Annotated in this window: 49 protein-coding genes and 1 riboswitch (1 of these 50 cut by a window edge); of the genes, 37 read left to right on the forward strand and 12 right to left on the reverse strand. The window is 72.0% G+C overall.

From position 1 onward, the window contains the following. Window positions 1-112: the 5' portion of a glycine cleavage system aminomethyltransferase GcvT gene (gcvT, locus tag ACIBAD_RS12475; RefSeq protein WP_134070997.1), read on the reverse strand. Its footprint begins 1,004 nt before the window's first position; only the first 112 of its 1,116 coding nucleotides appear in the window; it begins with the start codon at window positions 110-112; its stop codon lies beyond the left edge, outside the window. Window positions 113-296: 184 nt separating this feature from the next. Then, window positions 297-400, reverse strand: a riboswitch (glycine riboswitch). Between the two features lie 241 nt (window positions 401-641). Here gcvT and ACIBAD_RS12480 point away from each other — a divergent pair. The 11 genes from ACIBAD_RS12480 (at window position 642) to ACIBAD_RS12530 (ending at window position 12,487) form a co-directional block, all read left to right on the forward strand. Further along, window positions 642-1,307 (forward strand): AAA family ATPase, encoded by a 666-nt coding sequence (locus ACIBAD_RS12480; protein ID WP_398906423.1) that lies wholly within the window; start codon window positions 642-644, stop codon window positions 1,305-1,307. A 114-nt stretch (window positions 1,308-1,421) separates the two neighbouring features. Further along, the gene (locus ACIBAD_RS12485) at window positions 1,422-2,159 is read left to right on the forward strand and encodes an enhanced serine sensitivity protein SseB (RefSeq protein ID WP_134070995.1); all 738 of its coding nucleotides are present in this window, start codon (window positions 1,422-1,424) and stop codon (window positions 2,157-2,159) included. Between the two features lie 56 nt (window positions 2,160-2,215). Beyond that, the gene (locus ACIBAD_RS12490) at window positions 2,216-2,956 is read left to right on the forward strand and encodes an enhanced serine sensitivity protein SseB C-terminal domain-containing protein (RefSeq protein ID WP_134070993.1); all 741 of its coding nucleotides are present in this window, start codon (window positions 2,216-2,218) and stop codon (window positions 2,954-2,956) included. Window positions 2,957-3,447: 491 nt separating this feature from the next. Next, entirely contained in the window at window positions 3,448-4,440 is a 993-nt protein-coding gene (locus ACIBAD_RS12495; RefSeq protein WP_134070991.1) for an ABC transporter permease, read from the forward strand. Between the two features lie 41 nt (window positions 4,441-4,481). Continuing rightward, window positions 4,482-6,242 (forward strand): ABC transporter substrate-binding protein, encoded by a 1,761-nt coding sequence (locus ACIBAD_RS12500; RefSeq protein WP_398906256.1) that lies wholly within the window; start codon window positions 4,482-4,484, stop codon window positions 6,240-6,242. 151 nt (window positions 6,243-6,393) lie between these two features. Continuing rightward, window positions 6,394-7,395 (forward strand): ABC transporter permease, encoded by a 1,002-nt coding sequence (locus tag ACIBAD_RS12505; protein ID WP_134070989.1) that lies wholly within the window; start codon window positions 6,394-6,396, stop codon window positions 7,393-7,395. Then, the gene (locus ACIBAD_RS12510; protein ID WP_398906258.1) at window positions 7,392-8,492 is read left to right on the forward strand and encodes an ABC transporter ATP-binding protein; all 1,101 of its coding nucleotides are present in this window, start codon (window positions 7,392-7,394) and stop codon (window positions 8,490-8,492) included. The genes ACIBAD_RS12505 and ACIBAD_RS12510 overlap by 4 nt, the downstream gene beginning before the upstream one ends. A 5-nt stretch (window positions 8,493-8,497) precedes the next feature. Beyond that, the gene (locus ACIBAD_RS12515; RefSeq protein ID WP_134070987.1) at window positions 8,498-9,565 is read left to right on the forward strand and encodes a dipeptide ABC transporter ATP-binding protein; all 1,068 of its coding nucleotides are present in this window, start codon (window positions 8,498-8,500) and stop codon (window positions 9,563-9,565) included. A 111-nt stretch (window positions 9,566-9,676) separates the two neighbouring features. Then, window positions 9,677-10,333, forward strand: a complete 657-nt coding sequence (locus ACIBAD_RS12520; protein ID WP_398906261.1) for a trimeric intracellular cation channel family protein — start codon at window positions 9,677-9,679, stop codon at window positions 10,331-10,333. A gap of 58 nt (window positions 10,334-10,391) precedes the next feature. Then, entirely contained in the window at window positions 10,392-11,243 is an 852-nt protein-coding gene (locus ACIBAD_RS12525) for a thioesterase family protein (protein ID WP_134070983.1), read from the forward strand. An 80-nt stretch (window positions 11,244-11,323) separates the two neighbouring features. After that, the gene (locus tag ACIBAD_RS12530) at window positions 11,324-12,487 is read left to right on the forward strand and encodes a cysteine desulfurase family protein (RefSeq protein WP_398906263.1); all 1,164 of its coding nucleotides are present in this window, start codon (window positions 11,324-11,326) and stop codon (window positions 12,485-12,487) included. 40 nt (window positions 12,488-12,527) lie between these two features. Here ACIBAD_RS12530 and ACIBAD_RS12535 read toward each other — a convergent pair whose 3' ends face one another. Further along, window positions 12,528-13,217 carry an N-acetylmuramoyl-L-alanine amidase gene (locus ACIBAD_RS12535; RefSeq protein WP_398906265.1) on the reverse strand — a complete coding sequence of 230 codons (690 nt, stop codon included), beginning with the start codon at window positions 13,215-13,217 and terminating at the stop codon, window positions 12,528-12,530. A 69-nt stretch (window positions 13,218-13,286) separates the two neighbouring features. Here ACIBAD_RS12535 and mnmA point away from each other — a divergent pair, with 69 nt between their 5' ends. Then, on the forward strand, window positions 13,287-14,423 hold the full coding sequence (gene mnmA, locus ACIBAD_RS12540; protein ID WP_398906267.1) for a tRNA 2-thiouridine(34) synthase MnmA: 1,137 nt from the start codon (window positions 13,287-13,289) through the stop codon (window positions 14,421-14,423). 62 nt (window positions 14,424-14,485) lie between these two features. On the opposite strand, the gene ACIBAD_RS12545 is transcribed toward mnmA, so the two are convergent. Further along, window positions 14,486-15,409, reverse strand: coding sequence for an NADP-dependent oxidoreductase (locus ACIBAD_RS12545; protein WP_134070975.1), 924 nt, complete (start codon window positions 15,407-15,409; stop codon window positions 14,486-14,488). Between the two features lie 114 nt (window positions 15,410-15,523). Here ACIBAD_RS12545 and ACIBAD_RS12550 point away from each other — a divergent pair, with 114 nt between their 5' ends. The 11 genes from ACIBAD_RS12550 (at window position 15,524) to ACIBAD_RS12600 (ending at window position 28,000) form a co-directional block, all read left to right on the forward strand. Beyond that, entirely contained in the window at window positions 15,524-16,513 is a 990-nt protein-coding gene (locus ACIBAD_RS12550) for a GlxA family transcriptional regulator (RefSeq protein ID WP_398906270.1), read from the forward strand. A gap of 91 nt (window positions 16,514-16,604) precedes the next feature. Beyond that, window positions 16,605-16,949: a DUF1330 domain-containing protein gene (locus ACIBAD_RS12555; RefSeq protein ID WP_134074378.1), complete on the forward strand. Its 345-nt coding sequence runs from the start codon at window positions 16,605-16,607 to the stop codon at window positions 16,947-16,949. Window positions 16,950-17,073: 124 nt separating this feature from the next. Continuing rightward, complete coding sequence (locus tag ACIBAD_RS12560; RefSeq protein ID WP_134070971.1) at window positions 17,074-17,763, forward strand: SDR family oxidoreductase; 690 nt, start codon at window positions 17,074-17,076, stop codon at window positions 17,761-17,763. Continuing rightward, window positions 17,760-18,743, forward strand: a complete 984-nt coding sequence (locus tag ACIBAD_RS12565; RefSeq protein WP_398906273.1) for a methionine synthase — start codon at window positions 17,760-17,762, stop codon at window positions 18,741-18,743. Before ACIBAD_RS12560 ends, ACIBAD_RS12565 begins: the two co-directional genes overlap by 4 nt. A gap of 31 nt (window positions 18,744-18,774) precedes the next feature. Beyond that, entirely contained in the window at window positions 18,775-20,985 is a 2,211-nt protein-coding gene (gene ligA / locus ACIBAD_RS12570) for an NAD-dependent DNA ligase LigA (protein ID WP_398906275.1), read from the forward strand. A gap of 453 nt (window positions 20,986-21,438) precedes the next feature. Beyond that, window positions 21,439-23,580 (forward strand): putative bifunctional diguanylate cyclase/phosphodiesterase, encoded by a 2,142-nt coding sequence (locus ACIBAD_RS12575; RefSeq protein ID WP_398906425.1) that lies wholly within the window; start codon window positions 21,439-21,441, stop codon window positions 23,578-23,580. Between the two features lie 206 nt (window positions 23,581-23,786). Beyond that, window positions 23,787-24,083 carry an Asp-tRNA(Asn)/Glu-tRNA(Gln) amidotransferase subunit GatC gene (gatC, locus tag ACIBAD_RS12580; RefSeq protein WP_134070965.1) on the forward strand — a complete coding sequence of 99 codons (297 nt, stop codon included), beginning with the start codon at window positions 23,787-23,789 and terminating at the stop codon, window positions 24,081-24,083. A gap of 5 nt (window positions 24,084-24,088) precedes the next feature. Further along, window positions 24,089-25,585, forward strand: a complete 1,497-nt coding sequence (gatA, locus tag ACIBAD_RS12585) for an Asp-tRNA(Asn)/Glu-tRNA(Gln) amidotransferase subunit GatA (protein WP_053691155.1) — start codon at window positions 24,089-24,091, stop codon at window positions 25,583-25,585. A gap of 62 nt (window positions 25,586-25,647) precedes the next feature. After that, complete coding sequence (locus ACIBAD_RS12590; protein ID WP_229345000.1) at window positions 25,648-25,827, forward strand: hypothetical protein; 180 nt, start codon at window positions 25,648-25,650, stop codon at window positions 25,825-25,827. 37 nt (window positions 25,828-25,864) lie between these two features. Then, window positions 25,865-27,358 (forward strand): Asp-tRNA(Asn)/Glu-tRNA(Gln) amidotransferase subunit GatB, encoded by a 1,494-nt coding sequence (gatB, locus tag ACIBAD_RS12595; protein WP_134074377.1) that lies wholly within the window; start codon window positions 25,865-25,867, stop codon window positions 27,356-27,358. 108 nt (window positions 27,359-27,466) lie between these two features. After that, window positions 27,467-28,000 carry a hypothetical protein gene (locus tag ACIBAD_RS12600; protein WP_398906278.1) on the forward strand — a complete coding sequence of 178 codons (534 nt, stop codon included), beginning with the start codon at window positions 27,467-27,469 and terminating at the stop codon, window positions 27,998-28,000. Here ACIBAD_RS12600 and ACIBAD_RS12605 read toward each other — a convergent pair. The 3 genes from ACIBAD_RS12605 to ACIBAD_RS12615 all read right to left on the reverse strand — a co-directional run bounded on the left by ACIBAD_RS12605 (window position 27,990) and on the right by ACIBAD_RS12615 (window position 32,645). After that, window positions 27,990-29,828: a protein kinase gene (locus ACIBAD_RS12605; protein WP_398906280.1), complete on the reverse strand. Its 1,839-nt coding sequence runs from the start codon at window positions 29,826-29,828 to the stop codon at window positions 27,990-27,992. The two genes, ACIBAD_RS12600 and ACIBAD_RS12605, sit on opposite strands and share 11 nt — an antisense overlap. 73 nt (window positions 29,829-29,901) lie before the next feature. Further along, the gene (locus ACIBAD_RS12610; RefSeq protein ID WP_398906282.1) at window positions 29,902-30,510 is read right to left on the reverse strand and encodes a GNAT family N-acetyltransferase; all 609 of its coding nucleotides are present in this window, start codon (window positions 30,508-30,510) and stop codon (window positions 29,902-29,904) included. Next, complete coding sequence (locus tag ACIBAD_RS12615; RefSeq protein ID WP_398906285.1) at window positions 30,507-32,645, reverse strand: penicillin acylase family protein; 2,139 nt, start codon at window positions 32,643-32,645, stop codon at window positions 30,507-30,509. The genes ACIBAD_RS12610 and ACIBAD_RS12615 overlap by 4 nt, the downstream gene beginning before the upstream one ends. 51 nt (window positions 32,646-32,696) lie before the next feature. On the opposite strand from ACIBAD_RS12615, the gene ACIBAD_RS12620 reads away from it, so the two are divergent. Continuing rightward, complete coding sequence (locus ACIBAD_RS12620) at window positions 32,697-33,431, forward strand: siderophore-interacting protein (RefSeq protein ID WP_398906287.1); 735 nt, start codon at window positions 32,697-32,699, stop codon at window positions 33,429-33,431. A 127-nt stretch (window positions 33,432-33,558) separates the two neighbouring features. Here the strand turns inward: ACIBAD_RS12620 and ACIBAD_RS12625 are convergent, their stop codons facing one another. After that, window positions 33,559-34,059, reverse strand: a complete 501-nt coding sequence (locus tag ACIBAD_RS12625; RefSeq protein WP_398906289.1) for a DinB family protein — start codon at window positions 34,057-34,059, stop codon at window positions 33,559-33,561. Between the two features lie 33 nt (window positions 34,060-34,092). Continuing rightward, a complete protein-coding gene (locus ACIBAD_RS12630; RefSeq protein WP_398906428.1) occupies window positions 34,093-34,890 on the reverse strand; it encodes a GNAT family N-acetyltransferase in 798 nt (265 codons plus the stop codon). A gap of 60 nt (window positions 34,891-34,950) precedes the next feature. On the opposite strand from ACIBAD_RS12630, the gene ACIBAD_RS12635 reads away from it, so the two are divergent. The 6 genes from ACIBAD_RS12635 to ACIBAD_RS12660 all read left to right on the forward strand — a co-directional run bounded on the left by ACIBAD_RS12635 (window position 34,951) and on the right by ACIBAD_RS12660 (window position 42,603). Next, complete coding sequence (locus ACIBAD_RS12635; RefSeq protein ID WP_398906291.1) at window positions 34,951-35,376, forward strand: signal peptidase I; 426 nt, start codon at window positions 34,951-34,953, stop codon at window positions 35,374-35,376. Window positions 35,377-35,580: 204 nt separating this feature from the next. Beyond that, entirely contained in the window at window positions 35,581-37,830 is a 2,250-nt protein-coding gene (locus ACIBAD_RS12640; RefSeq protein WP_398906293.1) for an MMPL family transporter, read from the forward strand. Between the two features lie 39 nt (window positions 37,831-37,869). Then, complete coding sequence (locus tag ACIBAD_RS12645) at window positions 37,870-38,424, forward strand: GNAT family N-acetyltransferase (RefSeq protein ID WP_134070951.1); 555 nt, start codon at window positions 37,870-37,872, stop codon at window positions 38,422-38,424. 103 nt (window positions 38,425-38,527) lie between these two features. Beyond that, complete coding sequence (locus ACIBAD_RS12650) at window positions 38,528-39,112, forward strand: hypothetical protein (RefSeq protein ID WP_398906296.1); 585 nt, start codon at window positions 38,528-38,530, stop codon at window positions 39,110-39,112. Window positions 39,113-39,301: 189 nt separating this feature from the next. Beyond that, window positions 39,302-39,469: a hypothetical protein gene (locus tag ACIBAD_RS12655; RefSeq protein WP_166682038.1), complete on the forward strand. Its 168-nt coding sequence runs from the start codon at window positions 39,302-39,304 to the stop codon at window positions 39,467-39,469. A gap of 80 nt (window positions 39,470-39,549) precedes the next feature. Continuing rightward, entirely contained in the window at window positions 39,550-42,603 is a 3,054-nt protein-coding gene (locus ACIBAD_RS12660; protein WP_398906431.1) for an AAA family ATPase, read from the forward strand. Here ACIBAD_RS12660 and ACIBAD_RS12665 read toward each other — a convergent pair. The 3 genes from ACIBAD_RS12665 to ACIBAD_RS12675 all read right to left on the reverse strand — a co-directional run bounded on the left by ACIBAD_RS12665 (window position 42,569) and on the right by ACIBAD_RS12675 (window position 45,179). Continuing rightward, window positions 42,569-42,736 (reverse strand): DUF6191 domain-containing protein, encoded by a 168-nt coding sequence (locus ACIBAD_RS12665; RefSeq protein ID WP_166681895.1) that lies wholly within the window; start codon window positions 42,734-42,736, stop codon window positions 42,569-42,571. The genes ACIBAD_RS12660 and ACIBAD_RS12665 overlap by 35 nt on opposite strands. Window positions 42,737-42,787: 51 nt before the next feature. Beyond that, window positions 42,788-44,020 (reverse strand): PQQ-dependent sugar dehydrogenase, encoded by a 1,233-nt coding sequence (locus ACIBAD_RS12670; protein WP_398906298.1) that lies wholly within the window; start codon window positions 44,018-44,020, stop codon window positions 42,788-42,790. Between the two features lie 151 nt (window positions 44,021-44,171). Next, window positions 44,172-45,179, reverse strand: coding sequence for an aldo/keto reductase (locus tag ACIBAD_RS12675; protein ID WP_398906300.1), 1,008 nt, complete (start codon window positions 45,177-45,179; stop codon window positions 44,172-44,174). A gap of 79 nt (window positions 45,180-45,258) precedes the next feature. On the opposite strand from ACIBAD_RS12675, the gene ACIBAD_RS12680 reads away from it, so the two are divergent. From ACIBAD_RS12680 to serA, 6 genes are all read left to right on the forward strand, one after another. Continuing rightward, a complete protein-coding gene (locus ACIBAD_RS12680) occupies window positions 45,259-46,206 on the forward strand; it encodes a 2-hydroxyacid dehydrogenase (protein WP_134070945.1) in 948 nt (315 codons plus the stop codon). A 273-nt stretch (window positions 46,207-46,479) separates the two neighbouring features. Further along, window positions 46,480-49,386, forward strand: a complete 2,907-nt coding sequence (locus ACIBAD_RS12685) for a putative bifunctional diguanylate cyclase/phosphodiesterase (RefSeq protein ID WP_398906303.1) — start codon at window positions 46,480-46,482, stop codon at window positions 49,384-49,386. Between the two features lie 210 nt (window positions 49,387-49,596). After that, window positions 49,597-51,477, forward strand: coding sequence for an acetolactate synthase large subunit (locus tag ACIBAD_RS12690; RefSeq protein WP_134070943.1), 1,881 nt, complete (start codon window positions 49,597-49,599; stop codon window positions 51,475-51,477). Window positions 51,478-51,509: 32 nt separating this feature from the next. Further along, on the forward strand, window positions 51,510-52,034 hold the full coding sequence (ilvN, locus tag ACIBAD_RS12695; RefSeq protein WP_030857425.1) for an acetolactate synthase small subunit: 525 nt from the start codon (window positions 51,510-51,512) through the stop codon (window positions 52,032-52,034). A gap of 140 nt (window positions 52,035-52,174) precedes the next feature. Further along, window positions 52,175-53,176: a ketol-acid reductoisomerase gene (ilvC, locus tag ACIBAD_RS12700; RefSeq protein ID WP_134070941.1), complete on the forward strand. Its 1,002-nt coding sequence runs from the start codon at window positions 52,175-52,177 to the stop codon at window positions 53,174-53,176. Between the two features lie 272 nt (window positions 53,177-53,448). Further along, the gene (serA, locus tag ACIBAD_RS12705; RefSeq protein ID WP_134070939.1) at window positions 53,449-55,038 is read left to right on the forward strand and encodes a phosphoglycerate dehydrogenase; all 1,590 of its coding nucleotides are present in this window, start codon (window positions 53,449-53,451) and stop codon (window positions 55,036-55,038) included. Between the two features lie 110 nt (window positions 55,039-55,148). On the opposite strand, the gene ACIBAD_RS12710 is transcribed toward serA, so the two are convergent. Next, on the reverse strand, window positions 55,149-56,675 hold the full coding sequence (locus tag ACIBAD_RS12710) for an MFS transporter (RefSeq protein WP_134070937.1): 1,527 nt from the start codon (window positions 56,673-56,675) through the stop codon (window positions 55,149-55,151). A 102-nt stretch (window positions 56,676-56,777) separates the two neighbouring features. On the opposite strand from ACIBAD_RS12710, the gene ACIBAD_RS12715 reads away from it, so the two are divergent. Next, on the forward strand, window positions 56,778-57,371 hold the full coding sequence (locus tag ACIBAD_RS12715) for a TetR/AcrR family transcriptional regulator (protein ID WP_134070934.1): 594 nt from the start codon (window positions 56,778-56,780) through the stop codon (window positions 57,369-57,371). Window positions 57,372-57,403: the final 32 nt, after the last annotated feature.

Consider the following 57,403-nt stretch of genomic DNA (forward strand, 5'->3'; position numbering starts at 1 on the left):
CGCGCTCACTGCCGTACCGCAGGGGCATGTCCCAGCCCGCGAAGTCGGTCATGGTCGCACCGAGCGAACGGTGCAGCGCGTCGAGGGCGGTCAGGCGGGGGGCAGTGCTCATGGGTGTGGCTCCCGGGTCCCAGGGCATGACATGACGAGGACGTTCCTCCCCATCTGTCATCGGAACCTGAGAGGTTCGCCGAGAGTTCCCGGTCGGACCCGGGGAACGTCGACTTGCACCTTGGGTGGAGCGCACGCGGATGCCGTCGCGGGGGACGGCGGCGCGGCTCGCTTTTCAGATCTGCCTCATCCACGCGGTACGGGGCCTGAGAGATTCAAGGGAGGTACTTGCTCCTTCGGCGCCCGGGCAGCGCCTCACGGCGTGCCGGGACTCTCCCGCGCGGATTCAAGCGGCCGGTATGCAGTTGGTCCAGATGGCGCACATCATTGCACGCCGTCCGGGTGATCGGGGGTGCGGGCCCGAAAGAACGTGCGGAGGAAGGCGCGGAGGAAGTGCGGACGGGTGAGGACGGACCGGGGGCGCTTCCGGAATGCGGGCGGGATGCGCCGACCGGAACCGGGGGTGCCGGATTACCGTCTCTTTACACTCAGTGGGAATGGGGCCCTGCGGGGCCCGATGGGGGGAGGCGATCACTGTGCGGAGATTCGGAGTGCTGGCGTCGACCGGGACGGGATCCGTGGAGGCGGTGCCGGCGGCGCGGCGGGCGCGCGCCGAGGGCGCTGCCGTACGCGACCTGCGCGGCCGGGGCGCGCACGGACCGCAGTGGCTCGGCTTCGCGGAAGGGGACATCGTCGTGGTGTCCGGCCTCCCGGGCGGCGGCAAGAGCACGCTGATCAAGCGGGCCGCGGAGGACGGCGGCATCGACTCCCAGGACGTGCGCGAGCGCTGGGAGCGCCGGATGCCGAGGGCGCTGCCGTACGCGGTGTACCGGCCGCTGGTCCGCTTCGACCACTACTGGGGGCTCTGGCGGACCCTGCGCTCCGGCGCCTCGGCGGTGGTCCACGACTGCGGAACGCAGACGTGGGTCCGCAGCCTGCTGGCCGCGGCGGCGCGGCGCCGCGGCCGGGCGCTGCACCTGCTGCTGCTGGACACCAGCGCGGAGGAGGCGCTGGCCGGGCAGGCGGCGCGGGGGCGCGGGGTGTCGGCGTACGCGTTCGCCCGCCACCGGGTGGCGGTGGCCCGGCTGCTGCGCGACGCGGAATCGGGCCGCGTCCCGGCGGGCTGCACCTCGGCGGTGCTCCTGGACCGCGGTGCGGCGGCCCGGGTGAGCCGCATAGCGTTCCGGCAGCCGTAGGGCGGCCGCAGGCGGGCGGGGAGCGCCGACGGGCGGTCGGGGGCCCCGGCGGCGGTGTCGGTGCGAGCCGTTAATCTCGGGCCGACAGGGTGGGGCGAAACAGCGGAGGCGTACATGCAGGGCGGCGGCTGGCCGGACAACGAGCTGGAGCAGGTGCTCGGGGCGGCGCTCGGGCAGGCGGACGCCGGTGCCCGGATCGTCGAGGTGCTCGGCCGCAGCCGGCTCTGGGTGCCGCTGCCCGCCGGTGGCGGCCCGGACGCGGCCGGCGGCCTCACACTGCCCACCATGGAGATCAACGGAGCGCCGTACGTCCCCGTGTACAGCTCCGAAGCCCAGTTCCTCGCCTGCGTCGGTCCCGGCATGGACTTCGCGGTGGCCCCCGCCGTCGAGTTCGCCCGCGGCCTTCCCCCGCAGCTCGGCATCGCCGTGAACCCCGAGGGCGCCGTCGGGGTTCCGCTGCCCCCGCCCGCCGTCGCGGAGCTCTGCCGCACCGGCCGGACCCCCCTCGACGGCCCCGCCACCGGCGGCCGCGTCCGGCTCTACGAGCCCGACTGGCAGGAGGACCCGGTGGACTTCCTGGCGGCCGCCGCCGAGGAGTTCCGCGCCACCGGCGTGGTCGCCGCCGCGCACCGCTGCCTGGCCAGCGTCGAGGGCGGGGCCCCGGAGCTCTACGTCGGTGTCCGGCTGCTGGGATGGGAGCCCGCCATGCGGAACGCCCCGATGGACGCCCTCGGCCGGGCCCTGGCCCGCGTGGCGCCGCCCTGGCCCGTGCAGTTGATCCTCCTCGACGCCGCTCAGGACCCGGTGGTCGACTTCATCGCCGAGCGCGTACGCCCCTTCTACCTCGCGTAGCGCCGCTTAAGCTGGGTGCCGATACGGGTGGACGGGCGGACGAAGAGGGGTACCGGGTGAGTGCGTCAGGCACGGCCGCGGCCGGGCAGGTCGAGCACATGATGCGCCAGGTGACGCCCGGGCGCTTCGAGAGCTACGAGTCACTTCTGCACGCCCTCGCCGAGGGCCGCCTGTGGATGCTGCTCTGGCAGGGGCAGCCGGGCTCCCCGGACGCCCAGTACGGCGGCATGGAGGTCGAGGGCCTCGGGTACGCGCCGTGCGTGACCTCCCCCCAGGAACTGGCCGCCAGCGGCTGGAACAGGGGCTACGAGGTGGTCACCGGCCGGGACATCGCCCGGGCCCTCTACCCCGACCGCTGGGGCCTGTGGCTCAACCCGCACGCCCAGGGCGGCGGCCTCGGCATCCCCTGGGCCGACCTGCGCCGCATCGCCACCGGGCTCGACCGGATGCCGGCCGGCCCGCTGCGGCTGTCCGAGCCCGCCCTGGAGCTCCCGCAGTTCTACGGGCTGCTCACCCAGCACGCGCACCGCACCCCCGCCGTGCGCTCGCTGCGCCGCGCCTGGGTGCAGCCCTCGCTGGGCTCGCCGTACCTCGCGGTGGGGCTCGACCTGTACGACGCCTCCGCGCCCGCGCTGGAATCCGTACGGGAGATGATGCGCCAGTCGGTCGGCGCGGTGCCCGAGGGCGTGCCGGTGTGCACGGTGGCACTGGCCGACGAGCACGATCCCGTCGCGATGTGGCTGCGCGCCCAGACGCGCCCCTTCTACGACCGCGAGGGCCAGGCTCCGGCCTACTGACCAGGCCCCGGTCCAGGGACCGGGACGGCCGTGTCGAACCGACCGAGGCCGCGGGGAACGACCGTTCCCCGCGGCCTTCGGCTTGTCCGGATTTCGCCACCCTTGTGGGCCCAAAAGGCATGCTCCTACCGCGAGTTGGGCGCCATGTCCGATTGTGTACCGAACGGACGGTGTTGATCCGCTCAGGCGAGAGCGAAGTCCGGATAACGGGAACCCGACCCTCACATCACGGTTGCGCATCCATTCATCTGCGGGTCTGGCGGCTGATCGCAGCGCCGATGAAGACTCCCCACCCAAGAGCCGGTCAGTCCTCCAAGGCCCGGTTCGGCAAATGATTTTTTGCTTGTGGCTTTGCACCGCACTTCCCGCAGTTCCTGCACCTCACACGCGTCCTGCGTGTCACCACGCACTCCGAGCGCCACTCCGCACCAACGCCGCCACAGCGGCGGGCATGGGCCGGCAACCGTCGGCCGAGAGGGGTCCCCACCACGATGACGGCACCACTGCATGACACGAGCGCGGAATCGCCCGCACCCGTGTCCGTAGCCGACGTCCCAGCCAAGGCCATCGAAGGCCGCTCGCCCGGCCGCATCGCCTGGATGCGGCTCAAGCGCGACAAGGTCGCGCTGACCGGCGGCGTGGTCGTGATCTTCCTGATCCTGGTGGCGGTCTTCGCACCGCAGATCGTGAGCCTGCTGGGCCACCCGCCCAACGAGTTCCACGAGGACCTGATCGACCCGGACCTCGGCACACCGCTCGGCTCCTTCGGCGGCATGAGCTCCGACTTCCTGCTCGGCGTCGAACCCACCAACGGCCGCGACGTGTTCAGCCGGATCGTCTACGGCGCCCGCATCTCGCTGGTCGTCGCCTTCCTGTCGGCCTTCGTGTCGGTCACCATCGGCAGCCTGCTCGGCGCGCTCGCCGGGTTCATCGGCGGCTGGGTCGACGGCGTCATCAGCCGCGTCATGGACCTGCTGCTCGCCTTCCCGCAGCTGCTGTTCACCATCGCCCTGGTCTCCGTCGTCCCCAACTCCCTCTGGGGGTTCTCGGGTTCGGGTGTCCGGATGGGCGTACTGATCGTCGTGATCGGCTTCTTCGGCTGGCCTTACATCGGCCGCATCGTGCGCGGCCAGACGATCTCCCTGCGGGAGCGCGAGTACGTCGAGGCGGCGCGCAGCCTCGGCGCCGGGCGCGGCTACATCCTCATCAAGGAGCTGCTGCCCAACCTGGTCGCGCCGATCCTCGTCTACTCGACGCTGCTCATCCCGACCAACATCCTGACGGAGGCGGCCCTCAGCTTCCTCGGTGCCGGCGTCAAGCCGCCCACGGCCTCCTGGGGAAAGATGCTGTCCGACGCCATCCCCATCTACCAGGACGACCCCGCGTACATGGTGGTCCCCGGTATCACGATCTTCATCACCGTCCTGGCGTTCAACCTCTTCGGGGACGGGCTGCGCGACGCGCTCGACCCCAAGGGCAGCTGAACCGCTTCAACGATTCACCCACCAATGGAGGTTGGACCAACGTGATCCGCAGAAAGCAGGCATTCGCGATCACCGCCGTGATCGCCGCCCTGTCCCTGACCGCCGCGTGCGGTGGCAGTGACAGCGGCAAGAAGACCGAGGGCAAGGGCGGCGCCGCCTTCAACGCCGCCACCACCGGCATGGTGAACCCCTCGGACGCCAAGGGCGGGGAGCTCAAGCTCTGGTCGCCGCAGGACGTCGACTACCTCGACCCGGCGCGTGCCTACTACGGCTTCGTGTGGGACATCCAGCGCCTCTACGTGCGCCAGCTGCTCGCGTACGACAGCAAGCCGGGCAAGGACGGCAGCAAGCTCGTCCCGGACCTCGCCGAGGGCCTGCCGGTCCTGAGCAACGAGGGCAAGACGTACACCCTCAAGATCAAGGACGGCGTGAAGTTCGAGGACGGCACGCCGATCACCTCGAAGGACTTCAAGTACGGCATCGAGCGCGTCTTCGCGCAGGACGTACTGTCCGGCGGCCCCACCTACCTGATCGACATCCTCGACCAGGGCCAGAAGTACCCCGGCCCGTACAAGGACACCGACCCGGGCAAGATGGGCCTGAAGTCCGTCGAGACGCCGGACGACAAGACGATCGTCTTCAACCTGGCGAGCGCCAACTCCGACTTCAGCTACCTGCTGGCCATGCCGTCCTCCTCGCCGGTCCCGGCGGCCAAGGACACGGGCGCGACGTACACCAACAAGCCCGTCTCCACCGGCCCGTACAAGGTCGAGAGCTTCACCGCGAGCAAGGGCGCGACCTTCGTCCGCAACGAGAACTGGGACCCGAAGACCGACACGATCCGCAAGGGTCTGCCGGACAAGGTCTCCTTCACGGTGACCACCAACCCGGACGACATGGACGCGCGTCTGCTGTCGGGCGACATCGACCTCGCCATCGACGGCACGGGCATGCAGCAGGCCGGCAAGAACAAGGTCCTCAAGGACGAGAAGCTGAAGCAGAACGCGGACAACCCGTTCACGGGTTACATCCGCTACTTCGCCTTCCCGACCACGGTCGCGCCGTTCGACAACATCGAGTGCCGCAAGGCCGTCATCTACGCGGCCGACCCGAAGTCCCTGCAGACCGCCCGCGGCGGCCCGACCAGCGGTGACCTCGGCGCGAACATGCTGCCGCCCGGCATCCCGGGTGCCGACAAGGGCTACGACCCCTTCAACCTGACCAAGGGCGAGCCGCAGGAGGCCAAGGCCAAGGAGGCCCTCAAGGCCTGTGGCAAGCCGGACGGGTTCGAGACCACCATCGCGGTGCGCAACAACCGCGCCCCCGAGGTGAAGACGGCCGAGTCCCTGCAGGCCTCGCTCGCCAAGGTCGGCATCAAGGTCACCATCGACCAGTACGACGGCAAGCTCTCCTCCTCCGTGATCGGTTCGCCCGAGAACGTGAAGAAGAAGAACTACGGCATCATCGTGATGGGCTGGGGCGCCGACTACAACTCCGGCTCGGGCTTCCTCCAGCCGCTCGTCGACGGATCGTTCATCCAGCCCAACGGCAACAACAACTACACGATGATCAACGACCCGGAGATCAACCAGCTCTTCAAGACGGCCGCCGCCGCCGCGACTCCGGAAGCCGCCGCCCCGTTCTACACGGACATCAACAAGAAGGTCATGGAGAAGGCGCTCTACCTTCCCATCAACTTCGACAAGGCCTTCGTCTACCACAACCCGCGTCTGACGAACGTCTACTTCAACGACTCCATGGGCAAGATCGACCTCGCCACGGTCGGCATCGCCGCCAAGTAAACCGACCGGCCCGAGTCGTCGAGTCGTCACGTACCAACAGGCAAGTGCCTTCACCGCACATGCGCTAGTCCGAAGGGCAGGTGAAGGCCGCAGGCGGCGGCTGCCGTCCCCACGAGGGACGGCAGCCGCCCGCCCCGGGCGGCCGACTGCAGTGCTCGTCTACCTCATACGGCGAATGTTCAACGTCGTCGCCACGCTGCTGGTGGTCTCCATCGTCACCTTCGGCATCTTCTTCGCGGTCCCCAAGATCACAGGCAGCGATCCGGCCCTGATGTACGCCGGCCGCGAGACCAACGAGACCGCCCTGGCGGGCATCCGCGTGAAGATGGGCTTCGACAAGCCCATCTCCGAGCAGTACCTGACCTTCGTCAAGGGCATCTTCGTCGGCCGTGACTACGACGGCGGCACCGATGTCACCCACTGTGCCGCCCCCTGCTTCGGATACTCCTTCAAGACCGAGGCGCCCGTCTGGGAGACCATGGTCGACCGCATGCCGGTCACCCTCTCGCTGGCCCTCGGCGCGGCGGTCATCTGGGTGATCGCCGGTGTGGCCACCGGCGTGGTCTCGGCGCTCAAACGCCGGACCGCCATCGACCGCACGGTGATGGTCGGCGCGCTCGCCGGCGTCTCCCTGCCGATCTTCTTCACCGGCATGGTGGCTCCAGCGATCTTCGTCTACGGCCTCGGCTGGCTGGACGTGTCCAACTACAGACCGCTCACCGAGGATCCGGTGGCCTGGCTCAACTCCCTGATCCTGCCCTGGGTCACCCTGGCCTTCCTCTTCGCCGCCACCTACGCCCGCATCACCCGCGCCACGATGCTGGAGGTCCTCGGCGAGGACTACATCCGCACCGCCCGCGCCAAGGGACTCAAGGAGGGCGTGGTCATCCGCAAGCACGCCCTGCGCTCCACCCTCACCCCGATCGTCACGATGTTCGGCCTCGACCTCGGCGGGCTCCTCGGCGGCGCGGTGCTCACCGAGACGACCTTCAACTTCCAGGGTCTGGGGACGGCGGCCGTGGCCGCCATCGGCCAGGGCGACCTGCCCGTGATCATGGGCGTCACCCTGCTCGCCGCGCTGTTCGTGGTGATGGCCAACCTGATCGTGGACCTGCTGTACGCCGTCATCGACCCGCGCGTGAGGCTGACGTGACCGAGAACCCCACCACCGGCAGCGGGCCCGCGTTCGTGCCCGAGCAGGCCGGGCCGCCGTCCGACACGGCCTTCCTCTCCGTGCGCGACCTCAAGGTGCACTTCCCGACCGACGACGGCCTGGTCAAGTCCGTCGACGGACTCTCCTTCGACCTGGAGCGCGGCAAGACGCTCGGGATCGTCGGCGAGTCCGGCTCCGGCAAGTCGGTGACCTCGCTGGCCATCATGGGCCTGCACCGCACCGGCAACGCCCGCAGCCGCCCGCACATCTCGGGCCAGGTCGTGCTCGACGGCGAGGACCTCGTACGGGCCGACGCCGACCACGTGCGCAGGCTGCGCGGCCGCAAGATGGCGATGGTCTTCCAGGACCCGCTGTCCGCGATGCACCCGTACTACTCGGTCGGCAAGCAGATCATCGAGGCGTACCGGACCCACCAGGGCGTCGACAAGAAGACCGCCCGCACCCGGGCGGTCGAGATGCTCGACCGCGTCGGCATCCCCGAGCCCCACCGGCGCGTGGACGCGTACCCGCACGAGTTCTCGGGCGGTATGCGCCAGCGCGCGATGATCGCGATGGCTCTGGTCAACAACCCCGAACTGCTCATCGCGGACGAGCCGACCACCGCCCTCGACGTCACCGTCCAGGCGCAGATCCTCGACCTGATCCGCGACCTCCAGAAGGAGTTCGGGTCCGCGGTCATCATGATCACGCACGACCTCGGCGTGGTCGCCGAGATGGCCGACGACATCCTCGTGATGTACGGCGGCCGGTGCGTCGAGCGCGGCACCGCCGAGAAGGTGTTCTACGAACCCCGCCACCCCTACACCTGGGGCCTGCTCGGGTCCATGCCGCGCATCGACCGCGACCAGACCGAGCGCCTGATCCCGGTCAAGGGCTCGCCGCCCAGCCTCATCAACATCCCGAGCGGCTGCGCCTTCAACCCGCGCTGCCCGTACGCCGACGTCCCCAAGGGCGGCATCACCCGCACCCAGCGGCCCGAGCTCACCGAGGACGACAGCCGGCACTGGTCCGCCTGCCACATGTCGCAGGAGGAGCGGACCCGGATCTGGACCGAAGAGATTGCGCCGAAGCTGTGACCGACATGAAGAAGACGGACACCTCCGAGGAACCGCTGCTGAAGGTGACCGGCCTGGTCAAGCACTTCCCCATCAACAAGGGGCTGCTGCGCAGGCAGGTCGGGGCCGTCAAGGCCGTGGACGGCATCGACTTCGACGTCCGGCGCGGTGAGACGCTGGGCGTGGTCGGCGAGTCCGGCTGCGGCAAGTCGACGATGGGCCGGCTCATCACGCGCCTGCTGGAGCCCACGGGCGGCACGGTCGAGTTCGAGGGGCGCGACATCACGCACCTCGGTGTCTCCGGAATGCGTCCGCTGCGCCGCGACGTGCAGATGATCTTCCAGGACCCGTACGGCTCGCTGAACCCGAGGCACACGGTCGGCACGATCGTCGGCGCCCCCTTCAAGCTCCAGGGCGTCCAGCCGGAGGGCGGGCTCAAGGCGGAGGTGCAGCGCCTGCTGTCCCTGGTGGGCCTCAACCCGGAGCACTACAACCGGTACCCGCACGAGTTCTCGGGCGGCCAGCGCCAGCGCATCGGCATCGCCCGCGCGCTGGCCCTGAAGCCGAAGCTGGTCGTCGCCGACGAGCCGGTCTCGGCGCTGGACGTGTCGATCCAGGCCCAGGTGGTGAACCTGCTGGACGACCTCCAGGAGGAGCTGGGCCTCACGTACGTGATCATCGCGCACGACCTGTCGGTCATCCGGCACGTCTCGGACCGCATCGCGGTGATGTACCTCGGCAAGATCGTGGAGCTGACCGACCGCAAGTCGCTGTACGAAAACCCGATGCACCCGTACACCAAGGCGCTGCTGTCGGCCGTGCCGGTGCCGGATCCCCGCCGCCGGGGCGCGAAGAGCGGCCGCATCCTGCTGAAGGGCGACGTCCCGTCGCCGATCTCGCCGCCCTCCGGCTGCCGGTTCCACACGCGGTGCTGGAAGGCCACGCAGATCTGCACGACGCAGGAGCCGCCGATGCTGGCGCTGGCCACGGGCCACCAGGTGGCCTGCCACCACCCGGAGAACGCCGCCGACCAGGCCCCGGGGGACCCGGCCCTGCCGGGCGCCGCGGAAGCCCTGGCCACGGTCTCGGAGTAAGCACCCGCCGTCCCGGAGCCCTGCGCCCCGGGACGGCGGCCGTGTTTCCGCCCGGGGCGGCGGGCCGCGTACCCGTCGAACTCCCGGCCGGGCGAACGGCACAATAGGGCAGTGCTCCACGATCTCTTCCCGCCCGGGATCCAGCATGCCCTGGACCTCGCCGGCATCTTCGTCTTCGCCACCGCGGGCGCCCTGCTCGCCGTCCGCAAGAACTTCGACGTCTTCGGCATCTGCGTCCTCGCGCTGGCCACCGCCCTCGGCGGCGGCCTCTTCCGCGACCTCGTCATCGGCGCCGTCCCGCCGGCCGCCTTCGGCGAGCTCAGCTTCTTCGTCACCCCGCTGATCGCCGCGGCGTGCGTCTTCTTCCTGCATCCCGAGGTGCAGCGCATCAACCGGGCCATCAACGTGTTCGACGCCGCGGGTCTCGCCCTCTTCTGCGTGACGGGCACGACCAAGGCGTACGAGTTCGGTCTCGGGCTCACCGCGTCCGCCGCGCTGGGCGTCGTCACCGCCGTCGGCGGGGGCGTCCTGCGCGATGTGCTGGCCAACGAGGTGCCTTCGCTGCTGCGCGACCGCGAGATGTACGCCGTCCCCGCCATCGTCGGCGCCGCGATGGTGGCGCTGTCCATCGCCTTCCACATGCTCAACGCCGCGACCACCGCCGCGGCGATCATCACCACGTTCGTGCTGCGGCTCCTCGCCATGCGCTACCACTGGCGGGCCCCGCTGGCCTGGAACCGCCGCTCCTCGGTGGCCGAAGAGCCGTAACCAGCATGTAGCAAAGGAAAGCTACCGCTTAGTAGTAGCCGGCGGTAGGCTCGAATCCATGGCATACGCAGCGACCCAGGCCTCCATCGGCGACAGCGAATTCGACCGGGACACCGCCGTCGCCCCGCGCGCGGACGAGCCCGGCGTGTACGACGCGGAGCTCTCTGCCGGATGGACGATCATCACCGCCGTGAACGGCGGCTACCTGCTGGCCCTGGTCGGCCGGGCCCTGTCGGCGGCCCTGCCGCACCCGGACCCGTTCAGCGTCTCCGCCCACTACCTGACCTCGTCGGTGCCCGGCCCCGCCGTGATCCGCACCGAGGTCGTCCGCGTCGGGCGCACCCTCTCCACCGGCCAGGCCTCGCTCTTCCAGTACGACGAGAGCGGCGCCGAGATCGAGCGGATCCGGGTCGTCGCCTCGTACGGCGACCTCGCCTCCCTCCCCGACGACGTCCGCACCACCGCCGTCGCGCCGGTGTTCCCCGCGTACGAGGACTGCCTGGGCCCGGAGGCCGGCCCGGCCCCGATCCCCGGCAGCAACGCGATCGTGGACCGGCTCCGGCTGCGGCTGGACCCGGCGACGGCGGGCTGGGCGCTCGGCGCGCCGTCCGGCAAGGGCGAGATGCGGGCCTGGTTCGAGCTGGCCGACGGCCGCGACGCCGATCCGCTGTCGATGCTGCTCGCGGTGGACGCCCTGCCGCCGACCTGCTTCGACCTGGGCCTGATGGGCTGGAGCCCGACCATCGAGCTCACCGCGCACGTGCGCCGGCGCCCGGCCCCGGGCCCGCTGCGGATCTCCATCACCACGCGGAACCTGGCCGGCGGCTTCCTGGAGGAGGACGCCGAGGTCTGGGACTCCACGGACCACTTGGTGGCCCAGTCCCGCCAACTGGCCCGCGCCCCGCGCTGACCCCCGGAACCTGCCGCTCCGGGCCCCCGCCGCCCCGGGGGGTCCGGGGCCGGGGAGGGGACTCGTAGAATCAGGGGATCATGGCCTACCTCGACCACGCCGCCACCACCCCGATGCTCCCGGAGGCCGCTGCGGCGATGACCGCGCAGTTCGCCGCCACGGGTAATGCGTCCTCCCTCCACGCCGCCGGCCGCCGTGCCCGCCGTACCGTCGAGGAGGCCCGCGAGGCCCTCGCCGAGGCGCTCGGCGCCCGCCCGAGCGAGGTGGTCTTCACCGCGGGCGGCACGGAGGCGGACAACCTCGCCGTCAAGGGCCTCTACTGGGCCCGCCGCGACCAGGACCCCGCCCGGACCCGGGTGCTCGCGAGCCCCGTCGAGCACCACGCCGTCCTCGACGCCGTCCACTGGCTCGGCGAGCACGAGGGCGCCCGCGTCGAGTACCTCCCCGTCGACCGCTACGGCCGCGTGCACCCCGAGGACCTCCGCGAGGCCATCGCCCGCAACCCCGACGACGTGGCCCTGGCCACCGTCATGTGGGCCAACAACGAGATCGGCACCGTCATGCCGGTAAGCGAACTGGCCGACGTGGCCCGCGAGTTCGCGATCCCCCTGCACTCCGACGCCGTCCAGGCCCTCGGGCAGCTGGACGTCCGCTTCGGCGACAGCGGCCTCGCCGCGATGACCGTCAGCGGCCACAAGATCGGCGGCCCGTACGGCATCGGCGCGCTGCTGCTCGGCCGCGACCAGAGCCCCGTACCCGTCCTGCACGGCGGCGGCCAGGAGCGGCACGTACGCTCCGGCACCCTCGACGTGCCCGCCGTCGCCGCCTTCGCGGTGGCCGCCGTGATCGCCGCCGAACGGCGCGAGCGGTTCGCCGCCGAGATCGGCGCGCTGCGCGACGAACTGGTCGCCGCCGTGCTCCGCGAAGTGCCCGACGCCGTCCTCGGCGGCGACCCGGAAAACCGGCTCCCGGCCAACGCGCACTTCAGCTTCCCCGGCTGCGAGGGCGACTCCCTGCTGCTCCTGCTGGACGCCCAGGGCATCGAGTGCTCCACCGGCTCCGCCTGCACCGCCGGCGTGGCCCAGCCCAGCCACGTCCTGCTGGCCACCGGCACCGATCCGCAGCTGGCCCGCGGCACCCTGCGCTTCTCCCTCGGCCACACCTCCACCAAGGAGGACGTCGCGGCCGTGGCCGCGGCCATCGGCCCGGCGGTCGAACGGGCCCGCACGGCAGGTCTCAGCTAAGCCGCAGGGGGGTGCCCTCCCAGGAGGCCGCTTTCGGGTGTCACCCCTGGCCCCCGGCGGGGACGGGGGCCGCCGCGAGCTCCGAGCGGACCAGGCCGAGGTACCGGTCCCAGTCCCAGTGGGGGCCCGGGTCGGTGTGGTCCGTGCCCGGGACCTCGGAGTGGGCGACTATGTGCCTACGGTCCACGGGTATGCCGTACCGGCGGCAGACGTCGGCGGCCAGCCGGGCGGAGGCCGCGTACATCACGGCCGTGAAATCCTGCGGCCGGTCCACGAAGCCCTCGTGCTCGATGCCCACGCTGCGCTCGTTCATCGAGCGGTTGCCCGAGTGGAAGGCGACGTCCATCTCGCGCACCATCTGCTCCACGCGCCCGTCCTGGCCGACTATGTAGTGCGCCGACGCCTGGTGGAACGGATTCCTGAAGGCGTCCACCGAGGTCGCGAAGCTGCCCTGCGTGACATGCACGACAATGCGGTCCACCCGGTAGTCATCGGGCCGGTCCGCCATCCGCCAGTTCGCCGGCGAGGCCGACGTCCAGCCCACGCCCGGGTGGTCCACCTCGCCCTCCTTGCGGGGCTTGCCCACGCCCGGCAGCAGCCACCAGGCGCGCCGCAGCTCGTCCTGCCCGGCGATCGCCGCCACCGTGAAGACCCCCAGCCCCCCGAACAGCACCGCCCGGCGGGTCCTGCGCGGCCCGGCCTTCGGCGGGGTCCCGACCTTGCTCCCCATGTGATCCACCCCCTGCACGTGATAACGCGCTGTGACCCCGGCCGGTTCCCCCGTACTCTGGACGGTGCTATGACTCAGAACCTGCCGCGCACCGATCGCCCCCTTCGCGTCCTGGCCGCCATGTCCGGCGGCGTGGACTCCGCCGTCGCCGCCGCCCGCGCCGTCGAAGCCGGGCACGACGTGACCGGCGTCCACCTCGCGCTCTCCGCGAACCCGCAGTCCTTCCGGACCGGCGCCCGCGGCTGCTGCACCATCGAGGACTCCCGCGACGCCCGCCGCGCCGCCGACGTCATCGGCATCCCGTTCTACGTGTGGGACCTCGCCGAACGCTTCCGCGAGGACGTCGTGGAGGACTTCATCTCCGAGTACGAGGCCGGGCGCACCCCGAACCCCTGCCTGCGCTGCAACGAGAAGATCAAGTTCGCGGCGCTGCTCGACAAGGCCCTCGCCCTCGGCTTCGACGCCGTCTGCACCGGCCACTACGCCACCGTCGTCCTGAACGAGGACGGCTCGCGCGAGCTGCACCGCGCCTCCGACATGGCGAAGGACCAGTCGTACGTCCTCGGCGTACTCGACGAGAAGCAGCTGGCCCACGCGCTGTTCCCGCTCGGCGACACCCTCACCACCAAGGAAGAGATCCGCGCCGAGGCCGAGGAGCGCGGCCTGGCCGTGGCGAAGAAGCCCGACAGCCACGACATCTGCTTCATCGCCGACGGCGACACCCAGGGCTTCCTCGCGAGCCGGCTGGGCAAGGCGGAGGGCGACATCGTCGACGGGGAGACCGGCGAGAAGGTCGGCACCCACGAGGGCGCCTTCGGCTTCACCATCGGCCAGCGCAAGGGCCTTCGGATCGGCCACCCGGCCCCCGACGGCAAGCCGCGCTACGTCCTCGACATCTCCCCGGTGAACAACACCGTCACCGTCGGCCCCGTCGAGGCCCTCGACGTCAGCGCCCTGACCGCGATCCGGCCCCGCTGGTGCGGCTCCACGGCCGCCGCCCCGGGCACGTACACCGCGCAGCTGCGCGCCCACGGCGGCGAGACCGAGGTCTTCGCCGAGCTCGTGGACGGCGAGCTGCGGGTGCGCTTCACGGAGCCGGTTCGGGGGGTCGCCCCCGGCCAGGCGATCGTGCTGTACGACGGCACGCGCGTGGTCGGCTCCGCCACCATCGCGACGACCACCCGGGCCGCGGCCGCGTCCGTGTGACCCGGCCCAGGGGGTGTCTCGCCGATCACACCGGGCTCGCGGCGTGATCGACAGGACACGCCCTAGACGACCGTCAGGACGATCTTTCCGGTGGTCCGGCCGCGCTCGCCGATCTCGTGGGCCTTCGCCGCCTGCTCCAGCGGCAGCACCGTGTCGATCAGGGGCTTGAGCAGGCCCTGGTCGGCGAGGGCGGCGATCTCCTCCAGGCCCTTCAGGTCCGGCTCCACCAGGACCCAGGACGCGTGCACGCCCTGAGGGTCGGCCGGGAGGCCGTCCGGGCCGGGCAGGGTCACCAGGTGTCCGCCGGGCCTCAGCACCTTGAGCGAGCGCTGCCCGTGGTCCCCGCCGACGGCGTCGATCACGACGTCGACGTCGGTGACGGCGTCCTCGAAGTCGGTGGTGCGGTAGTCGATCACCTCGTCGGCGCCCAGCTCGCGCAGCAGCTCGTGCTTGCCCTCGCTCGCCGTGCCGATGACGTACGCCCCGCGGGCCTTGGCGATCTGCACGGCCAGGTGGCCGACCCCGCCGGCCGCCGCGTGCACCAGCACCCGCTGCCCGGCCGCGACCCCGGCCGTGTCCACCAGGGCCTGCCAGGCGGTCAGCGCCGCCAGCGGCAGGGCCGCCGCCTGCACGTGGTCCAGGGAGGCCGGCTTGCGGGCGAAGTGCCGGGCCGGGGCGACCACGTACTCGGCATAGCCGCCCGCCTGCCGCGGGAAGTTCGGCATGCCGTACACCTCGTCGCCCTCGCGGTACAGGGTCACGCCCGGGCCGACCGCCTCGACGGTGCCCGAGACGTCCCAGCCGACCATCGGGACCTCGCCCCAGCCGATGAGGCCGCCGCTGGCCCGGGTCTTCCAGTCCACCGGGTTCACGCCGGCCGCGTGGACCCGTACCAGGATCTCGTTCAGACCCGGCTCGGGCCGCTCCGTCTCGACCTCGGTGAGAACCTCGGGTCCGCCCCACTGGCTCACGACGACCGCGCGCATGACTGTCTCCTCAGGTGCATTCAGGGCCGGTCTTCCCGGCCGATGCACTCAGCTTGGCCGCCGACGGCCCCGCATGGTGTTGGCCGTACGGCCACCATGTGACAGGATCTGGCCATGTCCGTTTTGCATCGTGTTGCCGTACTCGCCCTCGAAGGCGTCGCCCCGTTCGAGCTCGGGATGCCCTCCCGGGTGTTCGGGAACGCCCGCCTCGCGGACGGCGCCCAGCTGTACGAGGTCACCGTCTGCACCGCCGACGGACAGCCCGTGACCAGCGACGCGGGCTTCACCATCGGCGTCACGGCGGGTCCCGAGGCCCTCGCCGCGGCCGACACGGTGATCGTCCCGCCCACCCACGCCATGCCCGGGCTGCTGCGCGGCGAGCCCCTGCCGCGGGCCCTCGCCGACGCCCTCGCCGGGATCCGGCCCGGCACCCGGATCGTGTCCATCTGCACCGGCTCCGAGGTGCTGGCCGCCGCCGGCATGCTCGACGGGCGGCGCGCCACCACGCACTGGGTGCACGCCCCGGAGTTCCAGCGGGCCTTCCCGCGGGTCCTCCTCGACGAGGACGTGCTCTTCGTCGACGACGGCTCCATCCTCACCTCGGCGGGCGTCGCCGCCGGCATCGACCTGTGCCTCTACCTCATCCGCGCCGACCACGGCACCGCCGTCGCCAACCGCGCCGCGCGGCTGTGCGTCGTACCGCCGTGGCGGGACGGCGGGCAGGCCCAGTACATCGACCGGCCCGTCCCCGAACCCACCGTCGCCACCACCACCGCCACCCGCGCCTGGGCCCTTGAGCGGCTCGCCGAACCGGTCGCGCTGGCCGAGCTGGCCGCCCACGCCCGGATGAGCCTGCGCACCTTCACCCGGCGGTTCCGCGACGAGGTGGGCATGACCCCGGTGCAGTGGCTCACCGTCCAGCGCCTCGAACTCGCCCGCCAGTTGCTGGAGTCCAGCGACCTGCCGGTCGACCTGGTCGCGCACCGGTCGGGCTTCGGCTCCGCCAACTCGCTGCGCCAGCACATGCGGGCCTCCCTGGGCATCTCCCCGATCGCCTACCGCCGGACCTTCCGGCCCGGCAGCCCGGTGCCCGTCGGGGCATGACCCCGGAGGTAATGGCCGTCCCCCCGCCGCCCTGAGAGGATCGGAGCAACAGACCGCTCCTGCACAGCGCTTGAGACCGGAGGCCATGACCATGACCGCGTACGCCATCGCCCACCTACGCCCCGGGACCATGAACGAGGACGTCGTGCGCTACATCGAGGAGATCCAGTCGACGATGGACCCCTTCGAGGGCCGCTTCCTCGTGCACGGAGCCGAGGTCGAGGTCATGGAAGGGCCCTTTCCCGGCACCGTCGTGATCCTCGGCTTCCCGGACATCGAGAGCGCCCGCGCCTGGTACGACTCGCCCGCCTACCAGGCCCTCCTCCCGCTGCGCGCCCGCCACATCCCGGGCGAGCTCATCCTCGTCGACGGCGTCCCGCCCGGGTACGACGCCGCGAAGACGGCGGCGGGCCTGCGCGCGGCCGCGGGGCTCTGATCCTCGGCCCGGACCGCTGCGGCGTCCTGGGCGGCGCCGCCCAGGACGCCGGGGCCGCCCCACCGGCGGGCGGCAACACGTCCCAGGCCCTGCCCGGCGGCGGCGACCTGCGAGCATGGGGCACATGGCTACTCACCTGATCACCGGTGCCGGCGCGGGCATCGGCGCCGCCGTCGCCGCCCGGCTCCACGCCCGCGGCGACGACCTCGTCCTGCTCGCCCGCGACGCCGCCCGCGGCAAGCAGCTCGTCGAGCGCTACCCCGGCGCCCGCGCCCTCGTCGGCGACCTCTCCGACCCCGACCGGCTCTCGTGGGCGTTCTCCAAGCAGCCCATCCCGGAGCGGATCGACTCGCTCCTGCACATCGCCGGGATCGTCGACCTCGGCCCCGTCGGCGAGCTGCGCCCCAAGACCTGGCACCAGCAGCTCAACGTGAACCTGATCGCCCCCGCCGAGGTCACCCGGCTGCTGCTGCCCACCCTGCGCGCCTCCCGCGCCACGGTGGTCTTCGTGAACTCCGGCGCCGGCCTGACCGCCCACGCCGACTGGAGCGCGTACGCCGCCTCCAAGCACGGGCTCAAGGCCCTTGCCGACTCCCTGCGCGCCGAGGAGAAGCCGAACGGGGTCCGCGTCACCTCCGTCTACCCCGGGCGGACCGCGACCGCCATGCAGGCCAAGGTGCACTCGCAGGAGGGGAAGGAGTACGACCCCGCGCAGTGGATCGACCCCGAGTCCGTCGCGACCACGATCGTGATGGCCGTCGACCTGCCGCGCGACGCCGAGGTCAACGACCTGAGCGTCAGGCCCGGCCGATGACCGCGGGCGCCACCGGCGTCGGCTCCCTGCCCGGCGGCGACGCCCGCGAGGCCGCCAAGACGGCCACCGGGTCCTTCGAGGACTTCCCGTACCTCCCCGAGCTGCCCGCCCGCGGACCCGGCGCGGACATGATCGGCCGCTCCCTCGGGCTGCTCGTCGAGATGTACGCCCACGTCGAGCCCAGCGGCTGGCGGATCAGCGACCGCCCGGGGCGCGACACCCGGCGCGCCCGTTCCTGGCTCGGCGAGGACCTCGACGCCCTGGAGGAGTTCACCCAGGGGTACACCGGCAAGCTCAAGGTCCAGGCAGTCGGCCCGTGGACCCTGGCCACCGCCCTGGAACTGCACGGCGGCGAGGCCGTCCTCCAGGACGCGGGCGCCTGCCGGGACCTCGCCGGATCGCTCGCGGAGGGGCTGCGCGACCACCTGGCCGACGTGCGCAGGCGCATCCCCGGCGCCGAGATCGTGCTCCAGCTCGACGAGCCCTCCCTGACCGCGGTGCTGCTCGGGCGGGTGCGGTCCGCGAGCAAGTACCGGACCTACCGGGCCGTCGACCGGCAGGTCGTCGAGAGCACCCTGCGCGAGCTGTTCGCCGTCCACGACGGGGAGGTCGTCGTCCACTCCTGCGCGCCCGAGGTGCCCTTCGGGCTGCTCCGGCGGGCCGGCGCCGCGGGTGTGTCGTTCGATTTCTCCTTGCTCACCGAGCGCGAGGACGACGCCATCGGCGAGGCCGTCGAAGGCGGCACGAAACTCTTCGCCGGAGTGGTGCCGGGCACCGACGCCCCGTTGTCGGACCCTGCCGGTAGCGTCATGGGTGTCAGGAGGCTCTGGCGCAGGCTGGGGCTGGCCCCGGGGACTCTGGCGGAGTCCGTCGTGGTCACCCCGGCGTGCGGTCTGGCGGGTGCTTCGCCCGCCTACGCCCGCGCCGTGCAGGCGCACTGCGTCAGGGCGGCGAGGTCGCTCGCCGACAACCCTGAGTGACGAAGACAGACGGGCCACGGGAGGACACGACATGGCAGCCGAACAGAAGCACGCCGGCGACGGCACGGCGCCGGCGGCGGTGCGTGAGCAGCACGCGCTCCTGGCCGAGCAGGTCGAGGAGCACCGCTTCCGGTACTACGTGAACGACCAGCCGGTCGTCAGCGATGCCGAGTTCGACCAGCTGCTGCGCTCGCTGGAGGCGCTGGAGGAGCAGTATCCGCAGCTGCGCACCCCCGATTCGCCCACCCAGAAGGTGGCGGGGGCCTACGAGACGGACTTCGCGTCCGTCGAGCACCGGGAGCGCATGCTCTCCCTCGACAACGCCTTCGACGACGAGGAGTTGGCGGCCTGGGCCGAACGGGTGGCCCGGGACGTCAACACCCCCGATTTCCACTACCTGTGCGAGCTCAAGGTGGACGGCCTCGCCGTCAACCTCACGTACGAGAAGGGCCGCCTGACCCGGGCCGCCACCCGCGGCGACGGCCGCACCGGCGAGGACATCACGCCCAACGTCCGCACCATCGCGGACATCCCGGACCGCCTCAAGGGCGACCGGGTCCCCGAGCTGGTCGAGATCCGCGGCGAGGTCTTCTTCCCTATGGAGAAGTTCGAGGAGCTCAACGCGCGCCTCGTCGAGGCCGGCGACAAGCCCTTCGCCAACCCGCGCAACGCGGCGGCCGGTTCACTGCGCCAGAAGGACCCGAAGGTCACCGCCACCCGCCCGCTGCACATGGTGGTGCACGGCATCGGCGCGCGCGTCGGCCTGGAGATCGACAAGCTCAGCCACGCGTACGAGCTGCTCGGCGAGTGGGGCCTGCCCACGGCCCGGCACAACAAGGCGGTGTCCTCGCTCGCGGAGGTCCGTGAGTTCATCGCCTACTTCGGCGAGAACCGGCACTCCGTGGAGCACGAGATCGACGGTGTCGTCGTCAAGCTCGACGAGATCCCGCTCCAGGGCCGCCTCGGCTCCACGGCCCGCGCCCCGCGCTGGGCGATCGCGTGGAAGTACGCCCCCGAAGAGGTCAACACCAAGCTGGTCGACATCAAGGTCGGCGTCGGCCGCACCGGCCGGGTGACGCCGTACGCACAGGTGGAGCCCGTGACGGTGGCCGGCTCGGAGGTCGAGTTCGCGACCCTGCACAACCAGGAGGTCGTCAAGGCTAAGGGCGTTCTCATCGGGGACACCGTGGTGCTGCGCAAGGCCGGCGACGTCATCCCGGAGATCCTCGGCCCGGTGGTGGACCTGCGCGACGGCACCGAGCGGGAGTTCGTCATGCCCGCCGAATGCCCCGAGTGCGGGACGGCGCTGCGGCCGATGAAGGAGGGCGACATCGACCTCCGCTGCCCCAACGGGCAGACGTGCCCCGCCCAGTTGCGCGAGCGGCTGTTCTACCTGGCCGGCCGCCAGTGCCTGGACATCGAGAACTTCGGCGCGGTGGCCGCGGCCGCGCTCACCAACCCGCTGGAGCCGGCCGAGCCGCCGATGCGCGACGAGGGCGACCTCTTCGGCCTCACCATCGAGCAGCTGCTGCCCATCAAGGCGTACGTCCTGGACGCCGACAGCGGGCTGCCCAAGCGCGATCCGAAGACCGGCGAGGAGAAGGTCGTCACGGTCTTCGCCAACCAGAAGGGCGAGCCGAAGAAGAACGCCCTGTCCATGCTGGAGAACATCGCGGCCGCCAAGGACCGCCCCCTGGCCCGCTTCATCAACGGCCTCTCCATCCGGCACGTGGGTCCCGTCGCGGCGGAGACCCTGGCCCGCGAGTTCCGCTCGATCGACCGGATCGAGCAGGCCACCGAGGAGGAGCTCGCCGCCACCGAGGGCGTCGGACCGATCATCGCGGCGGCGGTCAAGGAGTGGTTCGCCGTCGACTGGCACCAGGAGATCCTGCGCAAGTGGCGGGAGGCCGGGGTGCGGATGGTGGAGGAGGGTTCCGGCGAGGAGGAGGGGCCGCGCCCGCTGGAGGGCCTGACCGTCGTCGTCACCGGCACTTTGCTGAGCCACACGCGTGACGGGGCGAAGGAGGCCCTGCAGAGCCGCGGCGCCAAGGTGACCGGATCCGTCTCGAAGAAGACCTCCTTCGTCGTGGTCGGCGAGAACCCGGGCTCCAAGTACGACAAGGCGATGCAGCTGAAACTGGCCGTCCTCGACGACGCGGGCTTCGCGGTGCTGCTCGAACAGGGCCCGGACGCGGCGCGCGAGGTGGCGCTCCCCGCGGATGGCGGCGCCGGAACGGAGTAACACCCCCGGCCGACACGCACGTCTCGTACCGGGGGAGTAGCGAAGGCGAACGGATGCGTGGCGTGCGGCCGTACGGGCGGGCGCACGCCAGGCGCAACCTCCGGTGGTAAAAGGCCGGTACAGGGCTGTTCGCCGGGCGGTGACCTGTCGGATCATCGGATGGGTGGCCCGGGAGTCCTGGTCCAAACTCACCCGTTCGGCGGATACCGTACTGATGAGGATGGCTGGGTCGCATTCGGGCAACCGCCGCCGACCGCTGCCCCTGGGGGCCTCTCGCGTCCTACTGTTGAGGGGGGCGCCTGTCGTGCACGGCTGCGTGATGCGCTTCCTGCCGTGATGGCATGACATCGGGGCCATCGCGTGGCATCGGCATTGCCGGCTGTGAGAGGGACGGGCATGAAACCCACCGAAAGCGCCGACCCGTCACCTGATGTCGGCGGGGAGATCCCGTCCATGCGGACGGGCCGACTCGGGATCCTGGGTGCCAGGACGCCGGACACCCACCCGCTCGACGGCGGCACGGGATCGGGCAGAGCGGCGCAGCGCACCGTGCTGCCGTTCATCGTCGTGGGCCTGTCCGCCGTCGTCCTCGCGATCGGCATCGCCTCCGCGCTGAGTGAGCGTCATGCCCTGTTCCCCGGCGGCCCGGTCGGCTGGGCGCTCGCCCTGTTGACCGGCATCATCGTCGGCCACCTCGTCGCGCTGGGCCGCGACCGCTGGTGGGGCGGCACCGGTTCGGGCGCGGCGCTGACCCTCGGCGTGCTCGTCCTCTACGGCTGGGTACCGGCGGGGCTGGTCTCGCTCGCGGTGGTCTCCCTGGTCGGGGCCGCGCGCCGGCACCGCTGGCGGCAGGGGCTGCTGCACGGCGCCACCGACATCCTCGGCATCGGCGCGGGAGCGCTCGTGCTCGCCGCGTTCGGCGAGGCGCCGACCGTCGAGACCCCGTGGCGGCCGACCTCCTGGGGGCTGGAGGCGGTCCCCGAGATCGTCCTGGTGGCCCTCGCCTACCTGCTGGTCACCAAGGCGCTGCTGTGGCTCGCGCAGACCCCGCGCGGCGGCGCCCTGCCCACCGTCGCCCGCACCGCCCTGCTCCGCCAGGCGTTAGTGGCGGTCGCCCTGCTCGGCATCGCCCCGCTGATCTGCGTGGTCGCCGTGACGCAGCCGGTGCTGCTGCCGCTGTTCGCCGTGCCCCTGATCGCCCTGGACTCCACGCTGTGGATCGCCCGGGCGCGCGCCGAGGAGCAGCTGCGCGACCCCCTGACGGGTCTGCCGAACCGGCAGTGGCTGCTGGAGCGGGCCTGGTCCGCTCTCGACGAGGCTGAACGTTTGGGCACCCGGTCAGCTCTTGTGTTGATCGACCTGGACCGGTTCCGCGCGGTCAACGACACGCTCGGCCATCTCGCCGGTGACCGGCTGCTGCTCCAGATCGCCGACCGGCTCCGCCAGGCCCTGCCCGAGGACGCCGAGGCCGCGCGCCTCGGCGGCGACGAGTTCGCCGTGCTCCTGCCCGTCGCCGACTCCACCACCAGTGCCCAGCGGGTCGCCCGCCACCTCGTCGCCGAGCTCAGCTCCCCCCTCGACCTGGACGGCCTGACCCTCGTCCTGGAGGCCAGCGCCGGCCTCGCCGTCTACCCCGACCACGCGCTGGACGCGGAGGGGCTGCTGCGCCGCGCCGACGTCGCGATGTACCAGGCGAAGCGCGACCGCACCGGCGTGGAGGTGTACGAGTCCAAGCGCGACAGCAACACGCCCGACCGGCTCGGCCTCCTGGGAGATCTGCGCCGCGCCCTCGACGCCGGCGAAGTGGAACTCCACTACCAGCCCAAGGTCCGCTTCGACGGCCAGGTGGCCGGACTCGAAGCGCTGGTGCGCTGGGTGCATCCGGAGCGCGGCCGGGTGTCGCCGGACGAGTTCATCGCGATCGCCGAGACCTCGGGGCTGATGCCGCACCTCACCGAGTACGTGCTGGAGACGGCCCTCGCCCAGGTGGCGCGCTGGCGGGCGCAGGGCCTGAAGGTCCCGGTCGCCGTCAACGTCTCGCCGCGCGACGTCCACACCCCCGGCTTCGCGGGCGCCGTCGCGGCCCGGCTGGCCCGGCACGGGGTCCCGGCCAGCGGACTCCAGCTGGAGATAACGGAACACGTGCTGCTGGAGGACCCGCAGCGGGCCGCCGACACCATGGCGGGCCTGACCGGCCACGGCGTGAAGATGTCGCTCGACGACTTCGGCACGGGCTACTCCTCCCTGGTGCACCTGCGGCGGCTGCCGGTCAGCGAGCTGAAGATCGACCGCTCGTTCGTGGCGCGGCTCGCGGTGGACGCACAGGACGCGGAGATCGTCCGCTGCACCGTCGACCTGGCTCACTCGCTGGGCCTGCTCGTCGTCGCCGAGGGCGTCGAGGACGACGAGACCTGGGAGCGCCTGCGCGACCTGGGCTGCGACGCCGTCCAGGGCTGGCTGGTCGCGGCCGCCATGCCCCCGCAGGAGGCCACGGCCTGGCTGCTGGCCCGCGGCGAGCGCGGCTGGCGCCGTCCGGCCGACATCACGGCGGAGCTGTCGGCCTCCCCGGCCCCGGCGGAAACCCCGGCCCAGTAGCCGGCCGGCAACCGCAAGAGCAGGCGCAAGAGCAGGCGCAAGAGCAGCCGTACGGGCACGGGTACAGGCACCCGTACGGGCCCCCCGCCCCGTGGTCCCGCCGGGCCCGGGGCGAGGCCCGCGGGAAACGGTTTCGTGGGTCCGGGGCCCCGCCCCATAGGATTGGGCACGAAACTACACACTCACCACCCCCAGAGGATCGCTGCATGCCTGGCATCACGCGCGAGGAGGTTGCCCACCTCGCTCGGCTGGCACGTCTGGAGCTCAAGAGCGAAGAGCTGGACCACTTCGCCGGACAGCTCGACGACATCATCGGCGCGGTCGCCCGCGTATCCGAGGTCGCCGACCAAGACGTCCCGCCGACCTCCCACCCGCTGCCGCTGACGAACGTCATGCGCACGGACGAGGTCCGACCGTCGCTCACCCCCGAGCAGGCGCTTTCCGGCGCTCCCGCCCAGGAGCAGCAGCGTTTCAAGGTGCCGCAGATCCTGGGGGAGGACTAACCACCATGACTGACCAGATCATCAAGCTCACGGCCGCCGAGACCGCCGAGAAGATCGCCTCCGGCGAGCTCACGGCCGTCGAGGTCACCGAGGCCCACCTGGCCCGCATCGACGCGACCGACGAGAAGGTCCACGCCTTCCTGCACGTCGACCGCGAGGGCGCCCTCGCCCAGGCGCGCGCCGTCGACGCCAAGCGCGAGCGCGGCGAGAAGCTCGGCCCGCTGGCCGGCGTCCCGCTCGCCCTCAAGGACATCTTCACCACCGTCGGGGTCCCGACCACCGTCGGTTCGAAGATCCTCGAAGGCTGGATCCCGCCGTACGACGCCACCCTGACGCGCAAGCTCAAGGAAGCCGACGTCGTCATCCTCGGCAAGACCAACATGGACGAGTTCGCCATGGGGTCCTCCACCGAGAACAGCGCGTACGGGCCCACCGGCAACCCGTGGGACCTCACCCGCATCCCCGGCGGCTCCGGCGGCGGCTCCGCGGCCGCGCTGGCCGCCTTCCAGGCCCCGCTCGCCATCGGCACGGACACCGGCGGCTCCATCCGCCAGCCCGCCTCCGTCACGGGCACGGTCGGCGTGAAGCCCACCTACGGCGGCGTCTCCCGCTACGGCATGGTCGCCTTCTCCTCCTCCCTCGACCAGGGCGGGCCCTGCGCCCGGACGGTCCTGGACGCGGCGCTCCTCCACGAGGTCATCGCCGGCCACGACCCGATGGACTCCACCTCCATCGACGCCCCGGTCCCGCCGGTCGTCGAGGCGGCCCGCAACGGCTCCGTCGCCGGCATGCGCGTCGGCGTCGTCAAGCAGTTCGCCGGCGAGGGCTACCAGGCCGGCGTCGTCCAGCGCTTCAACGAGTCCGTCGAGCTCCTCAAGGAGCTGGGCGCCGAGATCGTCGAGCTGGACTGCCCCTCCTTCGACCTCGCGATGGCCGCGTACTACCTGATCGCGCCGTCCGAGTGCTCCTCGAACCTGGCCCGCTTCGACGCCATGCGCTACGGCCTGCGCGTCGGCGACGACGGCACCAAGTCCGCCGAGGACGTCACCGCGCTCACCCGCGAAGCCGGCTTCGGCGACGAGGTCAAGCGCCGCATCATCCTGGGTACGTACGCGCTGAGCTCCGGCTACTACGACGCGTACTACGGCTCCGCCCAGAAGGTCCGCACGCTCATCACCCGGGACTTCGAGAAGTCCTTCGAGCAGGTCGACGTGATCGTCTCCCCGACGACCCCGACCACCGCCTTCGCCATCGGTGAGCGCACCGACGACCCGCTGGCGATGTACCTCGCGGACCTGTGCACCATCCCGACCAACCTGGCCGGCAACTCCGCCATGTCGCTCCCCTGCGGCCTGGCACCGGAGGACGGCCTGCCGGTCGGGCTGCAGATCATCGCCCCGGCGATGAAGGACGACCGGCTGTACAAGGTCGGCGCCGCCGTGGAGGCGGCCTTCGTCGCACGCTGGGGTCACCCGCTGCTTGAGGAGGCACCGTCCCTGTGAGCACCAGTGCACTGTCCAAGGCCAAGGGCTTCAAGAAGTCCAAGACCGGTACGTACCTGTCGATGGGCACCACCGCCTTCGGCGCCCTCGGCGTGATCAAGCAGGTCAAGAAGGCCCGCACCGAGCACGACACGCTCAAGCTCGTCGACGCCGTCGTGTCCGCCGCCGCCATCGTCACCGGCCTCGCGATCCTGTACCGCGAGCTGAAGCGCCTGGGCGACGACGACGTCCTGCTGGGCTGAGAGGGAAAGTTTCACCGTGACCACCTTCACCGAACTGATGTCGTACGAGGACGCTCTCGCCTCGTTCGACCCCGTCATGGGCCTTGAGGTCCATGTCGAGCTCGGCACCAAGACCAAGATGTTCTGCGGCTGCTCGACCGAGCTGGGCGCCGCGCCCAACTCGCAGACCTGCCCCACCTGCCTCGGTCTGCCCGGCTCGCTGCCCGTCGTCAACGCGATCGGCGTCGAGTCGGCCATCAAGATCGGCCTCGCGCTGAACTGCGAGATCGCCGAGTGGTGCCGCTTCGCCCGGAAGAACTACTTCTATCCGGACATGCCGAAGAACTTCCAGACCTCCCAGTACGACGAGCCGATCGCCTTCAACGGCTACCTCGACGTACAGCTGGAGGACGGCGAGATCTTCCGCGTGGAGATCGAGCGCGCCCACATGGAGGAGGACACCGGCAAGTCGCTGCACGTCGGCGGCGCCACCGGCCGTATCCACGGCGCGTCCCACTCCCTGCTGGACTACAACCGCGCCGGCATCCCGCTCATCGAGATCGTCACCAAGCCGATCGAGGGCGCGGGCGTACGGGCCCCCGAGGTCGCCAAGGCGTACGTCGCCGAGCTGCGCGAGGTCATCAAGGCGCTCGGCGTCTCCGAGGCCCGCATGGACAAGGGCCAGATGCGCTGCGACGTGAACCTGTCGCTGCGCCCGACCCCCGAGTCCGCGTTCGGAACGCGCAGCGAGACGAAGAACGTCAACTCGCTGCGCTCCGTCGAGCGCGCGGCCCGCTTCGAGATCCAGCGCCACGCGGCGGTGCTGTCGTCCGGCGGCACGATCGTGCAGGAGACCCGGCACTTCCACGAGGAGGACGGCTCCACCACCGCCGGCCGCATCAAGGACAACGCCGAGGACTACCGGTACTTCCCGGAGCCCGACCTGGTCCCCGTCGCCCCGGCCCGCGACTGGGTCGAGGAGCTGCGCGGCGGCCTGCCCGAGATGCCGCGCGTGCGCCGCAACCGTCTCCGCGAGGAGTGGGGCGTCACCGAGCACGACATGCAGTCGATCCTCAACGCGGGCGCGGTGGACTCCATCGTCGCCACCATCGAGGAGGGCGCCGATTCGGCGGCCGCCCGCAAGTGGTGGATGGGCGAGCTGGCCCGCAACGCCAACGAGCAGGGCGTCGTCGTCGACGAGCTGCCGATCACCCCGGCCCAGGTGGCCCGCGTCGCGGCCCTGGTCGCGGCCGGCGACCTGAACGACAAGCTCGCCCGCCAGGTCATCGAGGGCGTCCTCGCCGGCGAGGGCACCCCGGACGAGGTCGTCGAGAAGCGCGGCCTGAAGGTCGTCTCGGACGAGGGCGCGCTCGGCGCGGCCGTGGACGAGGCCATCGCGGGCAACGCCGCCATCGCCGACAAGATCCGCGGCGGCAAGATCGCGGCCGTCGGCGCCCTGGTCGGCGCGGTCATGAAGACCACGCGCGGCCAGGCCGACGCGGCCCGCGTCAAGGAGCTCATCCTGGAGCGCCTGGGCGTGAGCGAGGGCTGACCCCCTCTGCCCTGAACGCACGGAGGCCCCGCACCCGTTGGTGCGGGGCCTCCGCCGTCTCCCGCACACTGGACGGCCAAGGCCGTCGGCGTAGAGGGGGAGTTACGGGTGGAGATCGGTGCGATGGTCATCGCCGTCACCGGTGTGGCGGGCACCCTGGGCGGGGCTCTGCTCACCCAGCGCGGTGCGGAGCGGGCGAAGCGCCGGGAGATCGAACTCGTACGGGGCCACGAGGAGATCCGCGCGTACCTGGCGCTGCGGCGCACCTGCTACGCGGACCTCAACCGGGACGCCCGGCAGTTCACCACCGCCCTCAACCGCCACCTGCACGTCATGCGCGAGCGCGCGATCGAGGACGCGGACCGCGATGCGCTCGACGAGGCGAAGAACGCCCAGCGCGACCGCTACTCCGAGGCGCAGATGATCGCCCCGGACGCCGTCCTGCGGCCCGCGAGCGCCGTCAACCACGCGCTGAGCAGGGTCTACGGCCAGGTCAAGCGCCTGGAGCGGGACGAACCCGAGGCCGGCGAGACGATGGACACGGTCTCCCGCGCCCAGTACGGGATCTGGGACCTGCTCCGGGAGATGCGTGCGGCCATGCGCGCCGACCTCGGGGTTTCCGACGGGTCCGTCAGCGCTTGAGGACCGGGGCCGCGATGATGGCGCTGCCCCGGTCCCGGCAGGTCTCCTCCACCTTGATCCGCAGCCGCAGGGCTCCCTTGATGTCCAGCGACTTGGTGACCGGCTTGCCCAGGTGGACCTGCTCGGAGAAGAGCGCGGGCTTGTCGTCCACGGAGATGGTCACGCGGGCCTCCTCCGTAGTCGAACCGTCGTCGACGCCCGCGGTGAACTCCAACGTGGACCAGGCCCGGTTCACGTCGTACTCGATGCTCGCGCCGACGTAGCAGCTGCCGAGCAGGGCCGCCCCGTACTCCTTCGTGTTCAGCTTGGCGGAGCCGACCTCGAAGTTGTGGATCTCTCCGACCGAGGACAGCACGGTCAGATCGGCCACGTTGCTGTCCTTGACCGACCCCGGGTCCCGGCTGCCCGACGCCTCCGGGCTCGGGGATTCCTGGGCGGTGGGACTTTCCTCGGAAGCCTCCGGCGAGGCAGTCGCCGCGTCCGCATCCGAGGCGGCTGCCTGCGGTGTGCTGCTCCCGCCGGGCTTTTCGTTCGCCGCGGTGTTCCCCTTGACCCCGTCCCCCAGGAGCTGTACGCCGAGCACCGCGAGCGCCGCCAGGACCACCACGGTGGCCACCGAGCCCACGACCAGGCCCGTCCGCCGCTTCCCGGCGGGACGCGTCGGCTCAGGAGCGGGGGCGGGGATCGGGGCCGGGTCGTGGTGGTACGCGGGCCCGTACCCGGCGGGCACCGCGTCGGGCACCGTGGCGGGCCCCGGCTCCGGCTCCGGGGCCGACGCCGGCGCGCCCGGCACGTACGGCGCGGGCGGTACCGACGGCGCCGACAGGGGCGCCGACGCGGGCGGGGCCACCGGCTGCGGTGGAACCACCGGGAGCGGCGCAACCGCCGGCTTCGCCGGGACCGCGTCCTGGACCGCGCGCTGCGAGGTGGACGTCGTCGTGGACACCACCGCGTGGCGGATGTCCTTCATCCAGGCGGCCAGGTGCACCGGCCGCCGCGCCGGGTCCGCCGAGCAGATCGCCGTGATCCGGGCCCGCTGTTCGGCGTCCAACACGGCGATCTGCGGGAGTCCGGCCATGGCCTGGGCCAGCTGCTCCGGAGTGGCCGGCGGGGACTGCCCGCTCAGCAGGAAGTAGGCGATGGCCCCGAATGCGTACCGGTCCGTACCCGGTGTGCGCTTGCCGTCGAAGACCTCGGGGGCCGCGTACCCGGGGGTGAACCACACCTCCGCCGTCTGGTGGTCGGCGGTCAGCTTGCTCAGCCCGAAGTCCACCAGCGTGGCCTGGCCATGGGCGTCGACCATCACATTGCCGGGGGAGAGGTCGCCATGGATCACCTGGCGCCCGGACGGGGTGGCCTTCCCCGAGTGCAGCCAGTCCAGCACGTCGGCGAGCTGCTCCAGCGTCCGCATCACCTCGCGCCGCTCGGCGGCGGTGGCGAGGTTCCGCTCGGCGCGCCAGTCCCGCAGGTCGAGCCCGTCGACGTGGTTCATCACGAGGACGAGGGCCCGCCCGGTCAGGGTCCCGGACTCTCCCGACCGATGGATCGGCGGCCCTTCGAAGTGCTCCCGGACGCCGACGACGCCCGGGCGGTGCACGAAGCGCAGGAGCTCGGCCTGCTCGTTCCACTTGCGGCTGATCCGGTCGAACTCGTCGGGCGTGATGGTCGTCTTGGAGTCGAGCACCTTGACGACCACCGGTTCGCTGCCGCCCGCGAGTTCGATCTCCGCGAGATAGAGCACGGCCTCCCCGCCGCGCCCGATCGACCGGAGCAGCCGGTACCGGTCTGCTGCCGCATCCGGCCCGATGTGCAGATTCTGGCTGGTCAATTTCCCCCCAGCGCCGATGCTTTGAGTGGGCATCAGTCTGGCGTGGCCGGAATCACACGGTCAATCGGAACGGTCAGTTTGCCCGGGGGTGGAAGAAGACGAGGCGGGCCCGCTTCGCCGGCAGGTACACCTCGGGCAGGTCGATCTCCGGGAGCTCGACCTCCGGGCCGGGCTCGAAGCCGCTGCGCACCAGGCGGGCGATGGCCTTCTCGTTGCGGGCGTCGGGCTCCGCGACGATCCGGCGGGTGGTGCCGTCCGAGAGGACGTAGGAGAGGAAGGCCCCGATCAGGCCCGCGCTGAAGCCGCGTTCGGACGCCCCCCGCGCAGGGCCGATCATCAGGTGCACCCCGGTGTCGCCGGGCAGGACCTCGTAGCACTCGCTGATCCGGTCCTCGGCGCAGTCGTACGTCTGGAAGAGCCCGACCGGCTCGCCGTCGCGGCGCGCCAGGAACGCGTGGTGGGTCGTGCGGCGGTCGACGTCCTCGTAGATCTCCCGGACGAGCTCGCGGCTGGCCTCGCGCATGCCCCAGAAACGGGCCCGCTCCTCGGTGACCCAGGAGTGGATCAGCGCGGCGTCGGCGGCCGGATCGACGGGGGTGAGGGTGACCGTGCCGACGCCCTCGATGCGCCGGGAGTACACGGGCTGCCGGGCGCCGGGGGCGGAGGCGCTGCTGCCGGTCATACGGGTTCCTTGGTGAGACGGGTCCAGTCGGTGACGACGGGGACGAGTTCGCACCGGGCCCAGTACGGGAGCTGGTCGCGGTGGTGGGGTGATCCGGTGACGCCGTCCGCGCCGAGCGGGACCGCCCAGAGGCTGTCCTCGCGGCGGGCCAGGTCCCACACGTAGCGCGCCGCCGAGGCGCGGGCGGTGAGGTCGGTGAAACCGGGCACGGTGGAGGTGGCGTTCACGCAGTCGTGGTCGCCGCCGAGGCCGGGCCACTGCGCGTCCGGGTCGGGGAGCGCCGACCAGGGGGCGAGGCGGTGCACCTGCGACCACGCGGTCTCGGGGGCGCCCGCGGCGGCGGTCTCCTCCAGGGCGGCGCGGACGTGGGCCGCCCGGTCCAGGGCGGGCAGGAGGGCGGTGGCCAGCAGCCCCTCCAGGGCGTAGCCGACGCGGGGGACCAGGTACAGCCAGGGGTGGAACACCTCGGGGCCGGTCGGTGCCCCCGCCAGCCCGGCGAGGGCGGGATCGGCGGCGAAGCGGCGTACGGTCGCGGTCCGCAGTGCCGAGAAGACGGTGGCGTCGGTGCTTTCGGCGGCCATGTGCCGGTCCCAGGCGAGCAGTCGGGCGCGCAGCGCCTGCGCGGCGGGGGACAGGCCGTCGAGCCCGGGCAGCAGGGCCAGCAGCGGCGCGGCCGAGGCCAGGTAGGTGTCCCGGTGTACGTCGGCCATCGCCTTCGGGGACCAGTCCGCCGAGCCCGAGAGCAGCTCGCGGATGCGGTTGGCGCGGTGCGGGGGCGCGAACTCCACGCCGAGCGGCGAGGCGATGCCGCGCGCGTTGGCCATGACGGCGAAGCCCTGCACGGGCTCGGCGGGGGTCTCGGCCCAGCCCTGCCAGGCGTACCGCGGATCCCAGGCGGGGACCGGGCGCAGCCGGTTGGCCGGGTCGCGCAGCGGGACGGCGCCGGCGACGCGGTGCAGCAGGCCGCCCCCGGTGTCGGCGGCGTGGACGACGTTGACGGGCTCGGCCCAGCCGTCGAGGGCGCGGTCGATGTCGGCGACCGTGCGGGCGCGCAGCAGGGCGGGGAGGACGGCGAAGCCGAGGTCGCGGCGGACGCGGGGCGGGTAGCGGAGCGAGAGGGTCTGCTCCCGGCCCGGGTCCTGGTCCCGGCCGGGGTCCTGGTCGGGGTTCGCCGTTTCGCCGCGGGTGATCACGGGGCCGCGGGCGGTCTCCAGGACCTCGACCTCGATCGGCTCGGCTCCGGCGACGGCGATCGTCTCGGTGTGCTGGTGGACGGGCTCCCAGGAGCCGTCGGGGCCGAGCGCCTCGATGCCGTCGCCGTCGGGGGCGGGGCGCAGCTTCTCGACGTACAGGTCCTGATAGTCGGCCATGGCGTTGGTGATCGCCCAGGCGGCGCTGCCGGTGTGCCCGAAGTGGCCGAGGCCGGGGACGCCGGGGACGGCCAGGCCGAGGACGTCGTACTCGGGGCAGCAGAGCCGTATCTGCTGGTACACGCCCGGGTCCTCGATGAACCGGTGCGGGTCGCCCGCGATGAGCGCCGAGCCGGTGCCGGTCCGCTCGCCCGGGACCAGCCAGCCGTTGCTGCCGGCGGTGCCGGGGCCGTCGGTGGCGAAGAGGGTGACGGCCCCGTCGCCGAGGGCGCGGGCCACGCGCTCGCGCCACAGCTTGGTGGCGAACCCGGCGAAGAGGATGTGGGTGGCGATCCAGATGCCGAGCGGGACCCACGGCTCCCAGGGGGTCGGGGTGTGGCCGGTGCGCGCGAACCGCTCGTCGCGGGCGGCGCCTCGGGCGAGCCCGTCGTTGACGCCGTCCACGTAGGACCCGACCCAGGCCGCGGTGTCGGGGTCGAGGGCCTCGTGGCAGCGGCGGGCGGTGTCGGCGAGCCGGGACCGGCGGGCGAACAGGTCCCAGGCGACGGAGTCCGCACCGAGGAAGGCGGCGCTGGAGCCCTGGGCGCGGTGTCGCTCGACCTCCAGCTGCCAGGCGCGGTCGAGGGCGGTGGCGTAGCCCTGGGCGTAGGCGAGGCGGTCGGCGTCGGGGGCGCGGAGGTGGGGGATGCCCCACTCGTCCCGGTAGAGCTCGAACTCGTCGGCGCCGGCGTTGTTCGGAAGGCTCACACTCTTCCCCCAGTTCATTAGGTTAGGCTGCCCTAACTATAGGGGTTCGAGGGTGAGGGGTGGTCGCACATGGCGGGCTTCGGCAAGGGATGGGAGGGCGTGGTCCTGCGGCTTCTGCGCGGCAAGGACTTCACGTTCACGGTCACGGGCGCGGAGGAGGTCACGGAGCACTACCGCCGCGTGTACGTCACGGACGGCGGGCTGCTCGCCGCGGCCGGCGCATCGCTCCACCCGACGATGTGGGTGCGTCTGTGGTTCGACAACGCGGGCAAGCCGCACACGCGGGCCTACACGCTCGTCGACCCGGATCCGCGGGCGGGGACGTTCGCCCTGGAGTTCGCCCTCCACGACGGCCCCGCGAGCGCCTGGGCCCGGGCCGCGAAGGCCGGCGACACCATCGAGGCCACCGTCCAGGGCACCGGCTTCACCGCTCCGGCGCCGGAGCCGCAGCGGCTGCTGGTGATCGGCGACCCGGCCTCCGTCCCGGCGATCAACTCCCTGCTGGATGCCTACCCGCAGACCCCGGCGACGATCTGGCTGGAGACGCAGCACGCCTCGGACGCCGACCTCCCGGTCCGGCTGGACCCGTCGCGGCACGAGATCCGGCGGGTGGAGCGCACGGGCCCGGCGCTGGTGGAGAAGGTCAAGGCCGAGCTACCGGAACTCGTCGGGGACCCGGAGTCGGCGTACGTCTGGCTGGCCTGCGACACGGCGACCACGCGCACGCTGACGGCGTACCTGCGCAAGGACCTGGCCCTGCCGAAGCAGCGGGTGAACGGCCTGGGCTACTGGCGGGCGGCCTGACGGGTCGGGCGGCCTGACGGATCGGACGGCCTGACGGGTCGGACGGCCTGACGGATCGAACGGTCTGACGGATGGGACGGCCCGCCGGGGCGGCGGCCTGCCGGATCGGGCGGCCGCCGCCGGCCCGTCAGGCTCCGGTGGCGCCGTCGACGGCCTGGCGGAGCAAGTCGGCGTGGCCGTTGTGGCGCGCGTACTCGTGGATCAGGTGGAGCATGACGAGGCGCAGCGAGGCCTCCTCCTTCCAACTGGGCACGTACGCCGTCACGTCGAGGGACTCGGCGGCCGCCTCGATGCGGCGCGCGTGCGCGACCTCCGCCTCCCACGCGGTGAACGCCTCCTCGCGCGTGGCGCCGGAGGCCTCGTAGGCGGCCTGGAAGTCATGAGTGTCGGACCAGAGGTGGGGGAGCTCCTCGCCGTTCAGGGTGCGGCGGAACCAGTGCCGCTCGACCTCGCCCATGTGCCGGACCAGGCCCAGCAGGGACAAGGTGGACGGCGGCATCGAGGGCCGCCGCAGTTCCTCGTCGGTGAGTCCCTCGCACTTCCAGGCGAGCGTGGCCCGGTGGTAGTCGAGGAATGCGCGCAGCGTCTCCCGCTCGTCGCCGGTCAGGGGCGGCCCGATACGTTCCATGCCGTGATCTTCCCCCGGAGCCTCCCGCCCCCGCTACGGCTTTGCGGTCCAGACGTAGGGGACCGTCGTGCCCAGGGCCGCGAAGCCCAGGCGGTCGAGGATCGGGCGGCTGGCGGGGGAGGCGTCGACCTGGAGGTACCGGATGCCGCGGGCCGCCGCGATGCGGGCGCGGTGGGCGACCAGGAGGCGGTAGATGCCGCGGCCCCGCCACTGCGGCAGGGTGCCGCCGCCCCAGAGGCCGGCGAACGAGGAGCCCGGTCGCATCTCCATGCGGGCCGCGCTCACCGGGGTGTCCCCGGCCATCGCCACGACCGCCGCGAGGGTCTCCGGCTCGTCCCTCAGCAGGGTGAGCAGCAGGTGCCGGATCGCGGGGCGCTCCGCTGCGAAGGCCTTCGCGTGGACGTCCATCATCAGGTCGACGCCCGCCTCGTCCGTCACCGCCCGCAGGGTGATCCCCTCCGGCGGTTCCACCGGCAGTGCGGCGAGCTCGTCCACCCGTCCCACCATCAGGGTCTCGGCCGGCTCGGGTACGAAGCCCGCCGCGCGCAGCCGGCCCCCCAGATCCGCCGGCCGGTCGTGCCCGTACAGCTTCCACTCGAACTCGCCGGCCCCCCGCCCCGCGAAGTACGCCGACTGCGCCGCGATCTCCGCGTCCGCCGTCTCCTCGTCGAGGTCCGACCAGAGCACCCCGTTCCACCCGGGACCGTCCGCGGTCTGCCGCACGACCGCCCCCGCCCGCTCCACCCGGGCGCCCGCGGTGTCCGGCAGCGCGTCGCGGCGCATCTCCCGGTCGTAGGCGGCCCGTACGTTCGCCAGCTCGTCGGCATTCATCGTCATCGGCCCAGCTCACCAGCCGTCGGTACGACCGCACAACTGCATTAGCCTCACCCCGTGAACGACGACTCCCCCTCCACCACCTCCATCGACTCCGTCTACACCGGCAAGGCCGCCCCGGACGCCGCCACCGACCGGGGCTGGCTGCTCGGCCACTTCAAGGACCCCGCCGATCCGCGCCACAGCACGGACGTGGAGATCAAGTGGGGGGTCCACCCGAAGGGTGACGAGCGGGCTCAGTGGGTGCGGGGCGAGGAGCGCACCGCGCTCCAGGTGCTGATCAGCGGCCGCTTCCGGCTGGAGTTCCCCGGCCGGACCGTCGTCCTCGCCGAGCAGGGCGACTACGTCGTCTGGGGCCGCGGCGTCGACCACTCCTGGTACGCCGAGGAGGACGCGGTGGTGCTCACCGTCAGGTGGCCCTCCGTCCCGGGCTACCGGGCCGACGGACCGGGCAACCCGGCGAACGGCGCCTTGGGCGGATGACCTTGGTCCCGTACCGGCCCGCGTCCCTGTGACGATGCACACGAAAGGGGCCAACGATCACGAAACGCTGCGATCGTGTCGGTGTAGACCATCTTGGCCGGTCCGTGGGTGATCCCCGGGCGGTCGGCCGGGCCTTCACGAGTTCCAGCGTCCTTTGCGTCGGGCAGCCCCGGTGAAGATCCGAACCACCAGGGAGCACGTCCGTTGGCAGTGATCGCACGCTGGTGCCTGCGGCACCGCCTGGTGGCCGTCCTCCTCTGGCTGCTCGCCCTCGGCGCCACGGCCGTGGCCGCCGGGACCGCCGGATCGGCGTTCTCCAACGACTACGAGGTCCCCGGCACCGAGTCCAGCCGAGCCAACGCCCTCCTGCGCGCCGGCTTCCACGGCCAGGGCGGCGACACCGACACCATCGTGTGGCGGGCCCCGGAGCACCAGAGCGTCCGTACTCCCGCCGTCGAGCAGCGCATGGCCAAGACCCTCGACACCGTCGCGGGGCTCCCCGGAGTCGGTTCGGTCGCCGGCCCGTACGGCGCCGGCCCCGAGAGCGCCGCCCAGATCAGCCCCGACGGGCGGACCGCCTATGCCGTGGTGACGTTCGACCGGCAGGCCGACTCCGTACCCAAGGCGCAGGCCAAGGCCGTCGTCGACGCCGCGAAGAACCCCGCCACCGAGGCGGACGGACTCCAGGTCGAGCTCGGCGGCCGGGCCGTCGCCCTGACCGAGGCGCCCACCGCCCACCTCGCCGAGGTCATCGGCGTGGCCGTCGCGGCCCTCGTGCTCTTCCTCGCCTTCGGCTCGCTCGCCGCGAGTCTGCTGCCCATCGCGACCGCCCTCGTCAGCGTGGGCACCGCCTATTTCGGCATCACCCTGCTCGGGCACGCCATGCCCGTCGCCGACTTCGCCCCGATGCTCGGCACCCTCGTCGGGCTCGGCGTGGGCATCGACTACGCGCTGTTCATCGTGACCCGGCACCGCAAGGGGCTGATGCGCGGCCTGCCGGTCGAGGAGGCCGCCGAGCGGGCCGTCGCCACCACCGGCCGGGCCGTCGTCTTCGCCGGGGCCACCGTCTGCATCGCGCTGCTCGGCATGCTGGTGCTGCGGCTGAACTTCCTGAACGGCGTCGCGATCGCCGCCTCCCTCACGGTGGTGCTGACCGTCGCCGCCTCCGTCACGCTGCTCCCCGCCCTGCTCTCGTACATCGGCATGCGCGCCCTTTCGCGCCGCGAACGCCGCAGGCTCGCCGCCGAGGGCCCGCGGCCCGAGACGCCCACCGGCTTCGCGGCCCGCTGGTCGGCCTTCGTGGAGCGCCACCCCAAGCTCCTCGGCATCGTCGCCGCGCTGGTCATGGCCGTCCTGGCGCTGCCCGCCCTCTCGCTCCACCTGGGCACCTCCGACCAGGGCAACAACCCGGCGGGCTCCACCACACGCCAGGCCTACGACCTGCTCGCGGACGGGTTCGGGCCCGGAGTGAACGGCCCGCTCACCGTCGTCTCCCGCCTCGACGGGGCCGGGGACCGGCTCGCCGTCGACCAACTGGCCGAGGCGCTCCGCAGGACCGACGGCGTCGCCGCCGCCGGCCCGGCCGTCTTCAACCGGAGCGGGGACACCGCCGTCCTGACCGTCATACCGGACTCCGCCCCGCAGTCCCGGGCCACGAGCGAGCTGGTCACAACGCTGCGCGAGAACGTCATCCCGGCCGCCGGGCACGGCAACTCCATGACCGTCCACGTCGGCGGCGTGACCGCGGGATACGACGACTTCGCCGACGTCATCGTCGGGAAACTGCCGCTGTTCGTCGGGGTGGTGGTCGCCCTCGGCTGCGTCCTCCTGCTGCTGGCCTTCCGCTCCCTCGGCATCCCGCTCAAGGCGGCCGCCATGAACGTCGCCGCCGTCGCCTCCTCCTTCGGCGTCGTCGTCGCGATCTTCCAGTGGGGCTGGGGCAGCGAACTGCTGGGCCTGGGCAGCGCCGGCCCGATCGAGCCCTTCCTGCCGGTGATCATGGTGTCGGTCCTCTTCGGGCTGTCCATGGACTACCAGGTGTTCCTCGTCAGCCGGATGTACGAGGAATGGCTGGAGACCGGCGACAACCGGCGCGCCGTCCGGGTCGGCCTCGCCGAGACCAGTCGGGTGATCAACTCGGCGGCGGTCATCATGATCGCCGTCTTCCTGGCCTTCGTGCTCAGCGGCGACCGGATCATCGCGATGTTCGGCATCGCGCTCGCCGCGGCCGTCGCACTCGACGCCTTCGTGCTGCGCACCCTCCTCGTCCCGGCGCTGATGCACCTGCTCGGCGGAGCCAACTGGTGGCTCCCCGCCTGGCTGGAGCGCCGACTGCCCAAGATCAGCATCGAGCCCCCGGAATGCCGTCCCCGTGCGACACTGCCCGCGCAGCGGCCCGCCGCGGATCCCGCCACGAGCGAGGACGGCGCCGAGCCCGCCCCGGCATCCCGGTGATCCGGCAACCCGCCGTATGAGACCCAAGGAGGAACCCGCATGTTCTCGATGGACCTCGCCGACGACGCCCAGCTGTTCCCGCTGGAGGTCCGGCACGCCGAGGAGTTCCTGGCGCACATGGACCGCGGCCGCGAGTTCATCGGCGAGCACATCGTCCTGGCCGACATCGTCACCGACCTCGACTCGGCGCGCGGATTCCTCTCCTCGTACGCGCAGAAGGCGGCCGCCGACGGCGGGCGGCTCTACGGCATCCGGGTCGCCGGCACCCTCGTCGGCGGGGTCCTCTTCCGGACCTTCGAGGCCGCCTCGGGCAACTGCGAGGTCGGCTGCTGGCTGGAGCCCGAAGCGGCCGGCCGGGGCCTGGTGACCAAGGCCTGCCGCATCCTGATCGACTGGGCCTTCCGGGAGCGCGGCATGCACCGCGCCGAGTGGCACGCGTCCGCCGCCAACCGGAAGAGCATCGCCGTCGCGGCGCGCCTCGGGATGACCCGCGAGGCCGTTTTGCGCGAGAACCACCCCCACCGCGGCGTCCGCCAGGACACCGAGATCTGGGCGGTCCTCGCCCACGAGTGGCCGCCGGCCCCCACCGCCTGACACCACCCGCCGCGGCCCCGGTCCGGGGCCTGCGGCCGACCCCGCCCGAAGGCGCCGGGGCCTTCTCAGAAACCTCTCAGACAAGCCGCCTACGGTGCCCCGCATGGACACCACGAAGACCGCCGACCCGACCGCTCCCGAGGCGGACACCGCCGAGCCCCAGGCCGCCGAGGCCCAGGCCGACCCCAAGGACGCCCCCGCCACGGAGACCGCCGAGGCACCCGAGGCCGAGCTCGCCGAGGAGGACCTTGAGGACGAGCTCCACGACGAGCTCGACGAGACGGAGCAGCGGTCCGAGGGCGTCGGCGCCGCCGCCTCCGCCGTGGTCGCGGCCGGGCTCGGGCTCGTCGCCCTCAGCGGCAGCTGGGTCTCGCGCGTCATAGCCGAGCGCCAGACCCTCGTGGGCCAGATCGAATCGGTCAACGCCGCCACCACCGAGGCGAAGATCGATGCCCTGTACGGCGACGCATGGCACATGACCGCCCTCGTCAACGGCGTCCTGTCCACCCTCGCCCTGCTGCTCGCCGTCTTCGTGCTCGCCCGCCCGGCCTTCGGCGCCCCCGGCCGCACCCTCCCCACCTGGGTCCGCGCCGTCTCCTGGGCCGCCGTCGCCCTCGGCGCGCTGGGCGTACTGCTCTTCGGCCTCATGTACTTCGACATCCTGGCTCCCCTCCCCAAGGCCGCCTAGGACCCTCTTCCGCCCGCCTAGGACCCCCTCCTAGGCACTCCCGGTCCGATCCGGGGCCCTTCGGCCGCGGCCTAAGGACCCCCGTCCCGTACAGATGCGGCATGCGCCCGATGTGCCGCCACCCCCTGGGGCGCGAATCTTGGATCACACCGAACGAGGTGCCGAGAAACGCGAACCGAGGAGTACGAGATGTTCGAGTACGAGATCGCCACCGCCCGCCACGCCGACCTCATCCGCCAGGCCGACCGGTTCCGCCTGGTCCAGGAGGCCAAGAAGGCGCGCCGCGCCTTCTCGCGCAGCCAGGAACCCGAACGGCAGGTGAGAGGGCAGCGGAGCCGCTTCACACGCGCCGCGTGACCCGCGCCGCGGACCGCGTGGACTGACACGTGATGAGAAGCGCACTCCCGACGAGTGCCGCGGGCCAGGACTCCTGTGCGATGCTCGGCGACGTGGAGACCAGATCTGTCAGCCCGGTGTTCGTCGGCCGAGCCGACGAACTGGCCGTACTCACCGACGCATTGGCCCGGGCCACGGGCGGCGAGCCGCAGGCGATGCTCGTCGGAGGCGAGGCCGGGGTCGGAAAGACCCGCCTCACCGAGGAGTTCCTCTGCGAGGCGGACCGCCGCGGTGCCGTGGTGGCCGTCGGAGGCTGTGTGGAGATCGGGGCGGAGGGCCTTCCCTTCGCCCCGTTCTCCACGGCCCTGCGCACCCTGCACCGCCGGCTCCCCGGCGAGCTGGCGGCCGCGGCCGCGGGCCAGGAGGACGAACTCGCCCGGATCCTCCCCGAACTCGGCGACACCCCCCGCGGACCGCACGACGAGGAAAGCACCGCCCGACTCTTCGAACTGACGGCCCGGATGCTGGAGCGGCTCGCCGCCGACCGCACCGTCGTCCTCGTCCTGGAGGACCTGCACTGGGCGGACACCTCCACCCGGCACCTGCTCTCCTACCTCTTCCGCACCCTCGCGAGCGGCCGGCTCGTCGTGGTCGCCACCTACCGGGCCGACGACGTCCACCGCCGCCACCCGCTGCGTCCGCTGCTCGCCGAACTCGACCGGCTCCGCACCGTCCAGCGCATCGAACTGCCCCGCTTCAAGCGGGCCGAGGTACGCCGCCAGCTCGCCGGCATCCTCGCCTCGCAGCCCGACGAGGCCTTCGTGGACTCCGTGTTCGACCGCTCCGACGGCAACGCCTTCTTCGTCGAGGAACTCGCCGCCTGCAAGAAGAACGGCTGCCACGCGGGACTCACCGAATCCCTGCGCGACCTGCTGCTCGTCCGCGTCGAGGTGCTGCCGGACGCCGCCCAGCGCGTGGTGCGCATCGTCGCCGAGGGCGGCTCCACCGTGGAGTACCCGCTCCTGCGCGCCGTCGCCGGGCTCACGGAGGACGAGCTGATCGAGGCCCTGCGGGCCGCCGTCGGCGCCAACATCCTGCTCGCCACCCCCGACGGGGACGGCTACCGCTTCCGCCACTCGCTGGTCCGCGAGGCCGTCAGCGACGACCTGCTCCCCGGCGAGCGCGCCCGCGTCAACCGCCGCTACGCCGAGGCGATGGAAGCCGACGACACGCTGATCCGCGCCGAGGAGCGGACCATCCGGCTGGCCAGCTACTGGTACTCCGCCAACGACGCGGCCAAGGCGCTGCCCGCCGTCCTGGCCGCGTCCGTCGCCGCCCGCCGCCGGCATGCCTACTCCGAGCAGCTGAGCCTGCTGGAACGGGCGTTGGACCTGTGGGAGAGCGCGCCGGAGGACATCCGCGAGGCGCTGCGCCCCGTGGACTACACCGATGTGTACCCTCCGTGCGGCTGCGACCCGGCCACCACACCGCTGAAGCGGCTCGACCTCTTGGCCGAGGCGACCGTCGCCGCCCGGTTCGGCGGCGAACGCGAACGCGCCCTCAAACTCACCAAGACGGCTCTGCGGCTGATGGAGGACGACCGGGACCCGCTGCGCGCCGCATGGTTCTGGACGGAGCGCTCCCGGCTCGTCTCCAGCCTGGCCCGCGGCGACGGCTGGGAGGAACTCGCCAAGGCCCAGGAGCTCGTCAAGGGGCTGCCCCCGTCCCAGGTGCACGCCGAGGTCCTGGTCCGGGCCGCGGGCTGGGGCATGCTCCACAGCCCCGGCCCCGGCAACCTCGAAGCCGCGGAACGCGCCGTCGCCTACGCCCGTATGGTCGGGGCCGAGGAGATCGAGCTCAACGCCCGGATCACGGTGGGCTGCCTGCTCACAGACTCCGGCGACGCCGACCGCGGCCTCGCCGAGATGTTCGCGGTCCGCGAGCGGGCCACCGAACTGGGTCTCGTCATGTTGGCGGGACGTGCACATATCAACCTCACCTCTCAGCTGGAAAGCATGGGCCGGTCCCGCGAAGCCGTGGAACTGGCCGGACAAGGGGTCGAACTCGTCAAGAGGTCACGGCTGCTGGACACCGAGGCCTGGCTCAGCGGGAACATGGCGGAGAGCCTGTACAGCCTCGGCCGCTGGGACGAGGCCGCCGAAGCCGCCCAGCGCGGCCTGAGCGTCGGCCAGAGCGCCGCCCCGCGCGGCTCCGCCTCCGCGCGGCTGTCCTACCTGGCCTTGGCGCGCGGCGAACTGACCGAGGCGGCCGGCCGGCTCGCCGCCGCCCACGCCCACTTCGGCACCCACGACAGCCAGCCCCAGCACCGCATACCGCTGTACCGCCTCGCCGTCGGCATCGCCGCGGGCGAGGGCCGGATCGAAGACGTCCGCGCGGAGATCACCGACGCGCTCGCCTACGGCTTCCCGCTGGGCCACCACCGCTACGCCTGGCCGCTGCTGCTCGCCGCCGCCTCCGCCGAGGCGGACGCCCGTGGACTCCCGGTCGCAGACGCCGGCCGCGAAGCCGCCCTGGACGTGCTCCGCGGCGCCGCCCGCGCCCTGGCCACCCCCGTGCCCGTGTGGGCCGCCCACGCCGAGTTCGTCCGCGTGGAGCTGCTGCGGGCCGAGGGCCGGGACACCACCGCCGACTGGGCCGGCGTCGAGCAGGCCATCCGCCCGCTGGAACGCCCGTACCTGCTGGCCCGCGCCCGCCACCGGCTCGCCGAGGCCCAGCTGGCCTCCGGCGGCGACCGCGGGCCCGCCGCCGTGCTGCTCCGCGAGGCCTACGCCACCGCGGACCGGCTCGGCTCCCGCAGGCTCCGCGAGGACCTGGCCCTGCTCGCCCAGCGCGCCCGGCTCCCGCTCGCCGGGGCCGACACGCCCCCGGCGCTGCCCGCACCGGCCGCCGACCCCGTCGAGGCCCTGGGCCTGACCAGCCGCGAACGCGACGTCCTGCGCCTGGTCGCGGCGGGCAACAGCAACCGCCAGATCGCCGAGGAGCTGTTCATCTCCCCGAAGACGGCCAGCGTGCACGTCTCGAACATCCTGGCCAAGCTGGGCGTCGCCGGCCGCGGCGAGGCGGCCGCCCTGGCCCACCGGCTGAGGCTGTTCGGGCCCCTCACTCCCGCGGGGACGGCTCCGCCGGGCGTATGAGCACCTTGCCGGAGTCCAGGTCTATCGGACCGCGTCCCGGATCGCCGTCGTTCACGTCGGTCCGGGACAGCTCCAGCCGCTCCTTCTCCTCGTCCGTGTGCTTGCGTCCCGGGTTGAAGAGCTCCTCGATCATGTTGAACACCGTGCCCACCGCGCCTTTCGCCCCCCACCAGGGCTCCGTCGGTTACCGCACCGTCAGGGTCAGGATCCGGTCGTCGCCGGCCTCCGGCGACCCGCGCCCATCGGTCTCGCTCGTGACCAGCAGCAATCTGTCCCCGCCGAGGGCGATCACCGTGCGCAGCCGGCCGTACTTGCCCGTGAGGAAGGCCTCCGGATCGGCAACCGGATGCGCCCCGGCCAGCGGGATCCGCCACAGCCGCTCGCCCTTCAGCCCGGCCATCCACACCGAACCCTGCGCCCAGGCGATCCCGCTCGGCGAGGCCTCATCCGTCTTCCACACGGCCACCGGATCCCGCAGGCCCGGCTTGCCGGCCTTCCCCTCGGCCTCCGGCCAGCCGTAGTTCGCGCCGGGCTCGATCAGGTTCAGCTCGTCCCAGGTGTTCTGGCCGAACTCGGCCGCCCACAGCCGTTTGTCCTTGTCCCAGGCCAGGCCCTGCACGTTGCGGTGCCCGTAGGAGTAGACGACCGAATCGGCCTCGGGATTCCCGTGCACCGGCTGCCCGTCCGGGGTCATCCGCAAGATCTTGCCGCCCAGCGACTTCTTGTCCTGCGCCAGCCCGGTGTCGCCGGTCTCGCCCGTCCCCGCGTAGAGCATCTTGTCCGGGCCGAACGCGATCCGGCCGCCGTTGTGGACCAGCCCCTTGGGAATGCCCCGGAACACCGTGTCCGGCGCGCCCAGTTGCTGGCCGGGATCCCGCTGCTCGTCGTACCGCATCCGGGCGATGCGGTTGTCGGACTCCGTCGTGAAGTACGCGTACACCATCCGGTCCGAGGCGTACGAGGGCGACAGCGCGAGCCCCAGCAGGCCGCCCTCGCCGCCCGGGGCCACCCCGGGCACCTTGCCGATCTGCGTCACCGTGCCGGTGGCCGGGGCGACCCTGCTGATCGTCCCCTTGTCCCGCGAGGCGACCAGCAGGTCCCCGTCGGGCAACGGAGCCACTCCCCACGGGGACTCCAGACCCTTGGCCACCTCGCCCGCCACCGTCACGGAGCCCTTGGCCGGCGGCGCGGCCTCCGGGGAACCGGACGGGGAGCCCGCGGGACCGGACCCCGACGCGGCGGGTGGCACACCGGGTGGCGACGTGCCCGGCTTGGCGGCGGGGGAGCCCGCCGGAGCGCAGCCCGCCCCGAGCAGGGCCCCGCATCCCGCCAGGGCGAACGCAGCCAGCACTCCGCGGCTCCGGGCGCGCGGGCTCCCGTACCCCTCGGATCCCCTGTGTGCCTGTCCGTATCGCATCGTCCTGCTCCCCTCCGGCCGGCGATCGTGCCTTTCACCTGTCTCAACAGCTGCGGCACTTCCCGAAGTTCCGGCGCTCGTACACCCGATCGAGTGGTGTTGCGACCCGGCACCGGGCCCGCTCCCGGCTCGTTCCCCGGCCGGCCGGCGCTCAGTCCCAGGCTCCCACCGCCGCCGGCAGCGCCGCGATCTCGGTCAGGTCCCCCGCCGTCAGCCGCAGCCGGTCCGCCCCCGCGTTCTCCTGCGCCCAGTGCGCCCGGTCGGCCCCCGGCACCGGCACCACCTGCGGCCCCTGCGCCAGCACCCACGCCAGCGCCACCTGCGCCGCCGTCACCTGCGGACCGAGCCGTCGCGCCACCCGCCGCAGCGCCGCCACCAGCACCTGGTTCGCCGCCATCGACTCCGCCGTGAACCGCGGATGCCGGGCCCGCACGTCCTCCCACTCGAAGCCCTCGCCCGGCCGGAGCGTCCCGGTCAGGAACCCGCTGCCCAGCGGCATCGCCGCCAGGAACCCCACCCCCCGCGCCGCGCACCACGGCAGCAGCCGCCGCGCCGCCTCCGGGGACCACACCGACAGCTCCGCCTGCACCGCGCTCACGGGGAACACCTGCTGGACCCGCTCCAGGTGGCCCAAGGTCACCTGGTACGCCCGGTCCCCGCGCCGCCCCGCCCCCGGCCCGGCGCCCGCCCCCAGCGCGCAGAACCCGAGCGCCCGCACCTTTCCGGCCCCGACCAGCTCGGCCATCGCCCCCCAGGTCTCCTCGACCGGGATCTCCGGATCCACACGGTGCAGCTGGTAGAGGTCTATGACGTCCGTCCGCAGCCGCCGCAGCGAGGCGTCGCAGGCCCGCCGCACGTAGCCGGGCCGCCCGTCCGCCACCACGTGCTGCTCGCCCGCCCGCAGCCCCACCTTGGCGGACACGAACGCATCCGCCCGCCGCTCCCGCAGCACCCGCCCCAGCAGCAGCTCGTTGGTGAACGGCCCGTACATGTCGGCGGTGTCCAGCAGGTTCGCCCCGAGGTCCAGCGCCGTGTGCACCGTGGCCAGCGACTCCGCCCCGCGGCGCCGCGCGGGCGCGTACGCCCAGCTCATCGGCATGCACCCGAGCCCGATGGCGCCCACCGTCAGCGCCCCCGCCCCGATCGACCTGCGCTCCACCCGTGCGTCCCCCTCCCGGTCCGGCAAACAAACTAACGGCTTGATCAGGATCCATTGCCGTTGGCATAGCCTCCTGGTCATGGATGCAAAGACCGCGGACGTCTGGCTGCCGTTCCCCGCAGAGGAGATCGAGGGCCTCCCCGACGCCTTCACCTACCGCGAGTGGGACGGTGAGGACGACTTCCCGGCCGATCCGGCCGCCTGCGTCTTCTACGTCACCCCGTACATGAAGTCCACCGAGGTCACCCTGCGCCCGCTGGCCGACATGGCGGGCCTCGAAGTCGTACAGACGCTGACCGCGGGCATCGACCACGTGCTGGACGGCCTCGACCTGCTGCGGCCCGGCGTACGGCTGTGCAACGCGCGCGGCGTCCACGAGGCGAGCACCGCCGAGCTGGCGCTCACCCTCACCCTCGCCTCGCTGCGCGGCATCCCCGGGATGGTGCGCGGCCAGGACCGCGAGGAGTGGAACTCCGGCTTCTACGACGCCCTCGCCGACAAGTCCGTGATGATCGTCGGTTACGGATCGATCGGCGCGGCCATCGAGGACCGGCTCGCACCCTTCGAGTGCGCCCGGGTCGTACGGGTCGCACGCTCGGCGCGCACCACCCCGCGCGGGCCCGTGCACGCTCAGGCCGAACTGCCCCGGCTGCTCCCCGAGGCCGACGTGGTGATCCTCTCCACCCCGCTGACCGACGCGACGCGGGGCCTGGCCGACGCCGCGTTCCTCTCCCGGATGAAGGACGGCGCCCTGCTGGTGAACGTGGCGCGCGGCCCCGTCGCCGTCACCGACGCCCTGCTGGCGGAGCTGGAGTCGGGCCGGCTGCGCGCGGCGCTCGACGTCACCGACCCGGAACCGCTGCCCGCCGGCCATCCGCTCTGGCACGCTCCGAATGTCCTGATCACGCCCCACGTGGGCGGCAGCAGCACGGCGTTCGCCCCGCGGGCCAGACGCCTGGTGGCCGGCCAGCTCCACCGGTTCGCCGCGGGGGAGCCCATGGAGAACACGGTCCTGATCACCGACTGACGCCCGATGCGCACGCTCCGCATTCGTCCGGACGCGCACAGTGGCAACAACTCCCCGCGCGGTAACGGAGAGTAGAGCATCTATGTCCCTGAGTAACGAAAGTGGTGTATCGTCCGGAACAAGGGGCTGCAGCGCGTTCGTCTGGCGCTGGGGAGTGATCGGACACTTTGGGGGGCGACGGGCGATGCACGGCCAATGGGCGAAGGATCCGACGCGGCACAGCCGCCGGAGGCGACGATGGGGTGCACCGGAACCAGCCAGCGAGGGGGAGCGGTGAGTGCCCCGGGGGCGGCGCTGCTGACCAGGCCGCCCGTCCCGGGCGGCGGCGGCAGGAGCCTGACGATGCAGCTGCTCCTCGCGGTGGTCAGCGGCGGGTACGCCGTCGGCGCCGCCCTCGGCTGGGGTTCCGAGGAACTCGCCGAGATCATGGGCGACTTCGGGCTCAGCGCGGCCGCCTTGCTCGCCGCCGTATCCTGCTACACGTACGCGCGCACGAGCGACAGCCGTGAGCGCCCGGCCTGGCTGCTCTTCGCGTTCTCCTCCCTCATGGGTGCCTGCGGCAACGGCGTCTGGGGCTGGTACGAGGTGGTCCTCGGCGAGGCCGTGCCGAAGCCCTCGCTCGCCGACTTCGCCTTCCTCTGCTTCGCACCGCCCGCCATCGTGGGCCTGCTCGTCCTCGCCAAACGCCCGGTCTCGCGCGCCGGCTGGGTGTGCCTCGGGCTCGACTCCTGGCTCATCGGCGGTTCCCTGCTCACCCTTTCCTGGAGCCTGGCCCTCGCGCACGCGGCGCGGACCGCCCAGTCCGGGTCCCCCGGCAGCGTCCCGCGCGCCGCGCTCTCGCTCGCCTACCCGCTGCTGGACATCGCGCTCGTCTCCATGGTGCTCGTCCTGCACTTCCGGCGCTCCGAGGCCAACCGCTCGGCCGTGAACACCGCCATCGCGGCCCTGGCCCTGACCGTGCTCAGCGACGCCCTGTTCACCTCGCCGCTGCTCAGCGCCGAATACCAGTCCGGCCAGCTGCTCGACGCCGGCTGGTTCGCCGGCTCGCTGCTGCTCGCCTATGCGCCCTGGGGGGCCCGGCGCGCCCATCCGGAGCCGCGGGCGCCGGGGCTGCCGCGCCCCGACCGCACGGTCAGCCGCCCCCTCACCGGCTCACTGCCCGCCCTCACGCCGTACCTCGCGGCAGCCGTCTGCACCCTGGGCATCCTGTACAACGTGGTGGACGGCCGGAAGGTCGACCGCGTGGTCGTCTTCACCGGCTGCACGGTCGTGCTCGCCCTCGTGATCCGGCAGGGCATCATGCTCATCGACAACATCGCGCTGACGCAGGAACTCGCCCAGAAGGAGAACCACTTCCGCTCCCTGGTCCAGGGCTCCAGCGACGTCATCATGATCGCCGCCCCCACCGGGACCCTGCGGTACGTCAGCCCGGCGGCCGCAGGGGTCTACGGGCGCGAGGCCGAGGAGCTCGTCGGCACCGAGCTCGCCACCCTGATCCACCCGCACGACCTGGGCCGGGTGGTCCACGAGGTGCGCCGCTTCCTCGCCGCGCCGCCCACCGAGGAGCCGACCACCCGCATCGAATGCCGCTTCAAGTCCGGCAGCGGCGAATGGCTCAACGTGGAGTCCACCGTCAACCGCCACCAGGGCGGCCTCATCCTCAACAGCCGCGACGTCACCGAGCGGGTCCGCCTCCAGGCGCAGCTCCAGCACAGCGCCGAGCACGATCCGCTGACCGACCTGCCCAACCGGGCCGTGTTCACCCGCCGGGTCCGCCAGGCCCTGACCGGCCGGCGCGCCGGGGACCACAGCACCGCCGTGCTCTTCATCGACCTCGACGGTTTCAAGGCGGTCAACGACACGATCGGCCACCAGGCGGGCGACGAGCTGCTGATCGAGGCCGCACACCGGCTCCAGGACTCGGTGCGCGCCGGGGACACCGCGGCCCGGCTCGGCGGCGACGAGTTCGCGGCGCTGATCCTGGGCGACGGAAGCCGCGACCGCAGCGCCCGCGAGTACCAGGTGCACGAGATCGCGGACCGGCTGCGCACCACCCTGTCGCAGCCCTACCGGATCGCCGGCAGCGAGGTCCGGGTCGCCGCCAGCATCGGTGTGGCCTTCGCCGACCCCGGAATCACCCCTTCGGACCTCATGCGCAACGCGGACCTCGCGATGTACCGCGCCAAGGCGGGCGGCAAGGACCGGGTCGAGCTCTACGCGCCCCAGATGCAGGCCGAGGTCGTACGGAAGGCGGAGCTCGCCGGGCGGCTGCGCAGCGCCCTCCACGACGGGGAGTTCGCCTTGCTGCACCAGCCGGTGGTCTCGCTGGCCACCGGCGAGGTCACGGCCGTGGCGGCGCAGGCCCGCTGGCGCTCGGCCCAGGGGATCATGTTCACCCCGGCGGAATTCCTCCGGGTGGCCGAGTACAGCGAGGGCGCCGCGGCTGCGGGGTCCGACGGCCGCTCCGGCCTCCCCGCGGCCACGCCCGCCCGGGCCGCCGAGCTGGGGCACTGGCTGCTGGAGGAGGCCGTGGCGCAGGCCGCCGACCGGCACCGGATCGGGCACGACGTACCGGTGGCCGTACGGATGAGCGCCCAGCGGCTGCTGGACCGTACCGCGCCGCTCGGCTCCGTGGAGGCGCTGCTGACCCGCCACGGGCTGCCGTCCGGCGCCCTCGTGATCGAACTGACCGTGTCCGACCCCAGGGTCCCCTTCGACGAGCTGGAGCGGCGCCTGGCGGCCCTGCGCCGGCTCGGGGTCCTGATCTCCCTGGACGGCTTCGGCAGCGGCTACGCGGCCATCAGCGCCCTGCGCAGACTCCCCGTGGACATCCTCAAGGTGGACCGGGGCCTGGTCGACGGCGTCGTCGAGTCCGCCCGCCTCCACAAGATCACCGCTGGTTTGTTGCGCATTGCAAATGATTTGGGCATGCAGTCGGTGGCCGACGGGGTGGACCTCCCCGAGCAGGTGACGGCACTGCGCGCGATGGGGTGCACACACGGCCAGGGAGTGGCTTTTTCCGGCCCACTCGACGAGTACAGGCTGCGCCGCGCGCTGGTGCGCGGTACGTTCCCAGTACCGGGCGGAGCGGCCCAGCCCGCCTTGGCCGGGGGTTCGTCCGGGGGCTCGATGGCCATCCGCAGAGGCTCACATAATGAGACGCCCGTCCCACCCGCTTGACATCCCCCTCCCGCCGGAGGGAGGGTCAGTGCCATGCGCACCCGAATTCTCGTACTTGGAAAGCGCGTCGGCTGAAGCTGGGACCTGCATGTCCCCGCTCCGCACACCCGACGCGCTCCCCTCGCTTGCCTCCCGGCACGAGGGGTTTTTTGTTGCACTGGCACACCTTCGAATCCTCGTAAAACCCTCAGCTTCGAGAAGAGAATGCCGATGACCGAGCAGGCCACCGGGGCCCACCATCCGCAGCCGCGGCCCCGTTCCGGCGGACACCAGCCCGCCGCAGTTGAGCACGTCACGGGTGCGCAGTCCCTCATCCGCTCTCTCGAAGAGGTGGGGTGCGACACCGTCTTCGGCATCCCGGGCGGGGCCATCCTCCCGGCGTACGACCCGATGATGGACAGCACCAAGGTCCGCCACATCCTGGTCCGCCACGAGCAGGGCGCCGGCCACGCCGCGACCGGCTACGCGCAGGCCACCGGCAAGGTGGGCGTCTGCATGGCCACCTCCGGACCGGGCGCCACCAACCTGGTCACCCCCATCGCCGACGCGCACATGGACTCCGTGCCGCTCGTCGCGATCACCGGCCAGGTCTCCTCCAAGGCGATCGGCACCGACGCCTTCCAGGAGGCAGACATCGTCGGCATCACGATGCCGATCACCAAGCACAACTTCCTGGTGACCAAGGCCGAGGACATCCCGAAGACGATCGCCGAGGCCTTCCACATCGCCTCCACCGGCCGCCCCGGCCCGGTCCTGGTCGACATCGCCAAGGACGCCCTGCAGTCGAAGACCACCTTCTCGTGGCCGCCGTCGCAGGACCTCCCGGGCTACCGGCCGGTCACCAAGCCGCACGCCAAGCAGATCCGCGAGGCCGCCAAGCTCATCTGCCAGGCCAAGCGCCCGATCCTGTACGTCGGCGGCGGCGTCATGAAGTCCGGCGCGACCGCCGAGCTCAAGGTCCTGGCCGAGCTGACCGGGGTCCCGGTCACCACCACGCTGATGGCGCTGGGCTCGTTCCCCGACAGCCACCCGCTGCACGTGGGCATGCCCGGCATGCACGGCGCTGTCACCGCCGTCACCGCCCTGCAGAAGTCGGACCTGCTGATCGCGCTCGGCACCCGCTTCGACGACCGCGTCACCGGCAAGCTGGACAGCTTCGCCCCGTTCGCCAAGGTCATCCACGCGGACATCGACCCGGCGGAGATCGGCAAGAACCGAGAGGTCGACGTCCCGATCGTCGGTGACGCCCGCGAGGTCATCGCCGACCTGATCCAGGCGGTCCAGGCCGAGCACACCGAGGGCAACACCGGGGACTACACGGCCTGGTGGAAGGACCTCAGCCGCTGGCGCGAGACGTATCCGCTGGGCTACGACCTGCCCGACGACGGCATGCTCTCGCCGCAGCAGGTCATCCAGCGCATCGGCGAGCTCGCCCCCGAGCACACCATCTACGCGGCCGGCGTCGGCCAGCACCAGATGTGGGCCTCGCACTTCGTCAACTACGAGGAGCCCCGCACCTGGCTGAACTCCGGTGGCGCCGGAACCATGGGCTACGCGGTCCCCGCCGCGATGGGCGCCAAGGTCGGCATGCCGGACCGCACGGTCTGGGCGATCGACGGCGACGGCTGCTTCCAGATGACCAATCAGGAACTGGTCACCTGCGCGCTGAACAACATCCCGATCAAGGTCGCGATCATCAACAACGGTGCGCTGGGCATGGTCCGCCAGTGGCAGACCCTGTTCTACAACCAGCGGTACTCCAACACCGTGCTGCACGCGGACGAGACGGGCCACGACACCGTCGGCTCCCAGCTCGGGGAGTCCACCGCCCCCCGCAAGGGCACCCGCGTCCCGGACTTCGTGAAGCTGTCCGAGGCCATGGGCTGCGTGGCGCTGCGCTGTGAGGACCCGGCCGACCTGGACAGGGTCATCGCCGAGGCCAACGCGATCAACGACCGTACCGTCGTGATCGACTTCATCGTCCACGAGGACGCCATGGTGTGGCCGATGGTCGCCGCCGGCACCTCCAACGACGAGGTCATGGCAGCCCGGGGCGTCCGTCCCGACTTCGGCGACAACGAAGACGACTGAGCCGAGAGAGCCTGAGAGAGAGAACGCCTCACATGTCCAAGCACACGCTCTCCGTCCTGGTCGAGAACACGCCCGGCATCCTCGCCCGGATCGCCGCGCTGTTCTCCCGCCGCGGGTTCAACATCGACTCCCTCGCGGTCGGCGTCACGGAGCACCCCGACATCTCGCGCATCACGATCGTCGTGAACGTCGAGGACCTCCCGCTGGAGCAAGTGACCAAGCAGCTGAACAAGCTGGTCAACGTGCTCAAGATTGTCGAGCTGGAGCCGCACAACGCCATCGAGCGCGAACTCGTTCTGGTGAAGGTCCGAGCCGACAACGAGACCCGCTCCCAGATCGTCGAGATCGTCCAACTGTTCCGCGCCAAGACGGTCGACGTCTCCCCGGAGGCCGTCACCATCGAGGCGACGGGCGGTGCCGACAAGCTCGGCGCGATGCTCAAGATGCTGGAGCCCTTCGGCATCAAGGAGCTCGTGCAGTCCGGCACGATCGCCATAGGGCGCGGCGGCCGGTCCATCACGGACCGCAGCCTGCGCGCGCTCGACCGCAGCGCCTGAGCAACAGGGCGCCTGAGCACCGCAGCGCCTGGGCAACACGCCGACGTCGCGTTGCCTCTCGCATGGCGAGACCAAGAAACTTCCTTCACGTTCCCCGCCGTACGGTGGGAGCAACACCAGCGCACCAAGGAGATATCCCAGTGGCCGAGCTGTTCTACGAGAACGACGCCGACCTGTCCATCATCCAGGGCCGCAAGGTCGCGGTCATCGGCTACGGCAGCCAGGGCCACGCCCACGCGCTGTCGCTGCGTGACTCCGGCGTCGACGTCGTCGTCGGCCTCAAGGAGGGCTCGAAGTCCAAGGCCAAGGCCGAGGAGCAGGGTCTGAAGGTCGTCTCCGTGTCGGAGGCCGCCGAGTGGGCGAACGTCATCATGATCCTCACCCCGGACCCGCTCCAGGCCGAGATCTACGAGGAGTCCATCAAGGACCACCTCAAGGAGGGCGACGCGCTCTTCTTCGGCCACGGCTTCAACGTCCGCTACGGCTTCATCAAGCCCCCCACCAACGTCGACGTCGCCCTGGTCGCCCCGAAGGGCCCGGGCCACCTGGTCCGCCGTCAGTACGAGGAGGGCCGCGGCGTTCCGTGCATCGCCGCCGTCGAGCAGGACGCCACCGGCAAGGCCTTCGACCTCGCGCTCTCGTACGCGGCCGGCATCGGCGGCACCCGCGCCGGCGTCATCAAGACCACGTTCACCGAGGAGACCGAGACCGACCTGTTCGGTGAGCAGGCCGTCCTCTGCGGTGGCGCCTCCGCCCTGGTCAAGGCCGGTTTCGAGACCCTGACCGAGGCCGGCTACCAGCCGGAGATCGCGTACTTCGAGTGCCTGCACGAGCTGAAGCTCATCGTGGACCTCATGTACGAGGGCGGCCTGGAGAAGATGCGCTGGTCGGTCTCCGAGACCGCCGAGTGGGGCGACTACATCACCGGTCCCCGCATCATCACCGACGCCACCAAGGCCGAGATGAAGCAGGTCCTGGCGGAGATCCAGAGCGGCGAGTTCGCCAACACCTGGATGGCCGAGTACAAGGCCGGTCTGCCGAAGTACAACGAGTACAAGAAGGCCGACGAGGCCCACCTGCTGGAGACCACCGGCAAGAAGCTGCGCAAGCTCATGAGCTGGGTCGACAGCGACGAGAGCTGATCCGTACGCGAGGGGGCCGGGGCGATGAGCCCCGGCCCCGCCGCGCACGACGGGCCGCATCGGACCGCTCCGCACGCAGGGCTTGTCCACCCTGGCCAACCCCGGACGGGTGATCCTTCCGGACAGGCGGAATCCAGCACGGAATCCGCCACTACACTGCTCAACACAACGCGTCAGGCCCACAGTGTCGTGCGTCTTCCACGCGGCTACCCCCTCCACCGCCTGCGGCCGTCGGGACGGCCGTCCGCACTGGACTTGTGAGGATGACCCACGTGAGCTCGAAACCTGTCGTACTCATCGCCGAAGAGCTGTCGCCCGCCACCGTCGACGCGCTCGGTCCGGACTTCGAGATCCGGCACGTCAACGGAGCCGACCGCGCGGAGCTGCTCCCCGCGATCGTGGACGTCGACGCCATCCTGGTGCGCTCCGCGACCAAGGTCGACGCGGAGGCCATCGCCGCCGCCAAGAAGCTGAAGGTCGTCGCGCGCGCCGGTGTCGGCCTCGACAACGTCGACGTCTCCGCCGCCACCAAGGCCGGCGTGATGGTCGTGAACGCCCCGACCTCCAACATCGTCACCGCCGCCGAGCTCGCCTGCGGCCTGCTCGTCGCCTCGGCCCGCAACATCCCGCAGGCCAACACCGCCCTGAAGAACGGTGAGTGGAAGCGGAACAAGTACACCGGCGTCGAGCTCAGCGAGAAGACCCTCGGTGTCGTCGGCCTCGGCCGCATCGGCGTCCTGGTCGCCCAGCGCATGTCGGCCTTCGGCATGAAGATCGTCGCGTACGACCCCTACGTACAGCCCGCGCGCGCCGCCCAGATGGGCGTCAAGATGCTGACGCTGGACGAGCTCCTCGAAGTCGCCGACTTCATCACCGTGCACCTGCCCAAGACCCCCGAGACCCTCGGTCTCATCGGGGACGAGGCCCTGCACAAGGTCAAGCCGTCCGTCCGCATCGTCAACGCCGCGCGCGGCGGGATCGTGGACGAGGCCGCGCTGTACTCGGCCATCAAGGAGGGGCGCGTCGCCGGCGCCGGCCTCGACGTGTACGCGAAGGAGCCCTGCACGGACTCCCCGCTCTTCGAGCTCGACCAGGTCGTCTGCACCCCGCACCTCGGCGCGTCCACGGACGAGGCCCAGGAGAAGGCCGGCATCGCGGTCGCCAAGTCGGTGCGCCTGGCGCTCGCCGGCGAGCTCGTACCGGACGCGGTCAACGTCCAGGGCGGCGTCATCGCCGAGGACGTCCGTCCGGGCCTGCCGCTCGCCGAGAAGCTCGGCCGCATCTTCACCGCCCTCGCGGGCGAGGTCGCGGTCCGCCTCGACGTCGAGGTCTGCGGCGAGATCACCCAGCACGACGTCAAGGTGCTGGAGCTCTCCGCCCTCAAGGGCGTCTTCGAGGACGTCGTCGACGAGACGGTCTCCTACGTCAACGCCCCGCTGTTCGCGCAGGAGCGCGGTGTCGAGGTGCGCCTGACCACCAGCTCGGAGTCCCCGGACCACCGCAACGTGGTGACCGTGCGCGGCACCCTGTCCGACGGTCAGGAGGTGTCGGTCTCCGGCACCCTCGCCGGCCCGAAGCACCTGCAGAAGATCGTAGGCATCGGCGAGTACGACGTGGACCTGGCGCTCGCCGACCACATGGTCGTGCTGCGTTACACCGACCGCCCCGGCGTGGTCGGCACCGTCGGCCGCGTCCTCGGCGAGGCCGGCCTGAACATCGCGGGCATGCAGGTCGCCCGTGCGGAGGCGCACGGCGAGGCGCTCGCCGTCCTCACCGTCGACGCGGAGGTGCCGGCGAACGTCCTCGCGGACATCTCCGCCGAGATCGGCGCGGTCTCCGCGCGCACCGTCAGCCTCGGCTGACCCGCACGACACGACACGAAGAAGGGCCTGGGGAGACCCCGGGCCCTTCTTCGTGTTCCGCTTCCGCTCCGCCCGGCCGTACGGGGATCAGCCCGCGGGGCCGGGGTCTGCTAGGCGGGCTCCGCGATGGGCTCCTCGCCGGGGTGTGCCGCAGGGGCCCCGACCCCCCGCAGCAGGCCCGCGGCGAGCAGGGCGGCCGCCAGCAGCAGGGCCGTACCGCCCCAGGCGGCGTACTGCATGCCGTGGACGAAGGCCTCCCGGGCCAGGGCCAGTACCTGCTCGCCGGCGTCGCCGCCCAGCTGCCGGGCGGCGGCGACGGCGCCGCCCAGGGTCTCCCGGACGGCGGGCTCGGCGCCCGGCAGGTCGGAGCGGTACACGGCGGTGCCGAGGCTGCCCAGGACCGCCATGCCGAGCGCGCCGCCGAACTCCTGGCCGGTCTCCAGCAGGGACGCGGCCGAGCCGGCCTTCTCCGCAGGGACCGCGCCCAGCGCCATGTCGGAGACCAGGGACATCACGGTGACGATGCCGGAGGCCAGCACGCCGGCGCCGGTCAGCAGCAGCCACAGGGAGTCGCTGCCGACGAGGCCGATCAGGGCGAACCCGGCGGCGGCGAGGACGAAGCCGCCGGCGATGACGTACGCCCGGTCGGTCTTCTGTGCCAGGGCCGCGCTCACCGGGGCCGCGGCGCCGATGAGGAGCGAGGGCGCGAGGCTCCACAGGGCGGCCTCCAGCGTGCCCATGCCGAGCACCGACTGCAGGTACTGGGTGGTGAAGTAGGCCGAGCCCATCATGGCGAAGGCCGCGATGGTGTTGAGGGCGATGCCCGCGCCGAATCCGCGGCCCCGGAAGAGGGCCCGGCCGACCATGGCGTCGTCACGGGTGCGCTGGCGGCGGACGAAGACGGAGCCGAAGGCCAGGCCGACGACGACGCAGACCAGGTGGAGCGGCTCCAGGCCCTCGGCGGCGATCTCCTTGAGGCCGTACACCACAGGGAGCACGGCGGCCGTCGACAGCGGCACGCTCAGCAGGTCGAAACGGCCGGGCGCCGGGTCCTTGAACTCCGGGACCAGCACCGGGACGAGGACCAGCAGGAGCAGCATCGCGGGCACGTTGATCAGGAAGACCGAACCCCACCAGAAGTGGTTCAGCATCACGCCGCTCATCACCGAGCCGAGGGCGATGCCGCCGGTCATGGCCCCGGACCAGATGGCGATGGCCCGGCCGCGCTGCCGGTCGTCCTGGAAGAGGTTGCGCACGAGCGCCAGCGTCGAGGGCATCAGGGTCGCGCCTCCGATCCCGAGCAGCACGCGGGCCGCGATCAGCATTTCGGCGCTGGTGGCGTAGGCGGCGCAGACGGAGGCGAGCCCGAAGGCGGTCGCGCCCATCAGCAGCAGCTTGCGGCGGCCGATCCGGTCGCCGAGCGAACCCATGGTGATGAGCAGGCCGGCGAGGGCGAAGGCGTAGCTGTCGAAGATCCAGAGCTGCTGGGTGGCGCTCGGGTCGAGCTCGCGGGTGATCGCCGGAATGGCGAAGTAGAGGACGGAGACGTCCATCGAGACCAGGAGCAGGGGCAGCAGGAGGACGGTGAAGGCGATCCATTCCCGGCGGCCGGCCTGACGTGCGGCGGGGTTCGTCATGAGCAGCAATGTACAAGCGTCATAAACGCTTGTCTAGTACGAGTGTATGGGACGGTTGTCTGTGACTGCTGTCTGGGACGGTCGTCTTGATACGGTGAACACATGGGACACCGTGAAGATCTGCTCGAAGGCGCCAAGAAGTGCCTGGCCGAGAAGGGTTTCGTGCGGACGACCGCGCGCGACATCGTCAACGCCTCCGGCGCGAACCTGGCGTCGATCGGCTACCACTACGGCTCGAAGGACGCCTTGCTCACGCAGGCGTTCATCGCGATGGTCGAGGAGTGGGGCGACTCCTTCACACCGGACGTGACGGGTGAGGGCGGCTCGCTCGAACGCTTCCGCTCGGTTTGGGACGGCATGATCGGACAGCGCGATCGGGCGGCCCCGGTGTGGGCGGCGAGCCTGGAGATCGCGATGAACCGCGACCGGCTGCCGGAACTGCGGGAGATGGTGGTGTCCTCGGAGGGCGAGGGGCGCAAGGGGCTGACCGAGATGTTCACGGGCATCCCGGAGGGGCAGCTCGAAGAGCGGGACATCCGGACGCTCGGCGGCCTGTACCAGGCACTGGTCGCCGGGATGATGGTGCAGTGGCTGTACAGCCCCGAGAACGCCGTCACCGCCGAGGAGTTGACGGAGGGAATGCGGCGCGCCGCGGAGATGATGGTGAAGGGCACGGGCGCCGCCGACCCGGCCTGAGCGCGGGCGCCGCGCGTACGCAGGATGCCGGC

The sequence above is a fragment of the Streptomyces sp. NPDC051109 genome, from assembly GCF_044455885.1.
GTDB lineage: Bacteria > Actinomycetota > Actinomycetes > Streptomycetales > Streptomycetaceae > Streptomyces.

Excerpts from the sequence above, each read along its gene's own strand:
- ACIBAD_RS12485 (WP_134070995.1), top strand. The coding sequence starts at position 1,422 with ATGCAGGGCGGCGGCTGGCCGGACAACGAGCTGGAGCAGGTGCTCGGG.
- ACIBAD_RS12495 (WP_134070991.1), top strand. The coding sequence starts at position 3,448 with ATGACGGCACCACTGCATGACACGAGCGCGGAATCGCCCGCACCCGTG.
- ACIBAD_RS12515 (WP_134070987.1), top strand. The coding sequence starts at position 8,498 with ATGAAGAAGACGGACACCTCCGAGGAACCGCTGCTGAAGGTGACCGGC.
- ACIBAD_RS12525 (WP_134070983.1), top strand. The coding sequence starts at position 10,392 with ATGGCATACGCAGCGACCCAGGCCTCCATCGGCGACAGCGAATTCGAC.
- ACIBAD_RS12530 (WP_398906263.1), top strand. The coding sequence starts at position 11,324 with ATGGCCTACCTCGACCACGCCGCCACCACCCCGATGCTCCCGGAGGCC.
- ACIBAD_RS12535 (WP_398906265.1), bottom strand. The coding sequence starts at position 13,217 with ATGGGGAGCAAGGTCGGGACCCCGCCGAAGGCCGGGCCGCGCAGGACC.
- mnmA (WP_398906267.1), top strand. The coding sequence starts at position 13,287 with ATGACTCAGAACCTGCCGCGCACCGATCGCCCCCTTCGCGTCCTGGCC.
- ACIBAD_RS12545 (WP_134070975.1), bottom strand. The coding sequence starts at position 15,409 with ATGCGCGCGGTCGTCGTGAGCCAGTGGGGCGGACCCGAGGTTCTCACC.
- ACIBAD_RS12550 (WP_398906270.1), top strand. The coding sequence starts at position 15,524 with ATGTCCGTTTTGCATCGTGTTGCCGTACTCGCCCTCGAAGGCGTCGCC.
- ACIBAD_RS12555 (WP_134074378.1), top strand. The coding sequence starts at position 16,605 with ATGACCGCGTACGCCATCGCCCACCTACGCCCCGGGACCATGAACGAG.
- ACIBAD_RS12560 (WP_134070971.1), top strand. The coding sequence starts at position 17,074 with ATGGCTACTCACCTGATCACCGGTGCCGGCGCGGGCATCGGCGCCGCC.
- ACIBAD_RS12565 (WP_398906273.1), top strand. The coding sequence starts at position 17,760 with ATGACCGCGGGCGCCACCGGCGTCGGCTCCCTGCCCGGCGGCGACGCC.
- ligA (WP_398906275.1), top strand. The coding sequence starts at position 18,775 with ATGGCAGCCGAACAGAAGCACGCCGGCGACGGCACGGCGCCGGCGGCG.
- ACIBAD_RS12575 (WP_398906425.1), top strand. The coding sequence starts at position 21,439 with ATGCGGACGGGCCGACTCGGGATCCTGGGTGCCAGGACGCCGGACACC.
- gatC (WP_134070965.1), top strand. The coding sequence starts at position 23,787 with ATGCCTGGCATCACGCGCGAGGAGGTTGCCCACCTCGCTCGGCTGGCA.
- gatA (WP_053691155.1), top strand. The coding sequence starts at position 24,089 with ATGACTGACCAGATCATCAAGCTCACGGCCGCCGAGACCGCCGAGAAG.
- ACIBAD_RS12590 (WP_229345000.1), top strand. The coding sequence starts at position 25,648 with ATGGGCACCACCGCCTTCGGCGCCCTCGGCGTGATCAAGCAGGTCAAG.
- gatB (WP_134074377.1), top strand. The coding sequence starts at position 25,865 with ATGTCGTACGAGGACGCTCTCGCCTCGTTCGACCCCGTCATGGGCCTT.
- ACIBAD_RS12610 (WP_398906282.1), bottom strand. The coding sequence starts at position 30,510 with ATGACCGGCAGCAGCGCCTCCGCCCCCGGCGCCCGGCAGCCCGTGTAC.
- ACIBAD_RS12615 (WP_398906285.1), bottom strand. The coding sequence starts at position 32,645 with ATGAACTGGGGGAAGAGTGTGAGCCTTCCGAACAACGCCGGCGCCGAC.
- ACIBAD_RS12620 (WP_398906287.1), top strand. The coding sequence starts at position 32,697 with ATGGCGGGCTTCGGCAAGGGATGGGAGGGCGTGGTCCTGCGGCTTCTG.
- ACIBAD_RS12625 (WP_398906289.1), bottom strand. The coding sequence starts at position 34,059 with ATGGAACGTATCGGGCCGCCCCTGACCGGCGACGAGCGGGAGACGCTG.
- ACIBAD_RS12630 (WP_398906428.1), bottom strand. The coding sequence starts at position 34,890 with ATGAATGCCGACGAGCTGGCGAACGTACGGGCCGCCTACGACCGGGAG.
- ACIBAD_RS12645 (WP_134070951.1), top strand. The coding sequence starts at position 37,870 with ATGTTCTCGATGGACCTCGCCGACGACGCCCAGCTGTTCCCGCTGGAG.
- ACIBAD_RS12650 (WP_398906296.1), top strand. The coding sequence starts at position 38,528 with ATGGACACCACGAAGACCGCCGACCCGACCGCTCCCGAGGCGGACACC.
- ACIBAD_RS12655 (WP_166682038.1), top strand. The coding sequence starts at position 39,302 with ATGTTCGAGTACGAGATCGCCACCGCCCGCCACGCCGACCTCATCCGC.
- ACIBAD_RS12660 (WP_398906431.1), top strand. The coding sequence starts at position 39,550 with ATGCTCGGCGACGTGGAGACCAGATCTGTCAGCCCGGTGTTCGTCGGC.
- ACIBAD_RS12665 (WP_166681895.1), bottom strand. The coding sequence starts at position 42,736 with ATGATCGAGGAGCTCTTCAACCCGGGACGCAAGCACACGGACGAGGAG.
- ACIBAD_RS12670 (WP_398906298.1), bottom strand. The coding sequence starts at position 44,020 with ATGCGATACGGACAGGCACACAGGGGATCCGAGGGGTACGGGAGCCCG.
- ACIBAD_RS12680 (WP_134070945.1), top strand. The coding sequence starts at position 45,259 with ATGGATGCAAAGACCGCGGACGTCTGGCTGCCGTTCCCCGCAGAGGAG.
- ACIBAD_RS12690 (WP_134070943.1), top strand. The coding sequence starts at position 49,597 with ATGACCGAGCAGGCCACCGGGGCCCACCATCCGCAGCCGCGGCCCCGT.
- ilvN (WP_030857425.1), top strand. The coding sequence starts at position 51,510 with ATGTCCAAGCACACGCTCTCCGTCCTGGTCGAGAACACGCCCGGCATC.
- ACIBAD_RS12710 (WP_134070937.1), bottom strand. The coding sequence starts at position 56,675 with ATGACGAACCCCGCCGCACGTCAGGCCGGCCGCCGGGAATGGATCGCC.
- ACIBAD_RS12715 (WP_134070934.1), top strand. The coding sequence starts at position 56,778 with ATGGGACACCGTGAAGATCTGCTCGAAGGCGCCAAGAAGTGCCTGGCC.